Raw genomic sequence first — 57671 nt, 5'->3', positions numbered from 1 at the left:
GATATCTTAAAACACGACATGATTGAAGTCGAAACATTGAACAAAACAGTCGATGAAGCCATTGATTATACATATAAGCTCCACAACAACGTTAACAATTTAGTTGGTGCAGTTGATATGTGTGAAAATGCTATTGTTTATGCAAACAAATTCCGTGCCTTTGTGCCAGATATTGACGCTGAATTAACGCGTGCAGAACTCGCGTTCAACAATGGTGAGTACACCCAAGCACTCACAACTGTAATCAATGCAATTGATAAATACAGACCCAACACAGCTTATGAGGAGATGATTCGTGACAATGCAAAAAGCGCACGATAAACCAATTTATTTAGATTACGCAAGTACCACCCCAACGCGTCCTGAAATTGCTCAAGATGCATTTAAGATTATGAACGAATACTACGAAAACGCTGACTCACTGCATTTTGGGGGTCAGCGTGTTTCTGACTTAGTGACTGTATCACGCAACACACTCGCTAACCAGTTAGGAGTCTTACCGCAAGAGGTTATCTTCACATCAGGGGCGAGCGAGTCAAACAGTGCTGCGATTAAAGGGATAGCACTCGCGAACCAACATATTGGTAAACATATTATTACAACTCAAGTCGAACACAGCTCAACCATGGGTGCTGTAGCACAACTTCGAGATTATTTTGGTTATACAGTGGATTATCTCCATGTTGATGATCAAGGGAATATCAGCTTTGATGAACTTCGCGAGAAACTACGCAAGGATACCGTTCTTGTTGCTGTGATTGCGATTAATAATGAAGTAGGTGCTATAACCGACGTTCAAGCCCTTGCAAAACTCGTGAAGAAAGAATCCAATGCATTTGTTCACATTGACGGAGTGCAAGCCTTAGCACGTCATGATTTTGAAATGACTCAGATTGATTCTGTCGCTTACTCCGCACATAAAATCTACGGATTAAAAGGTAGTGGACTATGGCTGAAACGATCGAATGTTCATGCACTTCCACTTATTAATGGTGGGCAGCAACAATATGGTGTTCGTGGTGGTACCATCGATAATACTGCGGCAATACTTTGGGCGAAGACCTTACGTCTCGCACGAGAGGACAATGTGAAAGCTCTGCCAAAGATTGAAAAAATGCAAAAATACTTGTATGATACTTTCGAAAACATGGAAGGCGTTGTTATTAACTCATCCTATGAAGGTTCGCCTTACATTTTTAACGTATCAATACTGAATGTTGGATCGGAAATTATGATGAATGGATTAAATTCCGCAGGATTCGCGGTATCTGCACAAAGTACATGTAACTCAAAATCACTGGCTCCCTCACATGTTTTAAAAGCCATGGGGAAAAGTGACACCGCTGCATTAAGTAGTATTCGAATCAGTTTATCCCATTTAACGACAATGGAAGAGTTAGAAAAAGTCGTTCAAGAAATTTTGGAGATTAAGAAATATGTCAACCACTAATTATGAATTTATCGTTTGCCGCTATGGTGAACTTTCAACAAAAGGGAAAAACCGCCGCAACTTTACAGCACAACTCGTTCGTAACGTTCGCGCACAATTAAAAGCTTTCCCAACACTTGAATTTAAAGAAACATATGATCGCTTGTATATCACACTTCATGAAGAAGACGGTTTAGCGGTCAGTGAAGAGCTGAAACATGTATTTGGACTCAGTTCGTTTTCACTAGCAATTAAAGTTGAGCGTGATCTAGAAGTTATTGCCCAACTTGCAACCGAACTCATTCAACAAGAAAGTGGATCAACATTTAAAGTCCTTGCGCGTCGTCACGATAAAAACTACGAACATGTTTCCGATGTTATAAATCGTCATGTTGCGACGCGTATACTACAAAATACAGACTATAAAGTAGATGTTAAAAATCCTGATATCGGAATTATTGTAGAGATTCGTAACGATGCTGCTTACATTATGATGGGTAAAATTGAAGGCGCTGGTGGTTATCCGGTCGGTATTCAAGGAAAAGTCATGTTGATGCTTTCAGGTGGAATTGACTCACCAGTCGCGGGATATCTTATGATGAAACGCGGTGTTACACTTGAAGCGGTCCACTTTGCGTCACCGCCATACACATCACAAGAAGCTCAGAAAAAAGTCATTGATCTTGCACAAAAACTTACAAACTATCAAGCATCGATTAAAGTACATGTTGTGCCATTCACAGATATTCAACTCGAAATCTATAAAAAAGTACCAGAAAGCTACGCAATCACAATGATGCGTCGATATATGCTTCGCATCGGAGAACGTCTTGCGAATGAGCGTCATGCATTAGCAATTGCTAATGGGGAGAGTTTAGGTCAAGTTGCCTCACAAACACTTCACAGCATGAAGGAAATCACAAATATCAGCACATTACCAATTCTTCGACCCTTAATTACTTATGATAAGGTTGAAATTATTGATCTTTCGCGTAAAATTGATACATATGAGACATCAATCCTTCCGTTTGAAGATTGCTGTACAATATTTACACCAACAAAACCAACAACGAAACCCAATCCACGAAAAGTTGAACTCTTTGAGTCTAAACTTGTGATTGAAGATCTCATTGATCAAGCAATGGAAAATATTGAAGTAATCGAAGTGACGAAAGCGATGGCTGAAGCTACAGCAGAAGTTACAGACTCATTCTTATAATTTATTAATAGGAGGCAATTATGGCATTTGATAATCTGACAAATCGTCTACAAGATACATTTAAAAACTTAACGGGTAAGGGAAAACTTACAGAAAAAAACATCGCGGACGCATTAAGCGAAATTCGTATTTCACTACTTGAAGCTGATGTAAGTTTGGAAGTTATTAATGAACTTTTAGACTATACACGTAAAGAAGCAATGGGGATGAAAGTTGTTCGTGATGTTGATCCATCACAAATGTTCATCAAAATTGTTAATGACAAATTAGTTGAAATTTTAGGTGAAGAACACCAAGGGTTAGCATTTACTCGTAAACCTGGCGTTATGATGATGGTTGGTCTTCAAGGTTCTGGTAAGACAACAAGTATTGCTAAGATAGCGCGTGAACTCAAAGTCAAAGAAGACAAAAAAGTGTTATTGGTTGCAGCAGACCTTGCACGTCCGGCAGCTATTGAACAATTGAAGATTCTTGGTGAACGTATTGGTGTTGAGGTTTTTGCTAAAGAAAACAGCACACCAGTTGAAGTGGTAACGGACGCATTAAGTTATGGAAAAGATTTCGATGCTATCCTTATTGATACCGCAGGTCGACTCCAAATTGACGAAGCACTGATGCAACAATTAGTTGATATCCAAGCACTTGCGAAACCTGAGGAAATTCTTTTAAGTGTTGATGCAATGTCTGGGCAAGATGTTATTCATGTTGCGAACGGCTTTAAATCAAAACTAAATCTAACAGGATTAGTTGCGACAAAATTTGATGGTGACTCGCGTGGTGGATCAATCCTTTCTGTTCGATACATGACCCAAGTTCCCGTAAAATACGTTGGGGTTGGTGAAGGCATCGAAGAACTTGAAGCATTCCACCCCGATAGAACTGCATCCCGTATCTTGGGAATGGGTGATATCGTTTCACTTGTTGAAAAAGCGCAAGAAAAAATGGATATTGAAGCAAGTGAGAAGTCAGCGGAACGAATGATGAATGGTCAGTTCACGCTTGATGACATGTTGATTCAGTTACAGCAAGTTTCAAAAATGGGTCCCATTTCAGGATTGTTAAAAATGCTTCCAGGGGCAAACCAAATGGCAAATCAAATTGATGATGATGATGCGTCAAAGGGCATGAAAAAAACTGAAGCTATGATTCAAAGTATGACGAAAGAAGAGCGAAATGATCCAACGATTATTCGTTCCGGTCGTAAACACCGTATTGCCAAAGGATCTGGGGTAACAACAACAGATGTTAACCGATTGCTAAGTCAATACGATAAAATGAAAAAACAAATGCGTATGTTCTCCCGCATGATGGGAAAATAATAATACATAATAGAAAAGTATCCCGAAGGATACTTTTCTATTAAAGAATGAGACTCATACGACAATGAAATCTTAAATTGCAAAGTAAGTCTAATTGCTATATCATTTAACTAGTAATCATTTTGGAGGGACTATGAATAAACATATAGACGCACTTATCACAAGACAAGAAAATGCATTCTTAACATCTATCGATGACGCTGGTTATCCAACTGTAAAAGTTGTGAGATCTCCTCGTAAACGTGATGGATTAAAGACGATGTATTTTACAACACACAATAATACACAGATGGTGAAATCATACGAGGCGAATCAACAGGCAATGGTCTATTTTATGGATGAAGCACGTTTTCAAACGGCATCATTCTATGGGACAATGACTGTCGAAACAGATCCAACAATTATTCAAGAACTTATGGAGACAGAGAATGCTCCTGTGTTTGCGAAAGGGATTGATCCCAAAACGTACTGTGTGCTTCGCTTTACTGCTGATAAAGTCAAATTTTTCAGTAATATGACGACAGAAGTTATTGATTTATAATATACTACGTATAATGCAATAAAAATGCGGATTATCTTGCATTATTACAGTAGATGTGTTAAATTATTAAAGCATTCATGCACTCTGGTTCCGCTGATCTCGGATTTATGAGCCAGTTTAAGATACAGAAAAAGGAGAATCGAAATGGGATTAAATTTAGTAAATGAAATTACAAAATCTCAAATGCGTACAGATATCCCTGAATTCCGTTCAGGTGTAACAGTTCGTGTTGACGTGCGTATCCAAGAAGGTGGAAAAACACGTATCCAAGCTTTTGAAGGGGTTGTTATCAAACGTACAGGAAGCGGAATCGCTGAAATGTTCACAGTTCGTAAAATGTCTTCAGGTGTTGGAGTTGAACGTACATTCCCAGTACACTCACCAATTATCGACAGCGTAACAGTATTACGTCGTGGTAAAGTTCGTCGTAGTAAACTATACTACCTACGTGAGCGTTCAGGTAAATCAGCACGTCTTAAAGAAATTCGTTAAGAAGTTCGCTAATAGCCGTATTTATACGGCTTTTTCTTTATTGTTTCCAAAGGAGTCACAACTATGCGAGAAAAACAAGATGATAAATTTTTACTCTTAATCAAAGATTTTATTAAGAGTTTAATAATTAGTTTAATTGCTGTCTTTATCATTACACAGTTTATTGCGAGACCAGTTCGTGTTGAGGGATTATCTATGTATCCAACCCTTAACGATAACGAATTTGGATTTTCTAATGTGATTGGTTTGAAAGTTTCGGATATTGAACGATTTGATGTAGTTGTCGTTCACATGGAAGAAAAAAATAGAAACATCGTAAAGCGCGTTATCGGACTTCCAGGCGAGAAAATTCGTTATGAAAAAGATGTATTGTATGTCAATGACGTTGCAGTTGAAGAACCGTTTTTGGATAACCCGTTTAAACAAAAATGGGTTGAAGATAACGATCTTGTGTTTACTGCGGACGAACCGGAATTTATTGTTCCAGAAGGACATTACTTTGTGCTCGGAGATAACCGCCGTAACTCGTCTGATTCACGTCAGTATGGTGCGTTTGCGTATGAAGAAATCATAAGTAAGGGTGTGTTTGTATTCTTACCCTTAAATAAACTACGCCCAGTAGGAAGGTAGATAATATGTCACAAGTTCATTGGTATCCAGGACATATGGCAAAAGCCATGCGTCTTATCGAAGAACAATTAAAAGTGGTTGATTTTGTCATTGAGTGTCGTGATGCACGAGCACCAATGTCAACCCGAAATCCAGCTTTATCATACTCAATTGGACAAAAGAAACGTCTCATTGTTTTAACTAAGAAAGATTTAGCTGAGCCCCGAGAAACTGAAAAATGGGTAAAGCATCTTGAAGATGAAGGTCATGAGGTATTGGTGGTCAATGTACTACAAGATGATGTTAAAAAACTCATGGTTGAAAAAACAGATATCGTGATGGCAGAAAAGCGTCAACGGGATGAGCGTCGTGGCATTCGTCCTCGCCCAGCAAGAGCATTGATCGTAGGTGTTCCGAATGTTGGAAAATCCAGTATCATTAATAAAATTGCGTCACGAAAAGCCGCGGGTGTTGAAAATCGTCCAGGTGTGACTCAAGCACTAAAACTCATTAAAGTAACCGAACAACTTGAGTTAGTCGATACTCCGGGTGTTTTATGGCCGAAATTTGAGTCTGAGACAATGGGTATTCATTGTGCACTCATTGGATCAATTAAAGAAACAGGATATCCAATTGAACTCGTTACTAATTACGCACGCGATTACTTCTTACACGAAAATCGTGAGGTATTAATTGAGCGATACAATATGAAAGATTTTGATATTATGACATTCTATCCTCAAATTGGAATTCATCGTGGATATATCAAAGAAGGTGGCGATGTAGAGTTAGATCGAACTCGTAGCACGTTCTTGAGTGATATTCAAAATGGAAAACTGGGACGGATAACATGGGATCGCTTATAGCCGAGTTTGAAAACATACTGTGGCAAGAAAATCATAGTGTGTGTGGAATTGATGAAGCTGGACGTGGTCCGATGGCGGGTCCTTGTGTAGTTGCTGGTGTCGTATTTCCTCAAGGCTATTACCATGCTGATATTAATGATTCAAAAAAATTATCGCCTAAGAAGCGTGATGAACTCGTCTCATTAATTAAAGAACATGCTCTGTGGTACAAAGTTATAGTGGTTGATGTTGATCAGATTGATTTGCACAATATTTATCGAGCAACACAAATAGCAATGGAAGAAATTGCGAACTCTGCACCGGCAAGCTATGTCTTGACGGATGCAATGCCCCTTTTAGATTCTCGACAACCATTCGAATCTATTGTAAAAGGAGACGCGCGTTCCATGTCAATTGCTGCCGCTAGTGTCCTCGCTAAAACGCATCGAGATGCATTAATGGTTGAACTTGACCGAATGTATCCAGAATATGGCTTTGCTAAACACAAGGGCTATGGTACGAAAGCACATCGTGAAGCCATCTTAAAGTATGGACGCACGAAACACCATCGTAAAACATTTAAGTTTAAAGATGAGGATCAAATATCACTGGATATTTAGGACTTATCTTTTTTTATAACTATTTGTTATAGGTGATAGTTATGAGAAATTACATAAAAAATGTTGCAATTTTTTGCAAAGGTGATTATGCTAAAATGCACCGGCATCTCCTTGAAAAGAAGCCTGTAGCCACTTATCCGTGTGTAGATACGTATTTGACGATTGTAGATCCAGCCTATCCGAAACGTCTGTTGGAGTTAGACCAACCGCCATTCATATTGTTTTATCAAGGTGATGTGAGTTTATTGAACAGTTCGTGTGTTGGTGTTGTTGGCAGCCGTAAACCCTCTTCATATGCTATTCAAGCAACGTATGAAGCGGTTTCGGTACTTCGAGAACACTACACGATTGTTTCGGGTTTAGCGTATGGCATTGATGTATGTGCCCATCTTAGCGCGATACGTCATCATACAATTGCGGTAGTAGCATGTGGTTTGGATAGATGTTATCCCATTGCTCATCGTGAGATCTTCAATCAAATAGGAAAGCATCATCTCATTATTTCGGAGTATCCTAGAGGTGTGAATCCTGAGCGGTATCATTTTCCATTTCGGAATCGTATAATCGCAAGTTTAAGTAAATGTATATACATTATGAGTGCGCGTCAAAAAAGTGGTACAATGGGTACTGTTGACATTGCGTTATCATTAAATCGCGAAATTGTCGTCCTTCCACATCCAATTCATGATGAATCTGGGAGCGGTTGTAACCAACTCATACAAGAAGGTGCGACGGTATTGACAAATATTAAAGAATTACCCAATATATAAATAAGGAGTGACAACTATGAAAAATCTGGTAATTGTTGAGTCACCATCAAAATCAAAAACGATAGAAAAATATTTGGGAAATGACTTTGAAGTCGTTTCATCAAAGGGACATATTCGTGATCTTGCCACACGTGGTAAAGATGGTTTAGGTGTCGATTTTGAAAATGAGTTTGAACCAACATACAAAATTAGTAAAGACAAAAAAGATGTCGTTAAAGAATTAAAAGCAAAAGTAAAAAAAGTAGATAATGTTTATCTCGCAACTGACCCCGATCGTGAAGGGGAAGCCATTTCATGGCATTTGGCAGATGAATTGGGAATTGACACGGATTTAACCAATCGTGTTGTTTTTAATGAAATCACAAAAGATGCAGTTCTAAGTGCTTTTGAAAAGCCACGTAAAATCGATATGGACTTAGTCAAATCACAGGAAACGCGTCGTATCCTTGATCGAATTATCGGTTTTAAACTTTCGAAATTACTTCAATCAAAAATTAAGAGTAAAAGTGCTGGTCGTGTCCAATCGGTTGCTTTAAAACTGATTGTCGATCGTGAAAAAGAAATCGATGCATTTATTCCTGAAGAGTACTGGTCAGTCTTGGCGTTCTTTGAGAATCAAGAATACCTTATTGAAACGAGTGCTGAACGATATAAAGGAAAAAAACTCGAAATAAAAAATGCTGAAGCGGCTCAAGTCGTATATGATGCAGTTCAAGGCGAATTTACGATTACAAAACTTGAGAAAAAAGAGCGTAAGAAAGATTCGAAATTACCATTTATTACATCAACGTTGCAACAAGAGGCTTCAACGCGACTTGGTTTTGCAGCAAAGAAAACGATGCGTGTTGCGCAAAAACTCTATGAGGGAATTCAAATGGGATCAGAAGCAGAAGGTTTGATTACTTATATGCGTACCGACTCAACCCGTCTTAGCGACTCATTTGTTTCTGATGCCAAAGCATATATCTTAAAAACACATGGCAAAGAATACGTCGGTAAATACCGTGAAGGTAAAAAGAATGATAATGCACAAGATGCCCATGAGGCAATCCGTCCAACAAGCATTGATCGTACACCAGAATCCGTAAAACAATATCTAACACCTGACGAGTACAAATTATATCGCTTTATCTATTATCGTGCTGTTGCATCACTCATGTCGGCTGCGAAATATGATGCGGTAAGTGTTGTTTTCAGTCAAAATAATTACGATTTTAATGGTAGTGGGTCCACGTTAAAATTTGACGGTTACCTCAAAGTTTATGATTACGAGAAGAGTACCGATAAAATGCTTGGTGAATTGGATGAAGCGAAAACCTATAAAGCTCGTAACATCGAACAAAACCAACACTTTACACAACCACCATCCCGCTATACTGAAGCACGTCTCATTAAAGAACTTGAGGAATTAGGCATTGGCCGTCCAAGTACTTATTCAATGATTCTTGATACTATAGTTTATCGCGCTTATGCGACATTTGGTGCGGTTTCTGAGACATCGCGTACGAAAGTATTCAAACCTACAGAACAAGGTGTTTTAACCAATGATAGCCTTCAGTCACATTTCTCTGAAGTGATTAATGTTCACTATACGGCGGAAATGGAAAGTGAATTGGATCAAATCGCAGATGGAGATATGAATAATATCGAAGCACTTCAACGATTTGTTGATAAATTCTATCCATTGCTTGCTGAAGCTGATGAAAAAATGGAAAAAGTTGAAGTCGAAAAAGTCGGTGAAGTATGTCCTCTAGATGGTGGAGAGCTTGTCTACCGTTTTGGACGTTATGGCAAATTTATTGCTTGTGCGAATTTCCCAGAATGCCGCTATAACCGTGCATTGGAGCAAGAAAGTCGTCCGGAACCAGAAAAAACGGGTGAACAATGTCCAGAATGTGGTAGTGATTTGGTTAAACGCAAGAGTCGTTATGGAACTTGGTTTGTAGGATGTTCATCATTCCCTAAATGTCGTTACATTCAACCAAATGAAAATAGTAAGAAAAAAACAAAGAAAAAAGAGGCAGAAGATGAAACAAGCGCAAGTTAGAGTTATTGGAGCAGGGTTAGCGGGGAGTGAAGCAGCATATCAATTAGCGAAACGTGGATATCATGTTGAACTCGTTGAAATGCGACCTGTTAAAATGACACCTGCGCACGTTACTCACAACTTTGCGGAGCTTGTATGCTCAAACTCATTTCGCTCCGACGACATCACAAATGCTGTGGGATTATTGAAACAAGAAATGAGAATGCTTGATAGTCTAATTATGCGTATGGGTGAGCAGCATAAGCTTCCTGCGGGAAGTGCCCTCGCCGTTGACCGTGTTGGATTCAGTGAAGCAGTATCTGAGGCAATTCGAACAATGGATAATATCCAAATCATAAATCAAGAAGTTGTAGCACTCGATGATGTTCCAACAATTGTAGCTACTGGTCCCTTAACCTCGGATACATTTTCGGAATACTTAATGAACTATTTGGGACACAGTGAATTACATTTTTATGATGCAATAGCGCCTATTGTATCGGTAGAAGGCATTAACTTTGATATTGCATATCGTAAATCACGATATGACAAAGGGGATGGGCAAGATTATATTAACTGTCCAATGACGCGTGATGAGTTTGATGCATTTTATCGTGCAATTCTTGAGTCGGAAGAAGCAGCGGCCCGTGATTTCGAAGACATTAAAGTATTTGAAGGGTGTATGCCAGTTGAAGTTATGGCTCGTCGTGGCATTAAAACGATGCTATTTGGTCCACTCAAACCAGTTGGTCTTGAGAAACCAGATGGAACACGTCCTTATGCCGTGGTTCAATTGCGTCAGGATAATGCTGCGGGTTCTCTCTATAACTTAGTAGGATTTCAAACGCGCCTCAAGTGGAGTGATCAGAAACGAATTATCCAAATGATTCCTGGCCTCGAAAATGCTGAGATTGTACGTTATGGTGTAATGCATCGAAATACATTTATTAAATCACCACTAATCCTTAATAAACACTTTCAAACACTAAAACGTGAATCCTTGTTCTTCGCAGGACAAATCAGTGGTGTCGAAGGGTATGTGGAATCGGCGGCAAGCGGGTTATATGCAGCCTTGAATATGATGCATTACCTTGAAGGTAAAGAACTAATTAATTTATCCACTGAAACTGTTATGGGTTCGATGGCACAGTATATTGCGAGTGCGAATCCGAATCATTTCCAACCTATGAATGCTAACTTTGGTCTTTTAGGGAACCGACTTAAAGATCGTGAAGCGATGGCAGTTCGTAGTCAGGAACATATGAATCGTTTACTTGAACAATTACCTTGATGAATTTTTGAGACACATTGCGCTGACAAACACATCTTCGGATCATACGACGGATGCCTATCACCGTGATGTGTCTCAATTTTTAGAATTTATCGGTTCAGATTACGATGTACTAAATTTACCCCAAGAAGTTGCGTATGGATTTCTGAGTGAACTATACGAAGGTGGTCTTTCATCAGCAAGTGTTGCGCGAAAGGTTTCAAGCCTGCGTTCATTTTTAAAATTCTTACAACTTAACTATGGTGCTTTAAACAATCCGTTTACACTAATTAAAGTTAAATCAAGAAGTCGTAAGTTGCCAGACTTTCTGATGTATGATGAAATTGAGAAATTACTTTTGAGTTGCGAGAACGATGGTTTAGGTGTCCGAAATCAAATGATTATTGAAGTTATGTATGCAGCTGGGTTACGCGTCAGTGAAGCGGTCGATCTTCGTATATCAGATCTTGATTTAGGGGCACGAACAATTCGTGTTATTGGTAAAGGTAACAAAGAGCGTATCTTGTTTATCTATCCAGAACTTGTGCCAAAGCTAAGTCGATATATAGAGTTTTATAGATCGACTTTTGTTCATGACAATGTTGAACAGCTCTTTGTAAATAATTCGGGGAAACCTTTAACACCTCGGGGTATCCAGTACATTCTCGAAAAACAAGGGGAGAAAGCAGGACTGCGGAAAAAAGTCCATCCCCATATGCTAAGACATAGTTTTGCGACCCATTTATTGGATAATGGTGCAAGCCTTCGTGTTGTACAAGAATTACTCGGACATGAATCGTTGAGTACAACTCAAATTTATACTCATGTATCAATTCAAAAAATCCGTGAAGCGTATGATGAGGCAATGAAACAATTGCCACTCACATAATCTAACATTGTGCTATCGTTTTACTAACACATTGCATGTGTATACTCGTAGATGTAAGAGATAATACGTCTTACTAAGTATGAATATTTCTTCTCCTATCAGAAATAACATGCATACACATATTCTTTCCCCAAAAATATGAAAAAAACACTGTGTCCCCAACATAGTGTTTTTTTTTTTTTGTATATAAAAAACCTCTTGATAAGAAGAGGTTTAAAGTGTTTGATTTTTCGAGTCTAGCATCGCAATGACGTCATCCAATGCATTTTGAATATTTGCAAGGTCACATGGTTTTTGTTCAATGCCTGCAAAAGCTTGTTTGACCGCACTGTGTTTGCAAATTGTATTTGCGATACTCTCGGATAACGCGAGATGAACTTTGCGTTTATCGTCAAGATCTTCCTGACGTGTGATTATATCCCGCTCTACAAGATTTTGTACAATTTTGGAAACAGCACTTTTCTTCATGCCTAAGCGACTGTAGAGACTGGTTAAATCTGTATCAGGGTGAACTGCAAGATCCATCAGCACAAGGTACTCTGAGGTATTGTAGCCCAATAATCTTGCCTGCTCGTTTAAGTTATTATTCATCATTTGGTGAATGACAAGTAATTTATCATAAATAATAGAAAGATCGTTGGTGTCCATAATTACCCCCTTATTTTATAATTAACGTATGGCCTTAAAAGCTTTAGCCCAAAGAAGGACTTGATCAAACATTTTCTCAGCATTAACAGCATGGTAGTCATGTGGTTTAAACACTGACATGTTTTCAAAGTCAGCCATTAATGAGAATGTTACCATTGTTCGTACTGAAGCCATTTCTTGTTCAGCTGCGACTAAGCGAAGTGTCTGAATTGCAGATAATCCGCCGAGTCCGCCATAAGCAACATATCCGACTGGTTTATTGTGTACTTCTGGATGTAAATAGTCAAGTGCATTTTTTAATGCTCCAGGAACTGCACGATTGTATTCTGCAGTAATAATAACATATCCGTCGAATGAAGCGATCTTTGATGACCAATTTTGGATTGCTTGTCCCTGAGCTTCTGTGGGTTGTGTTCCTAAAAGTGGTAGGTCATAATCTTTAAGGTCAACGAGTTCATATGTAACATTTTCGTCAGAACGAGTTGCAGCATAATCCATTACCCATTTTCCTACGGCTTCGCCATTGCGTCCTTCGCGAACGCTTCCTAAAATAACTCCGATATTCATAGTGTGTACCTCCTGTTAGTTTTTGTATCACGAACTATGTAAGTAGTGTAATTCAAAAATAGTCCACTTTTCAACTAACTTGCTCACAATAATTCTTATCATCATGATTTCACACAAAAAAAAGGAAGTTTTAGCACTTTGGCGTTGACACTGCTAAACTCGTGTACTATAATAATAACAGGCACAGAAATGTGTGTTTAGGAGGCGAGAAATAATATGCTAACACCGCGTAAAGTAGAAATATTTAAAGCGATTGTTACGGAATTTATTAACTCAGCAGAGCCAATTGGTTCGAATACACTGATTGATAAATTCAACTTACCATACTCGTCTGCGACGATACGCAATGAAATGTCAGATCTAGAAAAAATGGGACTTATTGAAAAGACACATACATCGTCTGGAAGAGTTCCTTCGACAAAAGGTTATCGTTTCTACGTTGAACATCTCATGGAAGACCAAGAGAATGCCAGCGTTGAGCATGCGATTGCCCAAGTCTTTTCTGACCGTCGTTTAGATATCGATGAAGCCATTCGTCAAAGTAGTGATATTATCTCACATATGACCAACTTAACAGCTGTTGTGTTAGGTCCTAGTGCAGAAGCTGAAATTCTGAAAAGTGTTCAGCTAATTCCGTTGAATGAATTATCAGCGATGGCAGTCTTTGTTACAGAGACTGGACATGCAGAGAATCGAATCTTTAATTTTGAACAACAAGTTAGTATTGAAGATATCGAACAATGCACAATTATCCTTAACGAGCGCTTAAAAGGTTCACGTTTGGGTGATGTCGTTGAAAAAATGGAAAGCATTCGTCCTTTGCTAGCTGCGAAGTTACACCAATATGAGGTGCTCTTTGAGGCCTTTGTAGGTGCGTTTGTGAAGTTTGCCCAAAGTGAGGTTTACTTAAGTGGTGAACATAATATGCTCTACCAACCAGAGTTCTCAAATATTGAGAAATTGAGACAGCTCATGGCCATGTTGGAAAACAGTCAAATGTGGCAAGAACTCTCAATTAATCACGAGAATATTCGACTCCAAAAAGGAACGCATAGTGAATTAATGTGGGTCGATGATATGGCGGTTGTATCAAGCACCTTAAAACTTGGTGATGATTCTGAACACCAGTTGATGGTAGTTGGTCCAAACCGTATGGAATACGGCAGAGTCGTGTCGCTCATTGATTACGTCTCAGAATTGGTAAATGAAGTGTATGGGAAAGGTGGTCCAAATGAACGAAACGAAGAATGAAACAGTAAATGAAGAAAATTTAGAAACAGAAGCTGTAGTTGCTGAAAAAGTAGAAGAGGCAACAGAAGAGCCAACGTTAGAAGAAATCAATGAAGCATTGTTGCTTGAAATCGAAACATTAAAAAATGATTATCTTAAAACGTTTGCAGACACAGAAAATTTGAAGAAACGATTACAACGCGAACATGAACAAACACGCAAGTATCGTATTCAAAGTTTTGCGTTGAGTGTCCTCCCAGTGATTGATAACTTGGAGCGCGCTTTGAGTCAAGATACAAGTGATGAAGCCTTCCGTGAAGGTGTGAAAATGATTTATGATCAACTCATGGCTTCATTGCAAGCAGAGGGTGTTGAACCAATCGAAGCATTGAACCAACCCTTTGATCCAAATATTCATCAGGCGATGATGATGGAAGAAGTCGAAGGTGTTGAACCGAACACCGTCGTTATGGAATTACAAAAAGGTTATATGTTAAAAGATCGCATTTTACGTGCGAGTCTTGTAAAAGTGAGTCAGTAAAGGAGAATATAAATTATGAGTAAAGTAATTGGAATTGACTTAGGAACAACAAACTCAGCTGTAGCTGTCATGGAAGGCGGCGAAGCTAAAGTTATTACAAACCCAGAAGGAAATCGTACAACGCCTTCAGTCGTAAGTTTTAAAAACGGAGAGCGTATCGTTGGGGATGCTGCAAAACGTCAAGTTGTAACGAACCCAAACTCAGCAGTATCCGTTAAACGTTTAATCGGTACAGGTGAAAAAGTACATCTTGAAGGTAAAGACTATACACCTGAAGAAATCTCAGCAATGATCTTGTCATACATTAAATCATATGCAGAAGATTATCTTGGAGAAAAAGTAACAAAAGCTGTTATTACAGTACCAGCATACTTCAATGATGCTCAACGTCAAGCGACAAAAGATGCGGGACGTATTGCTGGCTTAGAAGTAGAACGTATCATTAACGAACCAACAGCTGCAGCATTAGCATTTGGTATCGATAAAACAGATATCGAACAAAAAGTATTAGTCTTTGACTTAGGTGGTGGTACCTTTGACGTTTCAATCTTAGAATTAGCAGATGGAACTTTCGAAGTATTATCAACTGCAGGTGATAACAAACTTGGTGGAGATGATTTTGACCACATTATCGTTGATCATTTAGTAGCACTTTTCAAAAAAGAAAATGGCATTGATCTTTCAAATGATAAAATGGCAATGCAACGTCTCAAAGAAGCAGCTGAAAAAGCGAAAAAAGACTTATCATCAACTGTAAATGCACAAATTTCATTACCATTTATCTCAGCTGGTGAAGCAGGACCACTCCATTTAGAAACAACATTATCACGTGCTAAATTTGAAGAAATGACAAAACACTTAGTGGAACGCACAATGATTCCTGTACGTCAAGCATTGAAAGATGCAGGATTAACACGAAATGACATTCATCAAGTTCTCTTGGTAGGTGGATCAACACGTATTCCAGCTGTCGTTGAAGCTGTTAAATCAGAACTTGGCAAAGAACCAAACAAATCAGTAAACCCTGATGAAGTTGTTGCTATGGGAGCAGCTATTCAAGGTGGTGTTATCTCAGGTGATGTAAAAGACGTCTTACTATTAGACGTAACGCCATTATCTTTAGGTATCGAAACTGCAGGTGGTGTTATGACTGCAATGATCGAACGTAACACAACGATTCCAACATCGAAATCACAAGTCTTCTCAACCTATGCGGATAATCAACCAGCGGTAGATATTAATGTCTTACAAGGTGAGCGTCCAATGGCGAAAGATAATAAATCACTTGGTTTATTTAAACTTGATGGTATTGCACCAGCACGTCGTGGTGTTCCTCAAATCGAAGTTACATTTGATATTGATGTTAACGGTATTGTTAACGTGTCAGCACTTGATAAAGGTACTAACCAAAAACAATCGATCACAATTTCAAACAGTTCAGGATTAAGCGATGAAGAAATCGATCGTATGGTTCGTGAAGCTGAAGAAAATGCTGAAGCAGATGCTAAACTTCGTGAAGAAGCAGAGCTCAAAAATCGTGCCGAACAATTTATCAACCAAATTGATCAAACATTAGAAAATGAAGATGCAAACGTTGATGAGGCACAAAAAGAAGAAGTTAAGAAACTACGTGATGAATTACAATCAGCATTAGATGAAAATGACACGGATACATTACGTGAAAAACTTGATGCGCTCGAACAAGCTGCTCAAGCAATGTCACAAGCAATGTATGAGCAACAAGCACAACAAGCAGGTGAAGCACAACCTGAAACTGATGAAACAGTCGTTGATGCTGAATTTGAAGAAAAAAATTAATGAATTTGAATACGGAGGTTAGATATGGCTAAACGCGATTATTATGAAGTCTTGGGTGTATCGAAAGGTGCATCTGATCAAGAAATTAAAAAGGCCTATCGTCAGCTTGCGAAAAAGTATCATCCAGATGTCAATAAAGAAGATGGAGCAGAAGTACAATTTAAAGAAGTTCAGGAAGCATATGATATTCTTTCTGATAGTTCTAAACGTGCGAATTATGACCAATTCGGTCATGCTGCATTTGATCAAAACGCTGGATTTGGTGGCGGTGGTGCTGCAGGCTTCGATGACTTTGGCGATATCTTTAGTTCCTTCTTTGGTGGCGGATTCGGTGGCGGTGGTACACGCCGTGCCGATCCAAATGCGCCACAAAAAGGTCAAGATCGCTTCATGAGTATGAACATTGACTTTATGGAATCTGTTTTTGGAGTAGAGAAAACAGTTACTCTAAACGTTGATGAACAATGTCATGTATGTCACGGAACAGGCGCCCATTCAAAAGAAGATATTAAAACATGTTCCCGTTGTAATGGAACCGGTCAAACCGTTACACAACAACGAACACCGTTTGGTACATTCCAAACTGCGACAACATGTCCAGATTGTGGTGGAACGGGTAAAACAATCACGAAATTCTGTAAAGAATGTGGTGGTAAAGGATTCAATAGCAAACGTGTAAACGTTGATATTAAAATTCCTGCAGGTATTGCATCAGGGCAACAACTTCGCGTCTCTGGTAAAGGAGAACGTGGTTTAAATGGTGGTCCTAATGGTGATCTCTTCGTAGAGATTGGTGTAAAACCGCATAAACACTTCAAACGTGATGGTAACAACATCCACATTCAAATCCCACTGTCAGTAGTTGATGCTGCCTTGGGAACTGAAATTGATGTTCCAACAGTTCATGGCGATGTGACGCTTACAATTCCTGCTGGTACCCAACCAAACACGAAATTTAGAATGCGTGATAAGGGAATTAAAGATTTACGTTCCTCACGAATGGGAGACCAATTCGTAGAAGTTAAATTGGAAGTCCCAACAAAACTTTCACGTCAAGAACGTGAAACTTATGAAACACTAAGAGAAGAAAAAGGTGAGAGCGTCTTTGACCGTTTTAAAAACGCGTTCAAGTGATGCAAATCACTTTTCTTTAAACTATCAATTAGCACTCATAGGGTTTAATTGCTAAATCATAAAGGAGGTAAAGCAATGAACAACGATAACTTAACTGAAAAATCTCAACAAGCCATTATGGAGGCTGTTAACTACGCAACCGCAATGGGTCATAGTTCGCTGACACCACTTCATGTGATGAAAGCAATCTTAAACACCAATGACCTAGACATTATTCTTATGGAGAGCAATGTCGAGAAAGCTGCGTTATCCAATATAACCGAAGAGGCATTATCGCGTTTGCCAAAGGTTCAAGGAGCTCAGCTTGGTGCAAGTAATGAATTTGGACAGATGATGATGAAAGCAACGGAATGGTCAAAGAAACAAGGCGATGTTTATGTATCCTTGTATGCAATTTTCTTAGCCATTGTGGAGTTAGAATCAGTCTATAAAAACTTATTGCCTTACAATGAAGTTGAGAAAGTGATGCTTGAGCATCGCGGTGGACGAACTATTGATTCACCGCAAGCAGAAAATAACATCGATGCACTATTAAAATATGGTCGCGATCTCGTTAAAGATGTTCGTGACGGTAAAGTCGATCCAATCATTGGTCGTGATGATGAAATTCGTCGCGTAATCCAAATCTTGAGTCGAAAAACAAAGAATAATCCAATTTTAATCGGTGAACCTGGGGTTGGTAAAACAGCGATTGCGGAAGGTTTAGCATGGCGTATTATGCGCGGTGATGTTCCGTACAGTTTGAAAAACAAGCAACTTATCGAACTGGATATGGGATCTCTAATTGCCGGTGCAAAATATCGCGGTGAGTTTGAAGAGCGACTCAAAGCGGTGCTTGAAGAAGTTGAAAAAGCAGATGGAAATATCATCCTCTTTATTGATGAGATTCATAATCTTGTTGGTGCAGGTAAGACAGAAGGATCCATGGATGCTGCAAACTTATTAAAACCGATGCTTGCGCGTGGTGAACTTCATTTGATTGGAGCAACCACCTTTAATGAATACCGTCAAAACATTGAAAAAGATGCTGCACTAGAGCGTCGTTTCCAACGCGTTACAGTTTTAGAGCCAACTGTAGACGACACCATTTCCATCCTACGTGGACTTAAAGATCGTTTTGAATCTCACCATGGTGTTACCATATTAGACGAAGCGATTGTCGCCGCAGCGAAATTATCAGATCGATATATTACTGACAGATTCTTACCGGATAAAGCAATTGACTTGATTGATGAAGCGAGTGCTTCGATTCGAGTTGAGATGGAATCAATGCCTGAAGCATTGGATGAGTTAACACGCCGTATCCGTCAGCTTGAAATTGAAGAGATCTCATTGAAAGATGAAACGGATGATCGGGCACTTGATCGCTTAGATGAAATAGTCGAGGAGCTCAGTAATCTAAAAGAAGAACATGATATTCTATTTGCACAATGGGAAAAAGAAAAACAAGCTGTCGATGGTATAAAAGATGCTAAAGAGGAACTTGAGAAAGCAAAATTAGATTACGAACGTGCTCAAAATGAAGCACGGTATGAAGATGCTGCTCGCCTTCAATATGAAACGATTCCTGCTTTGGAGAAACAAATCCAAGTGGACAGTGATCTTGAAAAAGAAGGTGGTATGATTCAAGAGGTCGTTACTGAAGAATTAATTGCTGAAATTATTTCGAAATGGACAGGTATCAACATTACCAAACTTGTAGCATCAGAACGAGAAAAACTCTTGAATCTCAAAGCTGAGCTTCAAAAATCTGTTAAGGGTCAAGATGATGCATTACAAATTGTAACGGATGCGATACTGCGATCGAAAGCACAAATCCAAGATGAGAACCGTCCTTTAGGATCCTTTATGTTCTTGGGACCAACAGGTGTTGGTAAAACTGAAGTTGCCCGTGTCCTTGCTGAACAGTTGTTTGATGATCGAAACCAAATCATACGGATTGATATGAGTGAGTACATGGAAAAACACAGTGTGGCGCGTTTAATTGGTGCGCCTCCAGGATATGTTGGCTATGAACAAGGAGGACAATTAACGGAACAAGTCCGTCGTCATCCTTACTCAATCGTGCTCTTGGATGAAATTGAAAAGGCGCATCCAGATGTATTCAATGTCTTATTACAGATTCTTGACGATGGTCGAATCACAGATAGTAAAGGTGTTACAGTAGACTTTAAAAACACAATTATTATTATGACCTCAAACTTAGGAAGTCAGTTTGCATTTGAAAAGGATACATCAATCCGCAACAACAATTATATGCAAGCAGTTCAAAGTCACTTCAAACCAGAGTTCATCAACCGTATTGACGAGATTATTGTCTTTAATGCATTGAATGATGCGGTCTTACGTGACATTGCAATTAAATTTGTTCACGAATTAGCACTTCGAATTCAACGTCGTGATATTAACTTAGATGTAACTTCGGAAGCTATCAATGCTATCGTTGAACAAGGAAGTGATGTAACTTACGGTGCGCGACCAATGAAACGTTTTATTCAACGTGAAATCGAAACACGTATCGCTTATTTACTAATTGAACAAGATGTTGCACCACATGCAACCATAGTCGTTGATGTTGAAGATGGTGAGTTTGTATTATCCGTAGTCAATGCAGCTGAATTACTAAATTAAGAACACCGAAAGGCCGACATAAGTCGGTCTTTTTGTTTTGAAAAAAATATTTAAAACTATACATTCAATCAATAAAAAATAATAATTCTACTATGATGCGCCACTAAATAGGGACATAATTTTGAAAAAAATTGAAAACTTTTACCAATTTATTGTGCTTTGAAAGTGCATGTGATATTCTTTTACCCTAATGAAAGGAGATAAAAAAGACAATAATTATAGCGCCCGGCTCAAAGAAGAGTGACGAGGAAAGAGGAGTATCGAATATCGGCGGATGCCTCTTCGGTTAATGGACCGTTAGATAAGGACAAAGACACAAAACCCTTATTAACCATTACAATGTTGATTTAATCATAATAATACGATCAACGACATTAGAACTTAAATATAATCATAATCGAAGGAGATTTTTTATGTGTGGAATTGTAGGATATGTCGGCGCACGAAATGCAGTCGATGTTTTAATTGCGGGCTTGTCTCATTTGGAGTATCGTGGTTACGATTCTGTAGGTCTTGCTGTTGCAACGGATACTGATTTTAGCACGGTCAAAGTACTGGGCCGTGTAGCAAACATTATTGAACCCAGTCGATCGGTTCAATTGCTTCAACCTTGCGTAGGAATTGCACATACGCGATGGGCAACTCATGGAAAACCAACGCAGCACAATGCACATCCACACCGTGGTAAATTGGTGACATTGGTTCATAACGGAATAATTGAAAACTACCAATCAATAAGAGAAGAATTAATTAACGAAGGGTACCATTTTGAATCTGAAACAGATACCGAAGTGGCAGCTAAGCTTTTAGATAGTATGTATGCGACGATCAAACATCCATTACAGACGATTCAAGCGTTTCTTAAGCGTATTGAGGGTTCATATGCAATTGCAGTAATGTTTGCAGATGTATCGAACACAATCTATGCAATTCGAAAGGGGAGTCCACTCCTCATTGGGATTGGCAATCAAGAGCATTTTATTGCTTCTGATATGACACCAATTTTGGACTATACTCGAGATTTTGTTTTATTGGATGAATCGAGCATTGCGATGGTATCATCAAATAAGCTCGAAATTTTTGATGTTAACAGTGGTGAAGAGAAGCAATTTGATGTTCAACATGCGTCATGGAATATTGACGAAGTCGGCCTGCAAGGCGAAAAATTCTTTATGATGAAGGAAATTATTGAACAGCCAAGTGTTGTGAGGCGGTCCTTACAAAATCGTATTCAAGATGGATTTGTAACTTTTGAAACAGATGGAATTGATGACCTATTTTTTGAAGACATTGAAACGATTCATATCGTTGCTTGTGGTACTGCAATGCATGCAGGTTTAGTCGGTAAGCACTGGATTGAGACGCTTGCTCGCAAATCAGTAAATGTTGATGTCGCAAGTGAATTTCGTTATCGCAATCCAATTCTAAATCCCCAAGACTTGGTAATCGTTGTAAGTCAATCGGGAGAAACTGCGGATACACTAGCATGTTTAGATTTGGCTAAATCTAAAAATATTAGAACACTGGGAATCGTTAATGTAGATGGTTCATCCATTGCGCGTGATGTTGATGCATTGATATTAACAAAAGCTGGTATCGAACGCTCAGTTGCGAGTACCAAAGCATATATGAGCCAGATAACATGTTTCTATTTACTCGCACACAAGTTATCCCAAACATCAATCAACATGACAGATGTGAATACAATGTTAGATGCTATGGACACAATGATTCAACATAGAAACGATATTGAGGCAATCGTCCAACCGTATATAAATCTAAATAGTGCCTTTTATGTGGGTAGAGGTTTGGATAGTGCCTTAGCAGTCGAAGGATCTTTGAAACTTAAAGAGATTACATATATTCATAGCGAGGCTTATGCAGCGGGTGAACTCAAACACGGCAGCCTTGCCCTTATAGATGACCAAATATTAACGGTTGCAGTTGCAACGCAATCGCATTTAATCGAAAAAACAATCAGTAACATTCAGGAGATAAAGGCACGCGATGGTCAAATTCTCTGCGTTATTACTGAAAAGGAGGCGTATCGCTTGGATCCAGAGGACTCAATTATTATCATTCCAAATGTTCCGGCGATGGTCGCACCATTTGTGGCAATCATTCCCTTGCAAGTTATTGCCTATATGATCAGTGACTTGAAAGGTCTTGATGTTGATAAACCTCGAAATCTTGCAAAATCAGTAACTGTAGAATAAACCAGTAATCAGTCCTCACTTTCTGATTACGCTGAACGACGAAAAGCGATATCCTGCTCGATATCGCTTTTTATTAAAAAAAAGCACATCTCTCAATGTGCTATATGCTTATTTCCTTTTGAATGCTTTAAGTTTTTTGAGAATCTTCAACCAGTTAAAGAAGTTGTAAGCAAAGAATCCTGCTGATAATGCGATGAGGAAACTAAAGACTGTAGCTTCAATACCTTGGTAGCCCCCGACTTCGAATTGTCTTGAAATTAAGACAAGAGCAACAAAAATTGGCAAGATGAAATCCATAAAGCGATCTGACTTGAGTGCACGGAGTGCTTCTTCGGATTCAAGTTTAGCATAGTCAGTATCTGAAATTTTGATGATTTGTTTATCTTTAAGGAAGACAAATCGTTTAAACACTTCAAATCCAACAATTACGGCAACGGCAAATACAGTCACGGCAATTAATGGAAGTTTTAAAAGTCCAATCCCTAAAACAAAGAGTAAAGCCGCCCAAATATATTGTCCATCAAGCAAACGAACTTTAGTCATATCTCCTGCTTGAAGGTGATAGCCTTCTTGCTTGTTGGGAATTACTAAAATCAATCGGCGTCTCTTATCTTTGATAATACCAAATTGGTATAATTCTTCTAGTTCACTTAATCCATTTTTTTTCTTACTCATAGTATCTCCTAAATGACATCATGCGCTTTAAGGGCATGGTAGATTCCATCTTCGTTTACCGGCTTGGTCACATATTTTGCTTTTTCTTGGACGTGAGCAACTGCGTTTCCCATAGCAACAGAATAGGTTGCACCTGCGAGCGCATCCATATCATTTTCGCCATCACCAAACATTGTGTAACGTGTTGTCTTTAAATGTTTATTTAGATGCTGAATTCCATTATGTTTTCCGGATTCAATGCTCATAATTTCTGTATTTCCAAGTTGATCAAGAACGGTTATTGTATCTTTGAACATATCCTCGCGAATTGCTTCAGGAATTGTGTCAAAAGCATACGACATTAAATTGAAGATTTTTTCATCATTGTACGCTTGTACAGGGTAGTAAGTATCAATGTGAAAATGTGCAAATGAATCAACAAGACGTTGATTGGGTTCACTACTTAAAAAGAGGGTATCGCCTTCCATTAAAAATGGACCATCATGGACTTTAAGTAAGTCATGAAGCCATGCTATAGGAAGTGGTGTTTCTTTAATAGTATTTAAAGAAGCATCTAAGATTTGTGAACCATTTGCGAGAACAAACCCATCCCATGGCATCATATCAACGACACCAACCTCATATGCGCCAGAAAGGCTACGTCCTGTACATAAAGCTATTTTGTAACCAGCGGCCTTTAATTGCTTCAAAGCTTCAATTGTAGACTCGGGAATTGTATGACTCTTATTGTCTAAGAGCGTCCCATCTACATCAAAATAAAATATCTCTGAATTTTTCATTTTTATCACCTAAGGTATTATACCACGTTTATGCAATGAAAAAATTGGACTTATTAATTTCGTTAATAATTCAGAACGAACATGATATGATAAGTGTATGAAAATAGAAATTATATACTCAAATAGGAAAACACTCGCGTTATATGTTAGAGATGGGGCAGTATTTGTACGGGCACCACATCAAACTCCAAAACCATTGATTGAATCATTCGTGAAAGAAAAAGAACATTGGATTATGAAACATCTAGATGCGTATGAACCTGCAGGATTTTCGTGGGAACAACCGTCGTTAAAGGTGTTTGGTAAGACATACCCAATCATGTATCACGCCAGCGCTAAATTTGAAATTCAACTTGAGAAGGATACGTTAATATTAAGGTATCCGACATCATGGAGTGTGGATCGGTTAGAACGTACGGTGCTTCTTTACTTTAAAGATTTGTTGGATAAGCAGCTTGACGTTTTGGTCACACATTATGCCTTGGCGCTAGGAATCGAAGTACCACAGTATAAAATTAGAAAATACAAGCGAATCCATGGTCGCTGCAACCGTGGTGGCGAGTTAGCCTTTAACACGTATCTTTTTCATGAAAATCACCGTTTCATTGAGTATGTCGTGTTGCATGAATGTGCACATATTTTAGAATTTAATCATAGTGCAGCTTTCTATGCGATTGTTGAAAAACAAATGCCAGACTATAAATATGTAATTAAAGAACGCAAGGGGCGTTAGGAGACTATAATGTTGAAAGTTGGAACATATAATATTCGTTTATTAGCCGATGATGGTGTTGATTCTTGGAAATATCGATCACAGTACTTAATGGAAACCTTGCAAAATGATGCTTATGATGTCATTGGTTTACAAGAAGTAACCCCAAAGCAATATCATGATTTGGCACAGATTCCAGAATATCGGCTTGTTGGACAGGCCCGTGAAGTTGATGGCTTAGGTGAAGCAGCGCCCATTCTTTTTCATGAACAAACGTTGGAATGCCTTGAGGACAAAACGTATTGGTTGTCTGATACACCAGATGTGCCAAGTAAATTTGAAAACTCAGCTTGCAATCGTGTCGCGACTATTGCGACATTTCGAATTAAGAATTCAGATATTGTATTTCAATTTGCGTCATGTCACATTGACCATATTGTAACGGATGCACAAGCAAAACAAATATATGTTTTAATGACATTGATGGACAATAATTTACCTGTAATCATCACTGGCGATTTTAACTTGACACCTGATGCAGCCCCGATTCAACTTTTAGAAGCAAAGTACCAGAGTGTTGCGAAAGATTCGAAGTTTGGAACGTTTAATGATTTTGATACTCAACAGGATGTTATGGATATGGAACGCATTGATTACATTTTCTTGGACGATTCGTGGACAATTCATGCCAGTGATATTGTTGTCGCAGTGAATGAACAAGGGCGTTATAATTCGGATCATTTCCCAGTTGTAGGCTTAATTTCTCAAACATAAAAAAGAGTCGGATTATTCCGACTCTTTTTCTTGCGTGTGTGCATCAAACTCATTATGGGGACGGTATTGCTTATCAAATGCTTCTTGCATCATCACTTTCATTTCTCGAACATCACAACGCATGATATAGAGATGTTTGATCACGAAATACATAAAGATGACAGAGATAACTGGAAAAAAATACAGTAATAATGGTGTCATTCTTCGTGCCTCCTTCATTTTGCTTGCTCTATGTATATTATAACATGGCGTTGTTTGCTATGAAATGGTTTCTAATTGTTGATATATTGGTCAATGAGTTCTTTATCAGGATCTATAAAGATACTTTTGTGAGTGGATAAACTCACGAGACCTAACTGACCACCTGGAATTTTTTTGATGTTACGGGCTTGGGTATAGTGTACCTCTACGGAGCTACCCAGTCTGCTTTTGGAAAAATATGCTGCAAGGTGAGCACATAATCTAATCTTTTGTTCGTCCAATTCGGGCGTTTTGATTAAAACATGGGCACCAAAGTCATATGCAGCATGAAACCACATATCATCTTTTCGAGCAAGCTTAAAGGTGATTGCATCATTTTGAATGTTGTTTTTACCAACAAAGATGGTTGTTTCATCGTCATACACAATCGTTGTGTAATTTGGTTTTTTCTTCTTTTGTTGTGTTTGACGTCGCTTAATGCGTCGTTGATGAACAATACCTTGTGATACTAATTCTTCTTGGATTTCCTGTGCATCTTCGACGGATGCTTGTTCGACTTGAACTTGCAACCCTTCAAAATAATGGATCCGGGCTTCAGTCTTATTGATTTGTTCTTCTAAATAACGAATTGATGTTTTTGCCTTTTGGTATTTTTTGAAATAAAGACGTGCATTGTCTTTCCCTGAGTAACGAGGGTCTAAAGGGATCGTGACAGTGTTGCCACTAAAATCTTCAAGCGTAATCTCGTTTTGCCCATTTGGAAGTGTGCTTGCGAATGCGAAGAGTAGGTCTCCATATTCGCGTAGATGGTCACTGTCTAACGCCTTTTCGACATCTTCGTACAATCGCGGTAACTTTTGTTTGCTACGTTTAAGTTCACGTCGAATGAGTTTAACCAAATCTCCTGTTTGTGCTTTAATCCGGTCTTGTTCTTGTAAATCGTGAAAGAAAGCATCCAACCCTTCCATGATTGGAAATTCTTGATGTGGTTTATTGAGATGTGTTAACGGGATGATGTGAAAGTCATTATCATAAACATAAAGGATTGTGGATGTCATCAGTTCTTGAACGATAGATTCGGCATCTTCGGTTTTTAGACGATGTGTCAACTCACGTTCAAGTAAAGGTGAAATACCATTAAATTGGTTTCGTAATGCACTCTCAGGATCATATGTCGCTAAGTCCTTGAAGGACTTTTTGTCAAATTGTGGCGGGTAATCATAAGTGCTTCCACTTACAACTGCCCGTGACGTATTCTCAAAGGGAGAAATTCGTTTGAGGGCGTCCACAATAATGCCATTATCATCCACAATAATAACGTTTGCGTATTTCCCAAGAAGCTCGATAATTAACCGATAAGGACGGATCACGCCCATATCATCACGGTGTTCAACATGTATTTCAATGATTCTGTCAAAACCATATTGTTCAATTTTTGTAATAATACCACCATCTAAATGCTTACGCATCAAGGTGAGCATGTGTGTTTGGTCAATGTTCGTTGTAGGTTTTGATTGTGTCCATTGAACGCGGCTAAATACCGGATGTGTTGAAATCATTAAATTCATTTTTTTACCAGCAAAACCATGAATTAAAAACTCGTGGTTTGACGGTTGGGTAATGCGATTAATTTTGACTGGACTCGATTCGTCCATTAAAGTAACAATGCGATGTAGTAAAACGCCATCTATAGCCATAGTATCAACCTCTCAAGTGATAGTATTATATCATACCGCTATGCGTGTCGAAAGCAAAGCACAGAATAACTGTAGAATTGGAGTATCTTTCAAAAGTATGAAATTCAATGTGTTAAATTGTCGTAGAATCACTGTAAAATACGCGAGTTTAAAAGCATTTTAAGAGAAGCTGTGGTATAATAATAAAAATATTTAAGAGGATGGTGTTTATGAAACGAGGATTACTCATTATTCTTTCGGGTCCAAGCGGTGTCGGTAAAGGAACTGTGCGAAAGATTTTTTTTGAAAAGGAAGAACTGAATCTTGCATTTTCAATTTCAATGACGACGCGTAAACCGCGAAACGGTGAGATTGACGGGAAAGACTATTATTTTGTGAGTCAAGAACGTTTTAAAGAAGCAATTGAAAATGATGAAATGTTGGAATATGCAGAGTTTGTTGGCAATTACTATGGTACATTGATGGCAGAAGTGGACCGCTTACGCGATCTTGGGAAAAATGTACTTTTAGAAATTGAAGTACAAGGTGCACGCCAAGTTATTGATAAAGTACCAGATTCCTTAAGTATCTTTTTAGTACCACCAAGTATGGAAGAATTAAAGCGACGGATTGAAGGACGTCAAACAGAGTCACAAGATGTTATCCAAGAACGATTGGATAAGGCACGTAAAGAAATGGAACTTATGAACCACTACCGATACGTTATTTGCAATGAGAACCCACAACTCGCAGCAGACTCTGTTGCACTAATTATTAAGCGAAACATTGAAACAACTCTTTAGGAGTTGTTTTAAGTCTTTATAGGAGGATGAGCATGTATCTTGATGTCTATATAGAAAATAGTTTTTTAGGAAACAAAACGCTAACCTACCAAAGCGGTAGTCATGATGTAAAAGCGGGTATGCGTGTTAAGGTTTTGATGAATAACCGTGAGCTTATCGGCTTCGTGAATCAAGTATATCCGCCAATTCCTATGGATTATGAGATTGTTGAAATTATAGAAGTTTTGGATGACGAACCGGTAATAAATAAGGAACTTTTTGAATTGGCAGAATGGATGAAAGACCAAACGATAGCTCCGATGATCCGTTGTCTTCAAACAATTTTACCCAACAAATTACGTCCTAAATCGAATACCAAACGCATTAAAACACAGCGGGTAGTTCGGCGATTGCATGGGGATATTCAAGGACTGACCCCGACTCAGAAACAATTTCTAGAACAATTTCGTACGGATACAACAATACCTGTAAAAGAAGCACAAAAAATGTATTCTGGTTTCCGCAAACTTATCGATAAAGGAATCCTTGCACTCGAAGATCAAGAGGTTATCTACGAAAGTAAGCCGATAGTTCAGCAGGATGCTAAATACGCACTAACAGATGCGCAATCAGATATCCTAAAGCAGGTGCACTTTAACAATGCACACACTTACTTGCTACATGGTGTAACAGGTAGTGGAAAAACTGAGATATACTTACAATTGGCACATGATGTTGTGAGTCAGGGACAACAAGTATTAATTCTTGTTCCTGAAATTTCGCTAACACCTCAGATGATTGATCGTGTTTCTACGCGCTTTGGTGAAGATGTCGCGATTTATCACTCCGCATTAAATGACCAAGAAAAATATGAACAGTACATGCGGGTCAAACGGGGTGAAGTCAATATTGTTGTTGGTACACGATCAGCTGTCTTCATGCCATTTCAGAATCTAGGGTTAATCGTAATGGATGAAGAACATGACAGTAGTTATAAACAAGAAAATACACCTTACTACCACACTCGTGATGTTGCGATCCACCGAAGTAAGTATCACAAATGTCCTTTGGTCTTAGGGAGCGCTTCGCCAGCATTAGAGACTTATGCGAGAGCTTTAAAAGGGGTCTATACACTTTTAGAGCTACCAGAACGAGTTAATCAGACCTTTCCCAAAGTAACCGTAATCGATACGCGTCAGGCACTCAAAAACCGTGCATCACATTTGCTAACACCGACGTTACTCGACGGGATCTATGATCGCCTACAAAAAAAACAACAGATTATGTTGCTATTGAATCGGCGCGGGTATATGACCTTACTTAAAGATGTCAATAATGAGGTAATTCAATGCCCGAATTGCGATGTCTCATTAAACTATCATAAAGATGAAGCAAGTTTGAAGTGTCATGTGTGTGGATACGCTGCACATTACAATACGAACACGAAGGAAAATCAGAATATAGTGGGTAGTGGCGTTGGAACACAACGTTTGGAAGAGCATTTACAAGCATTGTTCCCACAGGCTCGAATTGGTCGTATGGATGCAGATTCTACCCGTCAAAAAAATGCTCATGAAAGAATTCTTAATGCCTTTATGAATCACGAAATAGATATTCTTGTTGGAACCCAAATGATTGCGAAAGGTCTTGATATTGAAAATGTGACATTAGTAGGGATTATTAATGCCGATACTGCATTGGCTCACACAGATTACCGTGCTGTAGAGCTTTCATTTGAAATGTTACTCCAAGCATCTGGACGTGCAGGGCGCGGCCAATATCCAGGGGAAGTCATGATTCAAACGGCCAATCCAGACCACTATGCAATACAAACAGCAATTCACCAAAAATATAAGCACTTTTTCAAATTTGAAATGAACTACCGTCAAATCGCAAATTATCCACCGTATCGCTACCTTATTTCAATAATATTTAGTGATGAAGATGCGGACAAAGCATTCGCAGCTGCAAACGGATTCATCCCGTTTGTCGAAGACCCACAAATTCAACAAATCGGTCCAGTCATGTTAAGACGTTTGAATCGTAGACACAGAAGCCGTATAATATTAAAAGGAAAAGATCTCGATGTTATGATTGCTAAAACGCATCAAGCATTAGAGTTGTATAAGAAAATAAATAGAACAGGAGTGAGTGTTGATGTTAATCCATTAACGCTCGAATAAAGATGAGAAGAACCGAAACCTACAAAGTTCTATCTGAAGTTTACTTCAAGGATAGACATGCTCACCTTGTGTTAAAAGAATTAGATTTAAAACCTGAAGATCAAGCGTTTGTAAGTGCACTTGTGTATACAACATTGCAACATAGTTTGTATCTTGATTATCAATTCGAAGATTTAATTGATAAGAAACTCCCGAAAGAGATTCAGTTAATTATTAAAATGGGACTGGCACAGTTTTTCAAAATGGATAAAATTCCCGATTATGCCATCGTAAATGAGTCAGTTGACCTAGCAAAAAAAATAAAAAAATTCCGCTATGCGGGTGTCGTTAATGCTGTTTTAAAAAATGTTATGAAGCGAGGTGAACGACCAATTGAAGGCGATACGCTTCAAGTAGCATCAATTCAGTACAGCATGCCATTATGGATTTTAAAACTTTTAAGCAAACAATACTCAGAGGCATTTGCATTGGATTACGCAATTTACTGCCAACAAATCAAACCTGCGTATGTTCGCCTAAATACTCTAAAACCAATCGATACTTTGGATCCTTCAGTGTTTGATACACTTCGAGGGCATACGATTGCGAAGGCTGAATTATTTAAGACAAACTACCTTGATGAGGGATACCTTTTAATTCAAGATGTTAATTCTCAAGAAGTTGTGAAACGGATGGCGTTGGAGCCAGGTATGCGCGTTCTTGATTGCTGCTGTGGTCCGGGAACAAAAACAACACAAATTGCCGCACTTATGGAAAATAATGGTGTTATTGATGGCGTAGAATTATATGAATCGCGGGCAACATCCACACGTCAATTGATGGAACGAACCAATGTGCAAATTGCGACAATTCACACACAAGATGTACTTAAATATCAAGCTAAGGAACAATACGATCGTATTCTTATTGATGCACCATGTTCAGGATTGGGCGTTCTTTCGCACAAACACGATTTACGATATCATATTTACCCGCAAGATTTAGATACGCTGGTGAGTCTTCAAAAAGACATGCTTCGTCACATTGCACCGATGGTGAAAGAATCAGGTATCTTGATGTATTCAACCTGTACACTGAATCGAAAAGAGAATGAAAAGCAAATTAAAGAGTTTTTAGAGAATCATGACAACTTTACGTTGCTTCACGATGAAACCATGAACCCAATGGAAACAATGGGTGATGGATTCTATATTGCCAAGTTGCAACGTAAATACTAAGATAGACAAGAAGAAATGAGAGGTCTAACCGTGAAATATACAAGCATTAGCGAAATAGGATTATTACGAAAAGAAAACCAAGATAATGTCGCAGTTGTTGAAAATCATAATGCCCTTTTAGCGATGGTATGTGATGGAATAGGTGGTGCTAATGCTGGCTCAGTTGCTAGTGAAATGGCCGCACGTATGTTAGCGGAATCCTTTGTAAACCATAAATTCTTTACGACGCTAGATGAGGTAACCACCTGGTTTAATAAAGCGATTACTGAAGTAAATAGAGCTGTGTATCATGAATCGTTAGTGGTCCCTGAGTTTCAAGGTATGGGGACAACTATGATTGCTTGCGTTATTCTATCAGATGGTGCAATTGCCTATAATATTGGAGATAGTCGCATTTACCGTTTTGAGAATCAAAACTTAACACAACTATCAGAAGATCAGACTTATGCGTACGAGATGTACCGACGTAATCAAATATCTAAAGAAGAAATTGATAAACATCCAAAACGAAATGTACTCATGAATGCAGTTGGAATTGATGAAAGAATCTCATTCGAAACAATTACCATTGAAAAAGGTTGGGATTATCTTCTCTTATCCAGTGATGGTCTTCACGGCTATGTTCCGTACTCAATGATCGCACAAATAATGAATGAAGGAAATATACTAGAAAAAAGACATCGACTTATGGAAATGGCGTACCGTTCTGGGGGCTATGATAACATCTCGATAATATTGTTGGAGGGTGACAAAAAATGACGGAAATCATAGGGAATCGATACATACTCATTCGTAGAATCGGAAACGGCGGAATGGCCGATGTTTTTCTTGCGAAAGACACAGTTTTAGATCGTGAGGTTGCATTAAAGCGCTTGCGTGGTGAAATGTCTACAGACCCTGTGTCATTGCTTCGTTTTCAACGTGAAGCAACCGCTGCGAGTCGCCTTAGTCATCAAGGGATTGTAGAAGTTTATGATGTAGGTGAAGACAATGGACAACACTATATTGTAATGGAAGTGGTGCGAGGTACAACTTTAAAAGAGTTGATTCATCGACGTGGCGCTTTGGATAAGTTTGAAGCTGTTGCAATTATCAAACAGCTTGCACAAGCACTACAAGTTGCGCATGCGAATCAAGTAATTCACCGTGACATCAAACCACAAAATGTGCTCATCAAAGATGATGGAACTGTTAAACTAACCGACTTTGGTATCGCCCTTGCAGGCGACGCAATCCAATTAACACGCCATGATTCGGTATTAGGGTCGGTCCATTATATGGCTCCAGAACTTTCACGTGGAGAAGGGGCAACGAAGCAATCAGATATTTATGCACTTGGCGTCGTATTTTATGAACTCTTAACGGGTGAGATTCCGTATCGTGGGGAAAATCCGGTCGAAATTGCGATGAAACATATGCGTGACCCGTTTCCCTCAGTTCAAAAATTCAATCCGAGCTTGCCCAATTCGATCGTAAATGTTATTGCCAAAGCAACGGTCAAAAATCGAAACTACCGTTACCGTAATATCGATGAATTTATCGAGGACTTGTCCGATATTTTAGACCCTTCTCGTGCTGATGAACCCTTATGGGAGTTTGAAACACCTGAAGATGACCAAGGGACACGTGTACTCGGAACATTAACTGAAGAAGAAGCTGAACTCGAGGCCAAAAAGAGAAAACGTAAAAAAATGATGATAATTGGTGGAAGTGTTGCTGCTGTTGTTGTAGTGGGGCTCTTCGCATGGTTTCTATTCAGACCAAAACCTAAAGTTGATATTCAAGTTCCGAAAATTACCGGTATGACGGTTGAAGAAGCAAAAGTAGCCCTCGAACAATTAGGATTAAATGTAAATGCTTCTGTGAGTTACAGTTACTCAGACGAATATGAGTCAGGCATTGTGATGGCAACAAAGCCTGGTGAAGGAGCAACTGTTGCTAAAGGAGACCAGATTAAATTAACGGTATCCCATGGAAAGATGTTCGAAGTAGGAGATTATACGGGTATGACGGTGGATGCCGTGACACAAGCGCTTAAAGATGTTAATGTTGAAATTAAGACAGTAACTGAGCCACGAAAAGATATGGCTCCAGGAATTGTAATTAGTCAATCAGGGTTAAATCCTGGCGATAAAATTGTGCCAAACCAACGACGTGAATTGACGCTAACAGTAAGTTCAAAGATGCAACTTTTAATTCCAGATGTAACGGGTAAATCGGTTGCGGCAGCCAAACAAGAACTTGAAGCGTTGGGAATCGTAACACGAACCGAATTATTGCCACAAGCAGGCCTTAGCCTCGCTGAAATTAAGGAACTTGAGTACAATGTTGTTAAACGTACCAATCCATTAGCAGGAAGCTATTATGTTCAAGATGATGGAAGTTCTGTAACACTTTATTATTATGAAAAGATTACCAATCCGGAGCCTGAAACAAAACCGGAACCAGAAAAACCAGATACTGGCAACCCTGATAATGGAAAACCTGAATCTGGAAACTCTGGATCAAACAAACCAGGATCGGAGTAATGTAAACTAAGTGCATAAAACTGCACGTACTGAGAAAATTGCTTAAATAGAGCTATGAGGTAAAGTATGAAAAAAGCAAGAATTACACGAATCGTTTCGAATCATTACACGATTTATATGGACGGCGAATTTCATGTTGCGAAGGCAATGGGAAAACTTCGACTGGGACAAAAACCCATTGTAGGCGACAACGTTCATGTCGAGTTTCTCGAGGAACAATGGGTGATTCAAGAAGTTCTTGAACGCGAAAATCATCTCATACGCCCATTGGTTGCTAACATAGATCAAACCTTAATCGTAATGTCAGCGAAGGAACCAGATTTTTCATACACACTTGTAGATCGCCTTATATTTTTGATTTCACTTGAAGGTATTAAATCCGTCATTGTCATATCTAAAGCTGATTTGATTCCAAAAGAGGAACAAAATGAAATCATTCAAGAATACCAAACGAGTGGTTATCAAGTGGTTCTTACGGGTCAAAATTTACCAACGGACCCTTTGGAGAATATCCTAAAAGATAAACTGTCGGTGCTTGCAGGTCAAAGTGGCGTTGGAAAATCAAGTATATTGAATCGTATTAATGGAGAATTACAGTTAAACACGCAAGCAATTTCTAAAGCACTCGGACGTGGACGCCATACAACCCGTCATAACCAACTTTATGAAATTGCCGGAGGATGGATTGCTGATACACCAGGTTTCTCATCACTTGACTTTTCGCAAGTCGACGTTCAAATGTTAGCTGAATCGATTCCGGATTTCACACCATATATTGGGCAATGCAAATATCGTAATTGTTTGCATTTAAAAGAACCAGGTTGTAAAATCAAAGAAGCAGTAGAAAATGGTGCTGTATCAAAAATTCGATACACAAACTATGTGGATGTAGTTAAACTAATCAAGGAGGACACACGGGGATGAAAATAGTATCGCCATCAGTATTATCTTTAGATTTTTCAGAAATGAAGACACAGCTTAAACGTGTTGAAGTAGCGGGGGCTAAGTGGTTACACTTTGATGTTATGGATGGTCACTTTGTGCCAAATATTAGTTTTGGTCCTGGCATTCTCAAACAGGTTGATCATGTATCGGATTTACTGATGGATGTCCATTTGATGATCAGTGACCCTGTTCAGTATTTTGACGCATTTATCGATGCAGGTGCTGATGCCATCACGATTCATGCTGAATGTTTTGATGATGTCATGGATGGAATTGCCGCTGTTAAAGATTTAAAAAAACGTGGTATAAAAGCTGGAATCACATTAAAGCCAGGCACAGATATATCACTCATTGTTCCATATCTTAAGCATGTAGATATTGTTCTTGTCATGAGTGTTGAACCAGGGTTTGGAGGCCAAGCATTCATGCCTGAAATGGTGGAGCGTATCAAAGAAGTTGACGCATTCAGACAATCAAATAACTACAAGTATCTCATTTCTGTTGACGGTGGAATTAACGACGAAACTGGTATTCGCGCACGTTCAGCAGGTGCAGATATTTTAGTTGCTGGAAGTTATGTTTTTAGTGATGATATTGAAAAGGCAGTTATTTCTTTATTATGAGAACCGTCACACTCGTTCTAGGGGACTTTGAAGGAACCGTTGAAGGTGATGTTATCGGTGTTGACTATGGAGCCCTTGTTTGTTTAAACAAGGGCATTCCTGTTATGTTGGCATGTGGAGATTTTGATTCTGTTAGCGAAGAAGATTTCCAGAGAATTAAAAACTATGCCGAAACAACAATCCGACTCAACCCAATGAAAGATGATACTGATTTTCTGTTTGCATACAAACAAGCAGGGGATTATGATGAAATTATAGTCTATGGGGGATTGGGACGCCGCCGTGATCACGAATACAGCAATGTGGTAACAGCAATGCTTGATTCTCGGATCACCTTGTACGATGGTCAAAACAAAATAAAAAGATATGATGAGGGAACTCACCATATCGCTAAAAATGATTATTACTATTTATCTGTTGTTATTTTTGAGCCAATTACGATTACCCTTGAAGGATTCAAATATCCGCTTGATCGACGTGATGTTAAATTTGGTGATACTTATCTAACATCAAATGAAATTCTAGATGATGTTGGGGTAGTGACGCTTCAAGGTGGCCCTGCACTTATAATACAAGCAAATCAATAATAAAAAAACGGTGATCCACCGTTATTTTTATTATCGAGCTTGTTGTGCTTTGATAGTTTTTAATGCACGGGCGGAAATACGGACCTTAGTTGGCTTTCCATCGACCATAATTGTCGCTTTCTGAAGATTAACATTCCATTTACGACGTGTTGCACGAAGTGAATGTGAGCGTTTGTTTCCAGACATGGTTTTCTTTCCAGTTACTGAACATACTCTAGGCATACCGTAACCCCCTTTCTTGTCTATTCTTTAACGCTTAGTAACTATACCATACGCGATATGTTTAATCAAGTAGGTTTCCTAAAAAAAATAGACAAAATATGAATGTGAAATTTCTGTTGAAGTCAAGCCCTAATGCCTTTAATCTTAGCTTTGATTATGATATTATTATACTAAGCATGAAGGAGGTTCGCAAATGGAAAAACAAATCATTGCAGCATTAGAAATTGCGGATCACGAAGTACGCTTATTAGTTGGACAATTTTTCAATGGTAGATTAAATATTTTAAAAGTAGAACGTGTTCCCCATCTGGGTATCTCAGGATATACGATTATGAGTGAAACACATGTTGTAGATTCAATAAAAAAAGCTGTTGAGAATGCATCTCGCAACTTGGGGGTAGTTGTAAAGCGCATTTTATTGGTTGTACCTGGAGTACATACCAAGCGCATAAACCGTCAGTTAAGAGTCCCAATTACAGGACGTATCTCGGAGTCGGATGTCCGGCGCGCATATAATGAATTAGCAAAAGCACAATATCCAGAAGGATATATCTTAACAAACATATTAATGAGTAAATTTTTTGTTAATGGAAGCTCAACACGCAAGCTCCCATTAAACGAAAAAAGCGATGCACTTACAATAGAAGCAGAGTGTTACTATGGGAAACAATCAGTAATATTCCCTTACGTAAGTGTTGTAGAGAAGTCGGGATTGAAAATCTTAGATATCATTTCTGACGATATTGGATTTGGTAAAGAAGCATCTTTATTCGAAGCGTCGATCGATAAGCCTATAATTGCGATAACGCTCCATGAAAAAATGACACGATTATCCTTGTTTCACAAGGGAGTTCTGTTATCCAGTGACTACCTTGAAACAGGATTTGAGAAATTTTTAAAACAAATAGAAACAACATTAAAAGTACCCAATGATGTGGTACACCGATTGATGTATTACAATGTAGATTTAGATTTAGAGAACCCAAGCAATGACCCAATCTTCATGTGGTCAACGAAATCAACAACACATGTGTTGACACAAGAAGAACTAATGGCAATTGTTGCGGATGATATCAAAATGTTTTTAAAAGACTTAGTAATGCGATGTGAACCGATATTTGAATTAGGATCACCAAAATTTGTCGTAACCGGTGAGGCTAGCGTCATAGCAGGACTTGAGACTGTGATTGCGAATGAAAGTAATTCTGAAGTATCAACGTATCGATCGACAACGTTTGGAGCGAAGGAGCCGGGCTTAACAACTGTGCTTGGTTCGTTCTACTACTATAAAGATCAACATGTTTATCGTGAAATGACGATGGCAAGTGTTGATGAAACTGACTTTATGAATACGGTATTGAATATTGAAACAGATATAAAAGATGATTCGATTACTCAAAAACTTAAAAACATGTTCTTTGAACGGTAAATTGGAGGAGTGAACAAAATGAGTACAAATTTTCAACATAGTGTAGCAAGAATTAAAGTTATTGGCGTCGGTGGGGCCGGAAATAATGCCGTTAACCGAATGGTTGATGAAGGCATGAAGGGTGTAGAGTTTTATGTAGCCAATACTGATCTACAAGTGCTTAATGTTTCACCAGTCGTCAATCGTATTGAATTAGGTCGTGAAGTAACCAAAGGGCTTGGAGCTGGTGCTAACCCAGAAATGGGACGCAAAGCTGCAGTCGAAAGTGAAAATGAAATCCGTGCTGCGGTTAAAGATGCAGATATGGTCTTTGTTACTGCTGGTCTTGGCGGTGGAACGGGGACAGGTGCGTCGCCTCTTGTTGCCAAGATTGCTCAAGAAGAAGGGGCATTGGTCGTAGGGATTGTTACAAAACCATTTACTTTCGAAGGCCGTCGCCGTCGCGAACAAGCGTCTTCAGGACTCGATGAACTAAAACAATATGTAGACTCTCTAATTATTGTAAGTAACAATCAACTACTTGAAGTAATTGGTCGTATTCCATTCCAAGAAGCATTTAAAGAAGCGGATAATGTATTACGTCAAGGTGTCCAAACAATTACAGACTTAATTGCTGTTCCTGCAATGATTAACTTGGACTTTGCTGATGTCCGTTCTGTTATGCAAGGCCAAGGGAGCGCATTAATCGGAATTGGTATGGCTCAAGGTGAGAATAAATCAATCGAAGCTGCACAAAAAGCAATTACGTCACCATTACTAGAAGCGCAAATTGATGGAGCACGTAACGCGATTGTAAACGTTACTGGTGGAGATTCAATTTCGATTCAAGATGCGAGTGAAGCTGTTGAATACATTCGTGAAGCTGCTGGAAATGATATCGACATTATTTTTGGGGTTGCCATTAATGAAAACATTGGTGATGCAATTATTGTAACTGTGATTGCCACAGGTTTTGATGATTCAGTTCGTGATGTTCAAGAAACAGTCGCTCAAGTAGAACGTTCAGGGGCACAATCATCGCAAAATGAACGTACAGAAACAACTAATAACGATATTCCAGAATTTTTTAGAACACGTTAGTACGGTGTGCAATTTGCGCACTATGAGGAGTTTATATGAAAAAAGTATTTGTAATTTTTCGTAACGAAGCATCATACAATCCGAAAATCATCAACAAAATAGATGAGTACTTGCGTATGATGGATGTTGAAGCGACAATTGAAGCGACAACGCCAGAATTGTTTGAACAAGTAACAGAACAGGAATCTGTAGCAGTCTCATTGGTTACATATGATGATGCAAATGAAAATATTGAAGTCATTGATGGTACATCATTAAGAACTGGTGTCGGTGCAGAACCTGTGCTCTTCGAACTTGCGAATAAGCTTAAAGCATAAAAAAGGTTGTGATGAATTATACATCGCAACCTTTTCTTCTATTTAAAAGCACGCTTATATTGTTGAGTAATGAGATCGTTTTTACGTCGAGCATGGGCTGCGTGGAGCACCCAGTTAGCATTCGAGAGAAGCGGTCGCGCTAGTCCGATGTAGTCAGCTTGTTCTGATTCAATGACATAGGCAGCTAGATCGGGATTCCCTAACATGCCACATGCAATAATATTGTTTTTGGGGAAAGCTTGCTTAATTTTGTGTGCAAACGGAACTTGATATCCTGGATATATTTTAGTTGGTGGGTTGATTGTAATTCCGCCAGATGAAACATTAATGAAGTCATATGAAGCCGCAACAGGTCCGAGCATGCGAATTGTATCGTCCACAGTCTGTCCATTGGGTTCATAATCAGTTGCACTAACACGTAATGACAATATCTTATGTTTTGGCCAAACTTGCGTAACGGCATCCGTTAATTCTTGTAAGAACACGGATCCATCTTTGTACTTGTCAGTCCTATGATTTGAAGCGGGGCTCATAAATTCAGAAATCAGATATCCATGTGCACCATGAATTTCAATGGCATCAAACCCAGCCTTATCGGCACGAGCAGCAGCATCTTGGAAATCTTTGATGATACGTTTAATCTCGTCGGTTGTGAGGGCTACGGGTGTGCGTGAATTATCAGAATAAGCTATTGCGCTAGGTCCATAGATGGTGTCAATTCCATCACTTGCAGTTGACTTACGGCCCGCATGATTCAATTGCACGCCGATAATTGAACCTTCCTCGTGGACAGCATCAACAATATTCTTGAATGGTGCAATTTGGGCGTCGTTGTATAATCCTAGGCAGTCGTCAGTGATGCGTCCTTCTGGTGCCACACCTGTTGATTCGATAATGATCATCCCAACTTGGCCGATTGCGCGCGAGACATAATGCGAAAAATGGAAGTATGTGGGGATGCCATCATGCTTGAATGCTGAATACATGCACATAGGTTCCATAACGAGGCGATTTTTCAACTCGTAGTTTTTAATCATAGTTTTATCAAAAAGGTTCATAGTTATCACTCCTAAAGAAATTATAACACTGTTTACCGAAAATAATATTGAGATGCAATGGTATGGAGTAGAATAATTTGTGTATGGTGGGCAGAAAAGCTTCCTGAACGTTGAGTTAACGCAAAAATAGCAATCCTTAACAAAATAGATGTCTAAGGGGAGTACTTGCATCATGTTCATTAAAAATAGTCCATGACAAACAAGATTTGTTAAATATTTGTTGACATATCTGAAAATGTAACTCATAATATGTAAAAGCGATGAAAAGGAAAGTAGTTTAATGAAAACTTTCAGAGAGTCTGTGTAGGGTGAGAGCAGATAGTGGTAGTTAAATGAAAATGGCCTTGGAGCAGTTTTACTGAGATGGTATATTTAGGTAAGACCGGGTTCGCCCGTTAACGCGACAGAGTATGATAGTACTCGATAAGGATTATCTTGCGAAAGGTAGTTAAATTAAGGTGGTAACATGAGCGCGCTCATCCTTAGGGATGGGCGTTTTTTATATGTAGAAACAATAAGGAGGAGAACATATGAAGAAATTACTCGTTTTATTAGCAGCATTATTGGTATTAGCTGGTTGTGGTGCTTCAAAAGGCGGAGATGATAAAACTATCGTAATTGGTGGAACACCGTTTCCACATGGAGATATTTTAGAGCAACTTCGCGAGCCACTCAAAGAGCAAGGCTTTGAGTTAACGGTTAAAAAATTTGATGACTATAAAATTCCTAACACTGAAGTTGAATCAGGTGGTTTGGACGCAAACTACTTCCAACACATTCCTTACCTAAAAAACTTTAATAAGGATAATGGAACTCATTTAGTGGACGTATTAAAAGTTCATTATGAACCAATTGGAATCTATGCAGGGAAGAAGTCTTCTTTAGCTGATGTTGCTAAAGGTGATACTGTACTTGTGCCAGATGATGCAACAAATTTACCAAGAGCGCTGAAGGTTCTTGAAGAAATTGGTTGGATTGAGTTGGGTGATAACCGTGATACCGCAACCGTTAAAGATATCGTTAAATTCAACCAAGAAATCACCATTAAAGAAGTTCAAAGTGATGGAATTGCACCCCTCATAAATGATGCAGAGTATGTTGTATTAAATGGAAACTACGCAATCACTGCGAAAGTAGTTGATCGTGTACTTCAAACGGAAACGATATCGCCAGAAACAATTGCAGACATTGTTAATGTCGTTGCAGTTAAAGAAGGAAATGAAGACAGTCCAAAGACTAAAGCCATTATTAAAGCATTTGAAGATCAACGTGTAAAAGATTACATTGATGCTCAATTTGCTCCAGCGGTTACGAGTGTCTTGAAATAATTTAAGAATTAAACAGAAGGATGCATATTTATTGATGGAGATGATGACATGAAAATTCATAATATGCATCCTTCCTTGCGTCCACGAGAACGTGCTGAGCAATTAGGGATTGAAATATTATCCGATCGTGAATTGCTAGCGATCGTATTACGTTCTGGAACCAAGGACCAATCCGTGCTTGAGATAGCGGATCTAATTTTTGAACGATGTGGTAACATTACGGGATTGCCAAAAATGACATTACATGAACTAATTAAAATTAATGGGATTAAAAAAGTGAAGGCAATCGAAGTGTTGGCAATCATCGAGATTGCCAAACGAATGGTTGAGCCACGTTGTGGTCAAATTGTCGAAATTCATGATACTGCATCAATTATTAAATGGTTGTACATAAAAATAGGATTTGCGAAGCAAGAGCAGTTTCTAGTAATATACCTAAATCAAAATCTCTGTATTTTAAATCATAAAGTTTTGTTTGTGGGAACTGTAGATCGAAGTCTTATTCATCCTCGAGATATCATTCGTGAAGCGAGTATCGTCGGAGCGATGAAAGTGATATTTGTTCATAATCATCCAAGTGGGACGATGTCAGCAAGTCGTAGTGACATCGAAGCGACGACTGTGTTGATAAGGGCGTGTCGCCTTGTTGGTGTGGAAGTTTATGACCATTTAATTGTCTCGCAATCAAACTACATTTCACTTAGATTTCAATTACCGGAATTGTTTATAGAATAGTGTGTGAAGAATCACGCTTTTATTTGTAAAGCCAGCCATTCTTAAGTATAATAAAATAGGTGATTCAATGAAAAGAAAAAGTACTTTCAATAGCGTGATGAAGACGCTCATACTAATCATAGTCGTAGCAATTATGGGAACAGGAATGATAAAGGGATCAAAATTTTATCAAAATGTAGATCGTAATTTCTTCAGCTTCTTTTCTATGATGAAATATGGATTAATTGACTATCCAATTGAAACAGCAAGTGGCTTTATGACGGATGTAGCGACAATGTGGGACGTAAGATATGAAAATGACTTATTACGCCATGAATTGGAAAATGCGGCACATTGGCAGACACGCGTGAAAGCTCTTGAAGAAGAAATTAGTCAGCTAAAAGCACAAAATGAATTAAAGAGTGTTTATACAGAATTAGTTCAAATTAATGGAACCGTGAAGTATCATTCCAGTGAGAGTTGGGATAGCACAATTACAATAGACATTGGCGCCGCAGATGGTGTTAGTGTTGGTGATGGTGTTATTGCTCCGCAAGGAGTTATCGGTCGTGTTAAACACGTGAATGAAAATCAATCCGAAGTATCAATTTTAACTGCAAATGATGATAATTCAAAAGTGTCTGTCCGTATCGAAACGGCACCGGGTGAATATGTTCAGGGAATTTTAGATTCTTATAATCATGAAACCAATCTGTTCTCAATTAATTTGCTAGAGACGAATTCGTCAATATCGCCGGATATGGTTGTATCGACCGCAGGAATTGGTGGTGTCTATCCAGCGGGGTTACTTATTGGAAATGTGCATTCACAACGAAATATTGCGGATGGAATTGGTGTTGTCGTTTATGTGAAATCGAATGTTGACTTTGATGATCTTCGATTTATATCGGTGGTTAAACGACCATGAGAACAATTCGACTAATGCATTTTGTCTATATTGTTATACTCTTGTTTTTGGATGGAGTTCTAAATGCGCTCGGGCGTCAATTTCTGATTCCACAATTTACATTTGTAAGTAATATGGCATTTATGGGTTTAATCATGTTGAGCCAAAATGATAGTAGAGAAGAGTCCATCATCAAAGCGATGATACTGGGCATTTGGTTGGAATTCAACTATATGGACAGCTTTCCAATCTTCTTTGTATCCTTTGCACTTACAATGTTGATCGTACGATTATTCGATCGACATATCGGTTACTCTGTATCAGAATTTATTCTCTTAATTATCGTAAGTTTATTTATCAAAGAAATAATAACTTACATCATGGCTTGGTATAGCAAGGGGTATAACCAAGAGTTTATGGCTTTTCTAGCTTATCGAAGCTTCTGGGTATTACTTGGAAATTTAATGTTGATTCCAATTGTCAGATTTGGTTACAGTAAAATGCACCAGTATATCCTAAAAAAAGCACAAAATCTCTATATGAGATAAAGGGGGACTTATGAACACACAAGAAAAAGTTAAGTCGTTTATAAATAAGAACTTAACACTCAATCGACTGTTAATTGTTATTATGTCATTAGTTACATTATATTTGCTAATGCTCACGGAAGGATTCTGGATTTACGCATTTGGAAAACTTCAATCAATCTTGATGCCATTCATCATTGGATTTGGAATTGCTTATATTTTACATCCAATTACGAAGTATTTTGAAAAGTTTGGAATCAAGCGACAAATTATTGTGCCACTAACACTCATCGTTTTCGTAGCACTCGTTGTCTTATTGATTTCATCAATACTACCAAAGCTCATTACTGATATGATGACTATTATCAATTCAAGTGTTGACGGTATTCAACAATTGCTGAAGTACTATACGGATTTCCAACAAGGAAAACCAGAGCCATGGGTTACAAATCTTGTGAATGAAGGTATTAAAATCTTGGAGGGCATTATTAAAAGTGTGCCAACAATTCCAACATTTGCGTCACAATTTGTTGGTCAACTCATTAATTTTTTAACCACTGCGCTTTTCTCATTAGTTATTGGTCTTTATCTCATTTTCGATTATGAAGATGTAACTCGAAAAGTATTGAATTGTGCTTATAAAGTTTCTCCAAAAGTTGCGAATTCACTCATTGTCGTGAACCGCGCTGTGTTACAATATCTACAAACACTTATTGTCATTATGACAATTACGTTTGTTGAATATACTATTCTCTACTCGCTGGTTGGGCATAACTATGCATTAGTACTAGGTGTTATGGCTGCATTCGCATTGCTAATACCATACATTGGTCCAATCACTGTCCAAGTCCTTGCTGTTTTAACTTCACTAATGCTGCCAGTACCGCGCATTATTGCATTAGCAATTGGCTTGTTTATCCTTTCAAACTTAGACAACTATGTCATCTCACCATTTGTATATTCAAAACGAGATAAAATTGATCCGGTGTCTTCTCTCTTTGTGTTCTTTGCATCGAGTGTCATGTTTGGATTTATCGGTATTTTACTGTCAATGCCAATTTACTTCTCATTGCGTGCAATATATGCTTTGAAGAAAAATAATTGGGAATTAGAATCAAAAGTAGAACTGTAATTTGAAAGAGGGGTATTTATGAAAAGATTAATTAAAAGTACATTGGTTGTAGTAATGTTTACACTAATGTTGACGGGCTGCGTTCCAAAAAATAAGAATGTAGTAGTTACAAGTTATCCTTTAGAATACCTCGTAACAACATTGGCAGGAGACCGCGTTAATGTCGAACGACTTGATGTTGGATCAACGCCACAAACTGCTCAAATTAGAGATGATTATAAAGAAGTTCTCGAAAAAGCCGATACGATGTTTTATATCAATGAAATTCAGCCTTACTGGGAAATTTATCGTGATGATATCATTTCTAACAATAAAATTGAAGTTATAGATATGGCAGAACGTTCATCTCTTTACAACTTTGCTCGCTTTACAAAAGTAACAGCTGCGAATTCGACACACGTAGTTGAATCACCGTATTATGATACTCCAAACTTTGAGCGGGTAGATGTTTATGATAAAGATCCGTTCATTTGGATGGATCCGCTAGCGATGACTTCGATGGCTCGAACCATTAAAGATTGGCTAGTTGCGACATATCCTGATGATGCTGCAAAATTTGAAGAGAGATTTTCTAAACTAGAAATTGAATTAACGAGTTTGCAAGCCGATTTCCAGCAAATCAAAACGCCAGCAGTTCCCATTAAAATTGTCACGATGACACCGACATTTGGAAACTGGCAAAAGAGTTTTGGGGTCGAAGTATATCCGGTAACCATTTCTAAGTTTGGTGCTCTTCCAACGGAAGCAATGCTCAACGATATTCGTACATCTATTCAAACAAATAATGTAAAACATATCGCTTTTGAAGAAGGTATGACGGAAGAACAAACAGCACTATACAATCAGTTAAAAACAGAACTATCGTTAACTGAGATACAATTAAGCAATGTTTATTCATTATCTGAAAAGGATGTTGCGGAACAGTATGATTACATTCGAATAATGTATCAAAACTTGGAAACCCTTAAATCGATAAGTCGATAAACCTAAGGGTTTCCTTTCTTTAAATGGAGGAAATTATGGAAAAATTACTATTAATAGATGGAAACTCGATGTTGTTTCGAGCATATTATGGAACATTATCACGAGGGCATATGATGTCTTCAACAGGTGTTGTAACCAATGCCGTTTATGGTTTTTCAACAATGCTTACGAAAGCGATTGAACTTACAGAACCGGACTATATCCTTGTAGCTTTTGATACTAAGGATAAAACATTTAGACATGAGATGTTTGGTGAATATAAAGGGACCCGAAAAGAAGTTGATAATGAGTTGGTTTCCCAATTCGCACTTGTTCGAGAATTCATTGATGCATACCCAATTCCTCGATTAGAAATCAGCGGTTATGAAGCGGATGATATTATTGGAACCTTGTCAAAGCAATATAACGATGTAAAGGTGGAAATATTATCTAGTGATCGTGACTTACTACAGTTAATTGATACAAACGTTGAAGTTCTTCTGATGAAAAAGGGAATTACCGATATTAAAACGATGAACCTACAAAATCTTGAAGCGGAAATGAACATTACGCCATCACAAATCGTGGATGTTAAAGCACTTCAAGGTGATACAAGTGACAATATTCCAGGAGTTCCTTCAGTTGGTGAAAAAACAGCACTTAAATTAATTCAACAGTATGGGTCATTTGAGAACTTGTATGCTCATAAAGATGAAATTAAGGGAAAAATGGGTGAGAATGTTCGTAATTATGAAGCGCAAGCGCGTTTGTCCTACGAACTCGCTAAAATTGATGTCGAAGTGCCAAATTCCATAACCTTGGATACGCTTCGTTATGCTCTTCCTGACAATACTTTGAATGCATTTTATCGAAAATATGACATGAATTCCTTGATAACAGAAGATGTTGAAATCACTGATGCAGTTAAAGAAGACTTTAAAATGGCTGATCTCGAAGAATCGTGGTTGGCAGACGATGTGACATTGATGTTAGATTTTGACAAGAAAGATGTACTTCAAGGAATTACCATATACAACGCTAATGCTGTGACTTTTGCATATCTGACACTTCCAGAAATGATTCTAGACAGTATATTCCACGGGTTACTTGGTCGTGAGAAACAATTGTTTGCAGTTTCTTCTAAAGCGCTTTATCGTTTCGCACTAGAGCATGATATCGCGATTCAGCCGGGCATCGAAGATATTCTCTTACTCGCATTTATAATTAATCCGTCTGTGACGACATTTGAAAAGTTAAAAGACGAATACAATGCGTGGTATTTAAACTATGAAGGCCTAGAGCAAAACTTTGCGACAATTAAAAGAATGCACACATTGTATTCAGAGTTGAAAGAAAAGGCTATGAAAGATGAACTCATTGCTATTTATGATGACATCGAACTACCACTAGTTATGGTGCTTGCGGAATGTGAATTCTTAGGAATTAATGTAGATCGTAGCATACTTGATGATGTTGCCGAAAAAACAAAGTCAAAGATAGATAGTTTGACTCAATTAATCTATGACGAAGCTGGAGAAGAGTTTAACATTAATTCTCCGAAACAACTTTCAGAAGTGCTGTTTGATCATCTTCAGCTTCCTAGTGGTAAAAAGCGTTCTACGGCAGTATCCGTTTTAGAATCACTTGAGGGTGTGCACCCAATTATCGAACCGATATTGGAATACCGCAAGTACGCTAAGCTCTATAGTACTTATGCGGTCGGCCTCACAAAATTTATTGGCGAAGATAATCGTATCCATACATCATTTAATCAACATGCAACACAAACGGGACGCTTGTCATCAAGTGATCCCAATCTACAAAATATTTCGGTTCGTGATGAAGAGACACGTGCAATCCGCGGAGCGTTCATTGCGAGTCCAGGCCATAAGCTTGTAAGTATTGACTATTCTCAAATTGAGTTACGAGTCTTATCTTACTTAGCACATGAAGAAAAAATGATGGATGCATTTAAGCATGATGTTGATATTCACACGGCCACCGCAAATGAAATATTTGGTGTTTCTTCAGCTGATGGTGCCATGCGTCGCCAAGCGAAATCTGTAAACTTCGGTATCGTGTATGGTATCTCAGGGTTTGGTTTGTCAAAACAGCTTGATATTTCAATTGCAGAGGCAAGTGCATTTATCGATAAGTACAACGAAGCTTATCCAAATATTCAAAAATATATGGATTCGGTCATTGCTAAATGTGAAGTAGATGGTTTTGTTACAACGTATTTTGGTAGACGACGCTATATTCCGGAAATTTTCGATAAGAATCGTGCAGTTAAAGAATTTGGTAAACGAGCAGCAATGAATGCACCAATCCAAGGAACAGCAGCAGATATAATAAAAATTGCAATGGTTAAAGCACATCGTGCATTGAAAGAAGCGAATTTAAAATCAGTCATGATTCTTCAAGTTCATGATGAGCTTGTTTTTGATGTATTGGATGAAGAAGTGGATCAAGTGATTTCACTGATGACATCAGTAATGGAGAGTGTCGTTGATTGGCCAATTCCTTTAAAAGTCTCAGTTGATATCGGATCAAATTGGTTAGGAGAGTAACGAATGCCAGAATTGCCAGAGGTAGAGACGATTGTTAAAACAATGGGTGTCTCGCTACTAAATGAACAGATTAAAGCAATCAACCTTCGATACCAACCATTATTGGAAATTGGTTCAGAGTATCCAATTGATGTGCTCGTAGGTGAATCGTTTGTTGATTTCAAACGTCGTGGGAAATATGTTTGGTTTGAGCTTTCCAATGGATATAATTGGATTATTCATTTGAGAATGGAAGGCAAATTTCATCTTTATGACTCGCAACAACGCCCCAACACACACACGCATCTTACATTTAATACAACAAACCATTTTGTTCATTACTTGGATACAAGAAAGTTTTCGAGAATGGTGGTAACAAAGCATCCGGAGCAATTCTTTGAGAGTAAGCGATTAGGGTATGAACCATGGGACGAGAAACTTACTTCAGAATACCTAAAGAAGAAATACAGTACAATCGGACGCCCAATCAAACTAGTACTACTTGATCAAGCCATTTTTGTGGGCGTTGGAAATATATATGCGGATGAAATACTTCATGATATTCGGGTTCATCCATTAACTCCGGCGAAGATGATTTCGACGATCAAATTGTCACAGCTTATTCTGTCTGCGCGCCGCATCTTAGAAAATGCGATTCAAGCAGGCGGAACCACAATTCGATCCTATACATCTGGACTCAATGTCCATGGCCGATTTCAAATTCAACTTGCGGCCTATGGACAAGGCGGTAAGCCATGTCCTCGATGTGGGACAACGATGGATCGAATTGTTATAGGTGGAAGATCAAGTGTATTTTGTCCAAAATGTCAGAAGGTGAAACGATGAAAATTGCGATTACAGGAACAATCGGTGGTGGTAAATCTCAGGCAAGTGAGTATCTACGTGCCCTTGGATTTGAAGTCTATGATACCGATAAAATGGTCCATGATTATTATGAAAAGAACGGACGCCTTTATGACGCTCTAATAACAATGTTTGGTCATGATATTCTTACGACAACTGGCGACATTGATCGCAGTAAAATAGCGGCGATTGTGTTTAATGATTATGAAAAACTTGATGCGTTGGAAAATTTAGTCTTCCCACAAATTCAACAAGATGTAAATCGGGTAAATGCACAGAATCAAATTATATTCTTTGAAGTGCCGCTCTTGTTTGAATCACATTCTGAAAAATCTTTTGATAAAGTAATGATGATAACTGCACCATATTCGACACGAATTCAAAGACTAGCTCAACGGGGGCTTGATGAGGCTGAAGTGAATCGACGATCGAAACGTCATCTTGATGAGACTTCCAAAATTGAAAGATCGAATTTTGTAATCAATAACGACGGTTCGTTAGCTGAATTACACGACTGTATTGATTCAGTCATTTATAAATTGAAAGGAGAACAATAGTGGCGAAAGTAGTTATTCATGTAAACAAAAAATATGATCTTGCACCCGACCAATTGCATAGTCTAATAGTGTACTATCAACCACTTTTCTCGTATCCCGCAGCATCGCTCTTTTTAACGCTTTACGAATTTTCTACATTAGATTCTAGTGTTGAAATTAGAGAATTATTGCGAATTCTTCAAATTGATGTACGCGAGTTCGAGGCAAATCGGAAAGAACTCGAACGTTTTGGATTAGTACGTACATTTGAACTTGATAAGTCACTTTCCTTGGAGTTGCTAGAACCGCTTCGTCCCGTAGATTTTATTGAACACAGTACATTTGGTCGTCTGTATGCTATTGTGATGGGTCGCGAAAAATATATTGAAGCATGTGAGCTTGTGCAGGTACCGATAATCCCGGATACTGCTGAAGAAATTACTGCATCGTTTGATGTTGCAAGACTGTCCACATGGGACGAACAATCTGAATCAGTATTCATTACAAGGCCGGTTGCAGAGACATCACGGAAAAGACGTTTTGACGCAAGTTCTTTCTTTAAGACCTTAAATCCAAGGATCTTTCCAATGCAGCTTAGAACCCGAGAAGTTATTGATGTTGTTGAAGAGTTTGGAAGTAACTATAAAATAAGCTATGCTGACATGAAGTCTAAGCTCCTAGCAGCAACTAATTTTGAAACAATGATTTTTGATAAACGGAAGTTTCAGGTTCTTGTTGATCGAGACCATGGAATTCAAAATGTTAATACTGTTTCAAATGCTTATGAACTTGATCCCATCAGTTTTATTGCGTATAAACAAGAAAATGATTATGTTGTGGATGCAGATAAAAATCTGATTAAGTCCCTCCAGAGTAACTTTAAGTTCAATGATGAAGTAGTCAACATATTAATAGAATATATCCTAGACAATAATAATAAAAACTTGAACAAAAATTATGTAGAAAAAATTGCTGCAACGTGGAAACGTAAAGGAATTGAAACGGCTAAGCAAGCTCAAGATGAAGTATCTAGACCAATAACTAAAGTCCAAAGTCAACCTAAGGCTCGTGTAGAAATTCAGTCGCCTAATTATACAGAAGCAATTGAAGTAACCCAAGAGTCGGATGATGAAAACACGAGAATTATCGAAGCATATCTAAAAGGAGGACAATCATGAGTTTTAGAAATATGTCATTTGAACTAACACCTGATCAGATTAAAGCACGTGATGAGTTGGGTAAGAAATTACTTGAGTTACCTGAAATTCAATTATTTATTGAAAAGTATGACTGTCCTGAACAGGTTATCGTCGAGAATGCATCGAAATTCAAACGATGGGTTCAATCAAAGCGTAAAGCACACTCATATGCAAAACATGAAGTTGTCGCTAATCCGGAGTTAGCTAGCTTTGTAGATTTAGCTTACGATAAGCATACAGGAATCATTGATGAATTCGTGACAGAACTTCCGATTCTAGATGAAATTGAAAATGAATATTCATATTTGAATAAATATCAAGTGATGCCGTTACCCTTAAATCTACGTGAAGCACACTTCGATAAGATTGACTATCAAAATGAAAGTGCTCATTTTAAATCAGTAATGGGTACGTTGGTAAAATTTGTCGAAGACAATTCGCTAGGTTACTTTATCTTTGGAGATTTAGGAATTGGAAAAAGCTATATAAGTGCGGCTGTAACGAATGAATTTGCTAAGAAGAACCATTCAGTAGCATTTGTTCATGTACCATCATTACTCAGCCTGCTAAAGCAAAATTTTAATAACTCATACGAGTTAGATCGAATTTTACGTAAACTTAGGTCTGTTAAAGTACTTGTACTTGATGATCTAGGTGCAGAACCGATTACGTCGTGGAGTCGTGATGAAATATTACTGTCTATTCTCAATGATAGACTTGAGAATAAACGAAAGACAATTATCACAAGCAACTACCGCCCAGAACTTTTAGTAGGGCTCTATAAACTGGATACCAGAGGGGTTTCAGATGAAATCAGAGCACGAAGACTCGTGGATAGAATCCATGCGCTAACAAGCCCATTAGAAATGACGGGTAAAAACCGTCGAATTGCACAAAAATAGATATTTAAAGGCGAAAAAATTGGCAAAAAGTGGTATGATTACTCAAGAGGTGGATTATGAAAAAAATTGGCATTTTGACATCTGGTGGTGATGCGCCAGGAATGAACGCTGCAATTCGAGCAGTTGTGCGTTCTGGAATAAGTGCAGGCCTTGAAGTTTATGGTGTATTTAATGGCTATGAAGGATTAGTCAATGACAACATTCGTAAATTAGATCGTGGCGACGTGAGTGATATTATCATTCAAGGTGGAACGATCTTAGGTAGCGCCCGATTAGAAGAATTCAAGCTCGTTGAGGTTCGTGAAAAGGCAGTCGCAAATCTCGCAAAACATGGTATTGAAGGACTAGTAGTCATTGGTGGTGATGGAAGTTATCGCGGGGCACTTGCTCTAACAGAAATGGGAATTAACTGTATTGGTATTCCTGGGACAATCGATAATGACATCGATTCAACAGATTACACAATTGGTTTTGATACAGCATTAAACACTGTTATCGAAAACGTTGATAAATTACGTGATACATCAAGTTCACATCACCGTTGTTCAGTAGTTGAGGTAATGGGTAACCGTTGTGGTGACCTTGCAATTTATGCAGGAATTACAACGGGTGCGGAAGTTATTGTTACAAAAGAAACCGGCTATGATGAAGCTGAAGTTCTCGAACGACTCAATTACTTTGAACAAGTGAAAGGAAAGCGTCATGCAATCCTTATCATCAGTGAGAAAATTACCGATGTACACTTATTAGCGCAAAAAATATCACAACATACTGGATTCTCCGGACGTGCAACAATTTTAGGTCATATTCAACGTGGTGGTTCACCTACTGCGCGTGACCGTATTCTTGCTACACAGTTTGGGGATAAAGCAGTGCAGGCATTAATGTCGGGCGAAGGAGGCCGTTGTGTTGGAATCGTAAGCGAAAAAGTAATGACAATCGATATTACAGAAGCGCTACGTACACCTAAGAAATCCAGAAAACCTTTATTTGAGTTACACGATCGATTGGTATAAGAAAGAGAGACATTATTTAATGCAAGAAATGAAAAAAACAAAAGTTATTTGTACGATTGGACCAGCTTCAGAGTCACCAGAAATGCTCGAGGCATTGGCAAAAGAGGGAATGAATATTGTTCGTTTCAACTTCTCACATGACGTCCAAGAAAACCACTTACGACGTATGAACGTTGTTCGTGAAGTTAGCGACCGAATTGGTATCAACTTGGCAATCCTACTTGATACAAAAGGACCTGAAATTCGTTGTGGCGACATGACTGATGGTGCAATCGCTTTTGAGACAGGTGATGTTGTTCGCGTTGGATTTGATGCAGATTTCATGGGAACTAAAGAACGATTCACACTTTTAGTACCTGAAGTACATGCTGACGTTCAAATCGGAAACTACCTGCTTATCGACGATGGAAAAATGAAGTTAACAGTTATCGATAAAGATGACAAAGACCTAATTTGCCGTGTTGAAAACCCAGGATTCATCAAAACACGTAAAGGTGTGAATATTCCTAACGTAGTACTAAGTATGCCATTTATGTCAGAAAAAGACCGTAGTGATATTACTTTTGGTGCTAACAACGGAATTGACTTTGTTGCAGCATCATTCGTTCGTCGTGTTCAAGATGTTCAAGACATTCGTGATGTTTTAGAAGCAGCAGGACGTCCTGATGTTCAAATCATCGTAAAAATCGAAAACCAAGAAGGTTTCGATAACTTAGAAAGCATTTTAGAACTTGCTGATGGTGTCATGGTTGCCCGCGGAGACTTAGGTGTTGAAGTAAGTACACACTTAGTTCCAATTTACCAAAAACGCATGATCGCATTAGCTAACCGTATGGGTAAACCAGTTGTTACTGCAACTCATATGTTAGAATCAATGCAACAAAATCCACGTCCTACACGTGCTGAAGCAAGTGATGTTGCGAATGCAGTTCTTGATGGAACTGATGCAATCATGCTCTCAGGAGAATCAGCTGTTGGAGCATATCCTATCGAAGCAGTTCGTGTTATGCGTGAAATTGCATTAGCAATGGAAGAAATTATTCCTTACCGTGAACGCTTGTCACATGCAATTAGTACTTCAAAACGTACAATGCAAGATTCAATTGGTATGTCAGTTGCTGAAACAGCATTAAACATGAATGATGTAGAAGCAATTGTTGCCTTTACACAATCAGGTTCAACAGCACGTCGTATTTCAAAATACCGTCCAAATGTTCCTGTGATTGCAGTTACATTTGATAAAGCAGTTCAACGTAGCCTTCAATCATCATGGGGTGTCATTCCAGTTTACTCAGACGTCCGTAATGATATGACAAATGATGATGAAATTGCATCAACATTTGCGAAAACATTTGGTATTGAGCCTGGTAAAAAAGTTATCATTGCTGCTGGATATCCAACAGGAACAGGTAACACTAACTTAATGAAAATTATTGAAGTTAAATAGTAGGTAAAATTATGAAACAGTATATTGGTGTTGATTTAGGTGGTACGAATGTTCGTGTTGCAATTGTTACCGAACTTGGTGACATTGTTGAAGAAATCAAGCGTCCGTCTTTAGCTTCTCAAGGACCAGAAACTGTTCTAAACAATATCGTTGACATGATCAACAGTTTAGAAAACTGTGATCAATGTGCTGGAATTGGAATCGGAATTCCTGGACCAGTAGATACAGAAAAAGGGTCGGTAACTCTATCGACAAATCTTGCTGGATTTACTGGTTTTCCAGTAGTTGATTACTTAAAAAAACATTTTGATTTACCCATTTACATGGATAATGATGCAAATGTTGCTGGTTTAGCTGAAGCTTTAGTTGGTTCAGGAAAAGGCAAGAAAATAGTTTACTATGTTACGCATTCAACAGGAATCGGTGGTGCGCTCGTAGTTGACGGAAGACTTGTATCCGGAATTCACGGATATGCTGGTGAAATTGGAAATATTGTAATTGACAGACATCGCAAACGACGCGATGACGTAAACACATTGAATGCTGGTGCAGTTGAAAATGAAGCGAGTGGATCTGCAATGGTCCGCAAAGCTCAAGAATTAATTGACCCAGAAATAACATCTGCTTCTCAAATATTTAAATTGTACGAATCAAAGGATCCTAAGGCAGTTCAACTTGTCGAAGACATGTCTTACGACGTAGGAATGCTTTTATCAATCATTTCACACGTTACAGATCCTCACATCTTTGTCCTAGGTGGAGGCGTCACATTCTCTCGCCATTTATATTGGGACAAGATGATTGAAGCGTATAAATCATTGGTTCATCCTACAATGCGTAATCGTGAATTTGTGCTTGCGTCATTAGAAGAACCAGGAGTTATTGGAGCGGCGATGTTATGTTACTCACAGGAGAAAAATGTATGACATTAATTGAAAAATATGCACAATTAGCCGTTAGAGTAGGTGTTAACGTTCAACCAGGACAAACTCTACTTATTAACGTAAAAGCAGAGCACTATGAATTTGCAAGACTTCTCGTAAAAGAAGCTTATGCAGTTGGTGCTAAAAAAGTTGTCGTTAAGTTTAGCGACGACATTATTGGAAAAGAACACGCATTACATCAAGATTTGGAAACATATACACGTGTGCCTCAATGGATTGTTGACGAGAATGATGATTACTTAACACAAGACTTATGTCGCTTGTCAGTTTATGCTCCATCACCAGGCTTATTTGCAGATGTAGATGGCGACAAACTCGCTGCTGCAGCAAAAGCTCAAGGTGAAGCTTTAAAAGCAATGCGTGAGTATACGATGGCAAACCGTGGGCAATGGTCATTAATTTCTTTACCAACAAACGAATGGGCACATGTAGTGTTCCCAGAATTACCAGTGGAAGCTGCTTATGAAAAATTACTTGAAGCAATTCTTTATGCATCTCGCGTCACTGAAGATAAAGATCCAGTTGTTGCATGGGCTGAACACAACGCTGTTTTAGCACATCAAAATACGGTTCTTAACGACTATAACTTTAAATCTTTACACTTTAAAAACAATAAGGGAACCGACATCACAGTGGGTCTTGTAAAAGATCATGTGTGGGCAGGTGGAGAAGAAACATCTGAAGGCGGACATAAATTCAATCCGAATATGCCAACAGAAGAATCCTTCACGATGCCAGACCGTCTTAATGTTAACGGACGCGTCTACAGTACAAAACCATTGAACTATAGCGGAAAACTTATCGATGAGTTTTGGTTAGAGTTTGTAGATGGTAAAGTTGTTGATTTTGATGCAAAACAAGAAAAAGAAACATTACGTCAACTTCTTGATACTGATGAGGGAAGCCGTCACATCGGTGAAATTGCCCTTATCTCACACAAATCACCAATTTCGGACCTAAATATTTTGTTCTACAATACATTATTTGATGAGAACGCTTCATGCCACATGGCTCTTGGACGTGCTTATCCTATGAACATCAAAAATGGTACATCAATGTCACAAGAGGAATTACTCGCTCATAACTCAAACGATTCAATTAACCATGAAGATTTCATGTTTGGAAGTGAAGATATGAGTGTCATTGGGGTAACACAAGATGGCACTGAAGTTGTTGTATTTGAAGCAGGAAACTTTGTAATCTAAGCGTGGGAAACCACGCTTTTAGTTAAAGAAAGAGGTACTTATGAAAAATATCGATAGAAAATATGCAAATTTGTTGGTTGAAACAGCACTTAATGTACAACCTAATCAAACGTTGATTATCAATGCGGGGCCAGAACACCATGAATTTGTTGCTCTTCTTACCGAAGAAGCATATAAATTAAAAGCAAAACAAGTTATCGTCAAGTTTACAAGCGAGCAGATTTCAAGACTTCACTATCTATATCAAAGTGAAGAAACGCTAACACATATCCCAGAATCATTGATTCTTGAACACGACGAGTACCTTAAAGAAGACCTCGTTAAACTAGCATTACGTAGTCCAAATCCTGGACTTATGAATGATGTCGATGCTTCGAAAGTTATGGCCGTATCTCAAGTTAGAGGGAAAGCATTACAAGCATTTGCAAACTACTCCATGAGTAATCAAGGACAATGGTTAGTTGCAGCTTACCCTACCTATAACTGGGCTAAGGCAGTATTTCCTGAATTAGAAGCGCAGGCGGCATATGATAAGCTTTACGAGTACATTCTATACGCTACTCGTGTAACAGAAGACAATGATCCAAAACAAGAATGGGAAAAACATAATGCCCAACTCCATAAGCAAAATAATGCACTAAACGCATATAATTTTGAGTCAGTTCATTTTAAAAATGGTTTGGGAACAGACATTACAATTGGTCTGGTCAAAGGACACATTTGGTCGGGTGGTAATAGTCCATCACAAAAAGGAGTTCCATTTAACGCTAATGTTCCAACTGAGGAATCATTTACGACTCCAGATCGTATGAATGTAAATGGAATCGTGTACAATA

At 38.4% G+C, this 57671-nt stretch carries 56 protein-coding genes and 1 other annotated feature (2 of these 57 cut by a window edge); of the genes, 48 read left to right on the top strand and 8 right to left on the bottom strand.

Annotation, left to right across the window (positions count from 1 at the left end; all coding sequences use genetic code 11):
- The 13 genes from GVV22_RS02545 to xerA form a co-directional block, all read left to right on the top strand.
- A protein-coding gene (locus GVV22_RS02545) for a septation ring formation regulator EzrA (RefSeq protein ID WP_159648607.1) crosses the window boundary here: on the top strand, positions 1-321 show its final stretch. Its footprint begins 1419 nt before the window's first position; only the last 321 of its 1740 coding nucleotides appear in the window; the start codon falls outside the window, past its left edge; it ends in the stop codon at positions 319-321.
- The gene (locus GVV22_RS02540) at positions 302-1450 is read left to right on the top strand and encodes a cysteine desulfurase family protein (protein WP_159648710.1); all 1149 of its coding nucleotides are present in this window, start codon (positions 302-304) and stop codon (positions 1448-1450) included. The genes GVV22_RS02545 and GVV22_RS02540 overlap by 20 nt, the downstream gene beginning before the upstream one ends.
- Positions 1437-2648, top strand: coding sequence for a tRNA uracil 4-sulfurtransferase ThiI (gene thiI / locus GVV22_RS02535; protein ID WP_159648606.1), 1212 nt, complete (start codon positions 1437-1439; stop codon positions 2646-2648). The genes GVV22_RS02540 and thiI overlap by 14 nt, the downstream gene beginning before the upstream one ends.
- A gap of 20 nt (positions 2649-2668) precedes the next feature.
- Complete coding sequence (gene ffh / locus GVV22_RS02530) at positions 2669-3967, top strand: signal recognition particle protein (RefSeq protein ID WP_159648605.1); 1299 nt, start codon at positions 2669-2671, stop codon at positions 3965-3967.
- A 133-nt stretch (positions 3968-4100) separates the two neighbouring features.
- A complete protein-coding gene (locus tag GVV22_RS02525) occupies positions 4101-4508 on the top strand; it encodes a pyridoxamine 5'-phosphate oxidase family protein (RefSeq protein ID WP_159648604.1) in 408 nt (135 codons plus the stop codon).
- Between the two features lie 144 nt (positions 4509-4652).
- Entirely contained in the window at positions 4653-5000 is a 348-nt protein-coding gene (gene rplS / locus GVV22_RS02520) for a 50S ribosomal protein L19 (protein WP_159638782.1), read from the top strand.
- Positions 5001-5063: 63 nt separating this feature from the next.
- The gene (gene lepB, locus GVV22_RS02515; protein ID WP_159640187.1) at positions 5064-5630 is read left to right on the top strand and encodes a signal peptidase I; all 567 of its coding nucleotides are present in this window, start codon (positions 5064-5066) and stop codon (positions 5628-5630) included.
- A 5-nt stretch (positions 5631-5635) separates the two neighbouring features.
- Positions 5636-6475 carry a ribosome biogenesis GTPase YlqF gene (gene ylqF, locus GVV22_RS02510; RefSeq protein WP_159648603.1) on the top strand — a complete coding sequence of 280 codons (840 nt, stop codon included), beginning with the start codon at positions 5636-5638 and terminating at the stop codon, positions 6473-6475.
- Positions 6460-7074 carry a ribonuclease HII gene (locus tag GVV22_RS02505; protein ID WP_159648602.1) on the top strand — a complete coding sequence of 205 codons (615 nt, stop codon included), beginning with the start codon at positions 6460-6462 and terminating at the stop codon, positions 7072-7074. The genes ylqF and GVV22_RS02505 overlap by 16 nt, the downstream gene beginning before the upstream one ends.
- 41 nt (positions 7075-7115) lie before the next feature.
- Positions 7116-7844: a DNA-processing protein DprA gene (gene dprA, locus GVV22_RS02500; protein ID WP_159648601.1), complete on the top strand. Its 729-nt coding sequence runs from the start codon at positions 7116-7118 to the stop codon at positions 7842-7844.
- Between the two features lie 16 nt (positions 7845-7860).
- Positions 7861-9891 carry a type I DNA topoisomerase gene (topA, locus tag GVV22_RS02495; protein ID WP_159648600.1) on the top strand — a complete coding sequence of 677 codons (2031 nt, stop codon included), beginning with the start codon at positions 7861-7863 and terminating at the stop codon, positions 9889-9891.
- Positions 9872-11161 (top strand): methylenetetrahydrofolate--tRNA-(uracil(54)-C(5))-methyltransferase (FADH(2)-oxidizing) TrmFO, encoded by a 1290-nt coding sequence (gene trmFO / locus GVV22_RS02490; protein WP_159648599.1) that lies wholly within the window; start codon positions 9872-9874, stop codon positions 11159-11161. Before topA ends, trmFO begins: the two co-directional genes overlap by 20 nt.
- Before the next feature lie 7 nt (positions 11162-11168).
- Positions 11169-12029 carry a site-specific tyrosine recombinase/integron integrase gene (xerA, locus tag GVV22_RS02485; RefSeq protein WP_236261908.1) on the top strand — a complete coding sequence of 287 codons (861 nt, stop codon included), beginning with the start codon at positions 11169-11171 and terminating at the stop codon, positions 12027-12029.
- 213 nt (positions 12030-12242) lie between these two features.
- Here xerA and GVV22_RS02480 read toward each other — a convergent pair whose 3' ends face one another.
- Both GVV22_RS02480 and GVV22_RS02475 read right to left on the bottom strand, forming a co-directional pair.
- Entirely contained in the window at positions 12243-12677 is a 435-nt protein-coding gene (locus tag GVV22_RS02480) for a MarR family winged helix-turn-helix transcriptional regulator (protein ID WP_159640199.1), read from the bottom strand.
- A 21-nt stretch (positions 12678-12698) separates the two neighbouring features.
- Positions 12699-13244, bottom strand: coding sequence for an NADPH-dependent FMN reductase (locus tag GVV22_RS02475; protein ID WP_159648597.1), 546 nt, complete (start codon positions 13242-13244; stop codon positions 12699-12701).
- Positions 13245-13460: 216 nt separating this feature from the next.
- On the opposite strand from GVV22_RS02475, the gene hrcA reads away from it, so the two are divergent.
- The 6 genes from hrcA to glmS all read left to right on the top strand — a co-directional run bounded on the left by hrcA (position 13461) and on the right by glmS (position 22814).
- Positions 13461-14495, top strand: coding sequence for a heat-inducible transcriptional repressor HrcA (gene hrcA, locus GVV22_RS02470; RefSeq protein ID WP_159638764.1), 1035 nt, complete (start codon positions 13461-13463; stop codon positions 14493-14495).
- Positions 14476-15015, top strand: coding sequence for a nucleotide exchange factor GrpE (gene grpE, locus GVV22_RS02465; protein ID WP_159648596.1), 540 nt, complete (start codon positions 14476-14478; stop codon positions 15013-15015). The genes hrcA and grpE overlap by 20 nt, the downstream gene beginning before the upstream one ends.
- A 15-nt stretch (positions 15016-15030) precedes the next feature.
- The gene (gene dnaK, locus GVV22_RS02460; RefSeq protein ID WP_159648595.1) at positions 15031-16833 is read left to right on the top strand and encodes a molecular chaperone DnaK; all 1803 of its coding nucleotides are present in this window, start codon (positions 15031-15033) and stop codon (positions 16831-16833) included.
- 24 nt (positions 16834-16857) lie between these two features.
- Complete coding sequence (gene dnaJ / locus GVV22_RS02455) at positions 16858-17967, top strand: molecular chaperone DnaJ (protein ID WP_159648594.1); 1110 nt, start codon at positions 16858-16860, stop codon at positions 17965-17967.
- 75 nt (positions 17968-18042) lie between these two features.
- Complete coding sequence (locus GVV22_RS02450) at positions 18043-20598, top strand: ATP-dependent Clp protease ATP-binding subunit (RefSeq protein ID WP_159648593.1); 2556 nt, start codon at positions 18043-18045, stop codon at positions 20596-20598.
- A 413-nt stretch (positions 20599-21011) separates the two neighbouring features.
- The gene (gene glmS / locus GVV22_RS02445) at positions 21012-22814 is read left to right on the top strand and encodes a glutamine--fructose-6-phosphate transaminase (isomerizing) (RefSeq protein WP_159648592.1); all 1803 of its coding nucleotides are present in this window, start codon (positions 21012-21014) and stop codon (positions 22812-22814) included.
- A gap of 108 nt (positions 22815-22922) precedes the next feature.
- On the opposite strand, the gene GVV22_RS02440 is transcribed toward glmS, so the two are convergent.
- Both GVV22_RS02440 and GVV22_RS02435 read right to left on the bottom strand, forming a co-directional pair.
- Positions 22923-23489 carry a hypothetical protein gene (locus tag GVV22_RS02440; protein WP_159648591.1) on the bottom strand — a complete coding sequence of 189 codons (567 nt, stop codon included), beginning with the start codon at positions 23487-23489 and terminating at the stop codon, positions 22923-22925.
- Positions 23490-23497: 8 nt separating this feature from the next.
- Positions 23498-24268 carry an HAD-IIB family hydrolase gene (locus tag GVV22_RS02435; RefSeq protein WP_159648590.1) on the bottom strand — a complete coding sequence of 257 codons (771 nt, stop codon included), beginning with the start codon at positions 24266-24268 and terminating at the stop codon, positions 23498-23500.
- 97 nt (positions 24269-24365) lie between these two features.
- Here GVV22_RS02435 and GVV22_RS02430 point away from each other — a divergent pair, with 97 nt between their 5' ends.
- Complete coding sequence (locus GVV22_RS02430) at positions 24366-25001, top strand: M48 family metallopeptidase (RefSeq protein ID WP_159648589.1); 636 nt, start codon at positions 24366-24368, stop codon at positions 24999-25001.
- Positions 25002-25010: 9 nt separating this feature from the next.
- Positions 25011-25754 carry an endonuclease/exonuclease/phosphatase family protein gene (locus GVV22_RS02425; RefSeq protein WP_159648588.1) on the top strand — a complete coding sequence of 248 codons (744 nt, stop codon included), beginning with the start codon at positions 25011-25013 and terminating at the stop codon, positions 25752-25754.
- Positions 25755-25766: 12 nt separating this feature from the next.
- On the opposite strand, the gene GVV22_RS02420 is transcribed toward GVV22_RS02425, so the two are convergent.
- Positions 25767-25955, bottom strand: a complete 189-nt coding sequence (locus GVV22_RS02420; RefSeq protein WP_159648587.1) for a hypothetical protein — start codon at positions 25953-25955, stop codon at positions 25767-25769.
- 71 nt (positions 25956-26026) lie between these two features.
- Positions 26027-27652 carry an Rqc2 family fibronectin-binding protein gene (locus GVV22_RS02415; protein ID WP_159648586.1) on the bottom strand — a complete coding sequence of 542 codons (1626 nt, stop codon included), beginning with the start codon at positions 27650-27652 and terminating at the stop codon, positions 26027-26029.
- A gap of 209 nt (positions 27653-27861) precedes the next feature.
- On the opposite strand from GVV22_RS02415, the gene gmk reads away from it, so the two are divergent.
- From gmk to GVV22_RS02375, 8 genes are all read left to right on the top strand, one after another.
- The gene (gene gmk / locus GVV22_RS02410) at positions 27862-28434 is read left to right on the top strand and encodes a guanylate kinase (RefSeq protein WP_159638740.1); all 573 of its coding nucleotides are present in this window, start codon (positions 27862-27864) and stop codon (positions 28432-28434) included.
- Between the two features lie 32 nt (positions 28435-28466).
- Positions 28467-30596, top strand: coding sequence for a replication restart helicase PriA (gene priA, locus GVV22_RS02405; RefSeq protein ID WP_159648585.1), 2130 nt, complete (start codon positions 28467-28469; stop codon positions 30594-30596).
- Positions 30597-30598: 2 nt separating this feature from the next.
- Positions 30599-31813 carry a transcription antitermination factor NusB gene (locus tag GVV22_RS02400; protein WP_159648584.1) on the top strand — a complete coding sequence of 405 codons (1215 nt, stop codon included), beginning with the start codon at positions 30599-30601 and terminating at the stop codon, positions 31811-31813.
- A 30-nt stretch (positions 31814-31843) separates the two neighbouring features.
- Positions 31844-32572: a PP2C family protein-serine/threonine phosphatase gene (locus GVV22_RS02395; RefSeq protein ID WP_159648583.1), complete on the top strand. Its 729-nt coding sequence runs from the start codon at positions 31844-31846 to the stop codon at positions 32570-32572.
- On the top strand, positions 32569-34341 hold the full coding sequence (gene pknB / locus GVV22_RS02390) for a Stk1 family PASTA domain-containing Ser/Thr kinase (RefSeq protein ID WP_159648582.1): 1773 nt from the start codon (positions 32569-32571) through the stop codon (positions 34339-34341). Before GVV22_RS02395 ends, pknB begins: the two co-directional genes overlap by 4 nt.
- A 66-nt stretch (positions 34342-34407) precedes the next feature.
- Positions 34408-35265: a ribosome small subunit-dependent GTPase A gene (rsgA, locus tag GVV22_RS02385; protein WP_159648581.1), complete on the top strand. Its 858-nt coding sequence runs from the start codon at positions 34408-34410 to the stop codon at positions 35263-35265.
- Positions 35262-35909 (top strand): ribulose-phosphate 3-epimerase, encoded by a 648-nt coding sequence (gene rpe / locus GVV22_RS02380; protein ID WP_159648580.1) that lies wholly within the window; start codon positions 35262-35264, stop codon positions 35907-35909. Before rsgA ends, rpe begins: the two co-directional genes overlap by 4 nt.
- Positions 35906-36496 (top strand): thiamine diphosphokinase, encoded by a 591-nt coding sequence (locus GVV22_RS02375; RefSeq protein WP_159648579.1) that lies wholly within the window; start codon positions 35906-35908, stop codon positions 36494-36496. Before rpe ends, GVV22_RS02375 begins: the two co-directional genes overlap by 4 nt.
- A gap of 30 nt (positions 36497-36526) precedes the next feature.
- Here GVV22_RS02375 and rpmB read toward each other — a convergent pair whose 3' ends face one another.
- A complete protein-coding gene (gene rpmB, locus GVV22_RS02370; protein WP_159638724.1) occupies positions 36527-36718 on the bottom strand; it encodes a 50S ribosomal protein L28 in 192 nt (63 codons plus the stop codon).
- Positions 36719-36911: 193 nt separating this feature from the next.
- Here rpmB and GVV22_RS02365 point away from each other — a divergent pair, with 193 nt between their 5' ends.
- Genes GVV22_RS02365 through GVV22_RS02355 form a run of 3 tightly spaced genes read left to right on the top strand, consistent with a single transcriptional unit; the run spans position 36912 to position 39544 of the window.
- Positions 36912-38147, top strand: coding sequence for a cell division protein FtsA (locus GVV22_RS02365; RefSeq protein WP_159648578.1), 1236 nt, complete (start codon positions 36912-36914; stop codon positions 38145-38147).
- Positions 38148-38165: 18 nt separating this feature from the next.
- On the top strand, positions 38166-39227 hold the full coding sequence (gene ftsZ / locus GVV22_RS02360; protein ID WP_159648577.1) for a cell division protein FtsZ: 1062 nt from the start codon (positions 38166-38168) through the stop codon (positions 39225-39227).
- Positions 39228-39262: 35 nt separating this feature from the next.
- A complete protein-coding gene (locus tag GVV22_RS02355) occupies positions 39263-39544 on the top strand; it encodes a hypothetical protein (protein ID WP_159648576.1) in 282 nt (93 codons plus the stop codon).
- Positions 39545-39582: 38 nt separating this feature from the next.
- On the opposite strand, the gene GVV22_RS02350 is transcribed toward GVV22_RS02355, so the two are convergent.
- A complete protein-coding gene (locus GVV22_RS02350; RefSeq protein WP_159648575.1) occupies positions 39583-40602 on the bottom strand; it encodes an NADPH dehydrogenase in 1020 nt (339 codons plus the stop codon).
- Between the two features lie 251 nt (positions 40603-40853).
- Positions 40854-41089: a binding site (T-box leader), on the top strand.
- 43 nt (positions 41090-41132) lie between these two features.
- Between GVV22_RS02350 and GVV22_RS02345 the strand changes: the two genes are divergently transcribed.
- From GVV22_RS02345 to GVV22_RS02270, 16 genes are all read left to right on the top strand, one after another.
- The gene (locus tag GVV22_RS02345; protein ID WP_159648574.1) at positions 41133-41930 is read left to right on the top strand and encodes a MetQ/NlpA family ABC transporter substrate-binding protein; all 798 of its coding nucleotides are present in this window, start codon (positions 41133-41135) and stop codon (positions 41928-41930) included.
- 48 nt (positions 41931-41978) lie between these two features.
- Positions 41979-42665, top strand: coding sequence for a RadC family protein (radC, locus tag GVV22_RS02340; protein ID WP_159648573.1), 687 nt, complete (start codon positions 41979-41981; stop codon positions 42663-42665).
- Between the two features lie 67 nt (positions 42666-42732).
- Entirely contained in the window at positions 42733-43572 is an 840-nt protein-coding gene (gene mreC, locus GVV22_RS02335) for a rod shape-determining protein MreC (RefSeq protein ID WP_159648572.1), read from the top strand.
- A complete protein-coding gene (locus GVV22_RS02330; RefSeq protein ID WP_159646012.1) occupies positions 43569-44099 on the top strand; it encodes a hypothetical protein in 531 nt (176 codons plus the stop codon). The genes mreC and GVV22_RS02330 overlap by 4 nt, the downstream gene beginning before the upstream one ends.
- Positions 44100-44109: 10 nt before the next feature.
- The gene (locus GVV22_RS02325) at positions 44110-45210 is read left to right on the top strand and encodes an AI-2E family transporter (RefSeq protein ID WP_159648571.1); all 1101 of its coding nucleotides are present in this window, start codon (positions 44110-44112) and stop codon (positions 45208-45210) included.
- Positions 45211-45228: 18 nt separating this feature from the next.
- Positions 45229-46194 (top strand): metal ABC transporter substrate-binding protein, encoded by a 966-nt coding sequence (locus tag GVV22_RS02320; protein WP_159648570.1) that lies wholly within the window; start codon positions 45229-45231, stop codon positions 46192-46194.
- Positions 46195-46229: 35 nt separating this feature from the next.
- A complete protein-coding gene (polA, locus tag GVV22_RS02315) occupies positions 46230-48743 on the top strand; it encodes a DNA polymerase I (RefSeq protein ID WP_159648569.1) in 2514 nt (837 codons plus the stop codon).
- 3 nt (positions 48744-48746) lie between these two features.
- On the top strand, positions 48747-49568 hold the full coding sequence (gene mutM, locus GVV22_RS02310; RefSeq protein WP_159648568.1) for a bifunctional DNA-formamidopyrimidine glycosylase/DNA-(apurinic or apyrimidinic site) lyase: 822 nt from the start codon (positions 48747-48749) through the stop codon (positions 49566-49568).
- Complete coding sequence (gene coaE / locus GVV22_RS02305; RefSeq protein WP_159648567.1) at positions 49565-50143, top strand: dephospho-CoA kinase; 579 nt, start codon at positions 49565-49567, stop codon at positions 50141-50143. The genes mutM and coaE overlap by 4 nt, the downstream gene beginning before the upstream one ends.
- Positions 50143-51300, top strand: coding sequence for a DnaD domain protein (locus tag GVV22_RS02300; protein WP_159648566.1), 1158 nt, complete (start codon positions 50143-50145; stop codon positions 51298-51300). Before coaE ends, GVV22_RS02300 begins: the two co-directional genes overlap by 1 nt.
- A complete protein-coding gene (locus GVV22_RS02295; protein WP_159641444.1) occupies positions 51297-52223 on the top strand; it encodes an ATP-binding protein in 927 nt (308 codons plus the stop codon). The genes GVV22_RS02300 and GVV22_RS02295 overlap by 4 nt, the downstream gene beginning before the upstream one ends.
- Before the next feature lie 56 nt (positions 52224-52279).
- On the top strand, positions 52280-53239 hold the full coding sequence (pfkA, locus tag GVV22_RS02290; RefSeq protein ID WP_159636714.1) for a 6-phosphofructokinase: 960 nt from the start codon (positions 52280-52282) through the stop codon (positions 53237-53239).
- 19 nt (positions 53240-53258) lie between these two features.
- The gene (pyk, locus tag GVV22_RS02285) at positions 53259-54686 is read left to right on the top strand and encodes a pyruvate kinase (protein WP_159648565.1); all 1428 of its coding nucleotides are present in this window, start codon (positions 53259-53261) and stop codon (positions 54684-54686) included.
- Positions 54687-54697: 11 nt separating this feature from the next.
- Complete coding sequence (locus GVV22_RS02280) at positions 54698-55612, top strand: ROK family protein (RefSeq protein WP_159648564.1); 915 nt, start codon at positions 54698-54700, stop codon at positions 55610-55612.
- The gene (locus tag GVV22_RS02275) at positions 55609-56835 is read left to right on the top strand and encodes an aminopeptidase (RefSeq protein ID WP_159648563.1); all 1227 of its coding nucleotides are present in this window, start codon (positions 55609-55611) and stop codon (positions 56833-56835) included. Before GVV22_RS02280 ends, GVV22_RS02275 begins: the two co-directional genes overlap by 4 nt.
- A gap of 40 nt (positions 56836-56875) precedes the next feature.
- Positions 56876-57671, top strand: the 5' portion of a protein-coding gene (locus GVV22_RS02270; RefSeq protein ID WP_159648562.1) for an aminopeptidase. It continues 431 nt past the right edge of the window; only the first 796 of its 1227 coding nucleotides appear in the window; it begins with the start codon at positions 56876-56878; the stop codon falls past the right edge of the window.

Origin of the sequence: Erysipelothrix aquatica (assembly GCF_009828825.1) — a bacterium.
Lineage (GTDB): Bacteria > Bacillota_I > Bacilli_A > Erysipelotrichales > Erysipelotrichaceae > Erysipelothrix > Erysipelothrix aquatica_A.
The sequence above is the reverse complement of the archived record's forward strand: the minus strand, read 5'-3'. Positions and strand labels throughout refer to the sequence as shown.

Coding starts and splice junctions, on each gene's coding strand:
- GVV22_RS02430 (WP_159648589.1), top strand. CDS start 24,366: ATGAAAATAGAAATTATATACTCAAATAGGAAAACACTCGCGTTATAT.
- pfkA (WP_159636714.1), top strand. CDS start 52,280: ATGAAAAAAATTGGCATTTTGACATCTGGTGGTGATGCGCCAGGAATG.
- GVV22_RS02330 (WP_159646012.1), top strand. CDS start 43,569: ATGAGAACAATTCGACTAATGCATTTTGTCTATATTGTTATACTCTTG.
- dprA (WP_159648601.1), top strand. CDS start 7,116: ATGAGAAATTACATAAAAAATGTTGCAATTTTTTGCAAAGGTGATTAT.
- GVV22_RS02440 (WP_159648591.1), bottom strand. CDS start 23,489: ATGAGTAAGAAAAAAAATGGATTAAGTGAACTAGAAGAATTATACCAA.
- topA (WP_159648600.1), top strand. CDS start 7,861: ATGAAAAATCTGGTAATTGTTGAGTCACCATCAAAATCAAAAACGATA.
- GVV22_RS02480 (WP_159640199.1), bottom strand. CDS start 12,677: ATGGACACCAACGATCTTTCTATTATTTATGATAAATTACTTGTCATT.
- lepB (WP_159640187.1), top strand. CDS start 5,064: ATGCGAGAAAAACAAGATGATAAATTTTTACTCTTAATCAAAGATTTT.
- hrcA (WP_159638764.1), top strand. CDS start 13,461: ATGCTAACACCGCGTAAAGTAGAAATATTTAAAGCGATTGTTACGGAA.
- GVV22_RS02435 (WP_159648590.1), bottom strand. CDS start 24,268: ATGAAAAATTCAGAGATATTTTATTTTGATGTAGATGGGACGCTCTTA.
- GVV22_RS02525 (WP_159648604.1), top strand. CDS start 4,101: ATGAATAAACATATAGACGCACTTATCACAAGACAAGAAAATGCATTC.
- pknB (WP_159648582.1), top strand. CDS start 32,569: ATGACGGAAATCATAGGGAATCGATACATACTCATTCGTAGAATCGGA.
- GVV22_RS02505 (WP_159648602.1), top strand. CDS start 6,460: ATGGGATCGCTTATAGCCGAGTTTGAAAACATACTGTGGCAAGAAAAT.
- grpE (WP_159648596.1), top strand. CDS start 14,476: ATGAACGAAACGAAGAATGAAACAGTAAATGAAGAAAATTTAGAAACA.
- pyk (WP_159648565.1), top strand. CDS start 53,259: ATGCAAGAAATGAAAAAAACAAAAGTTATTTGTACGATTGGACCAGCT.
- polA (WP_159648569.1), top strand. CDS start 46,230: ATGGAAAAATTACTATTAATAGATGGAAACTCGATGTTGTTTCGAGCA.
- GVV22_RS02540 (WP_159648710.1), top strand. CDS start 302: ATGCAAAAAGCGCACGATAAACCAATTTATTTAGATTACGCAAGTACC.
- GVV22_RS02400 (WP_159648584.1), top strand. CDS start 30,599: ATGAGAAGAACCGAAACCTACAAAGTTCTATCTGAAGTTTACTTCAAG.
- GVV22_RS02415 (WP_159648586.1), bottom strand. CDS start 27,652: ATGGCTATAGATGGCGTTTTACTACATCGCATTGTTACTTTAATGGAC.
- mutM (WP_159648568.1), top strand. CDS start 48,747: ATGCCAGAATTGCCAGAGGTAGAGACGATTGTTAAAACAATGGGTGTC.
- GVV22_RS02350 (WP_159648575.1), bottom strand. CDS start 40,602: ATGAACCTTTTTGATAAAACTATGATTAAAAACTACGAGTTGAAAAAT.
- GVV22_RS02450 (WP_159648593.1), top strand. CDS start 18,043: ATGAACAACGATAACTTAACTGAAAAATCTCAACAAGCCATTATGGAG.
- GVV22_RS02425 (WP_159648588.1), top strand. CDS start 25,011: ATGTTGAAAGTTGGAACATATAATATTCGTTTATTAGCCGATGATGGT.
- GVV22_RS02280 (WP_159648564.1), top strand. CDS start 54,698: ATGAAACAGTATATTGGTGTTGATTTAGGTGGTACGAATGTTCGTGTT.
- GVV22_RS02320 (WP_159648570.1), top strand. CDS start 45,229: ATGAAAAGATTAATTAAAAGTACATTGGTTGTAGTAATGTTTACACTA.
- rpe (WP_159648580.1), top strand. CDS start 35,262: ATGAAAATAGTATCGCCATCAGTATTATCTTTAGATTTTTCAGAAATG.
- ftsZ (WP_159648577.1), top strand. CDS start 38,166: ATGAGTACAAATTTTCAACATAGTGTAGCAAGAATTAAAGTTATTGGC.
- dnaJ (WP_159648594.1), top strand. CDS start 16,858: ATGGCTAAACGCGATTATTATGAAGTCTTGGGTGTATCGAAAGGTGCA.
- GVV22_RS02325 (WP_159648571.1), top strand. CDS start 44,110: ATGAACACACAAGAAAAAGTTAAGTCGTTTATAAATAAGAACTTAACA.
- coaE (WP_159648567.1), top strand. CDS start 49,565: ATGAAAATTGCGATTACAGGAACAATCGGTGGTGGTAAATCTCAGGCA.
- ylqF (WP_159648603.1), top strand. CDS start 5,636: ATGTCACAAGTTCATTGGTATCCAGGACATATGGCAAAAGCCATGCGT.
- radC (WP_159648573.1), top strand. CDS start 41,979: ATGAAAATTCATAATATGCATCCTTCCTTGCGTCCACGAGAACGTGCT.
- ffh (WP_159648605.1), top strand. CDS start 2,669: ATGGCATTTGATAATCTGACAAATCGTCTACAAGATACATTTAAAAAC.
- mreC (WP_159648572.1), top strand. CDS start 42,733: ATGAAAAGAAAAAGTACTTTCAATAGCGTGATGAAGACGCTCATACTA.
- GVV22_RS02275 (WP_159648563.1), top strand. CDS start 55,609: ATGACATTAATTGAAAAATATGCACAATTAGCCGTTAGAGTAGGTGTT.
- glmS (WP_159648592.1), top strand. CDS start 21,012: ATGTGTGGAATTGTAGGATATGTCGGCGCACGAAATGCAGTCGATGTT.
- trmFO (WP_159648599.1), top strand. CDS start 9,872: ATGAAACAAGCGCAAGTTAGAGTTATTGGAGCAGGGTTAGCGGGGAGT.
- rplS (WP_159638782.1), top strand. CDS start 4,653: ATGGGATTAAATTTAGTAAATGAAATTACAAAATCTCAAATGCGTACA.
- gmk (WP_159638740.1), top strand. CDS start 27,862: ATGAAACGAGGATTACTCATTATTCTTTCGGGTCCAAGCGGTGTCGGT.
- GVV22_RS02295 (WP_159641444.1), top strand. CDS start 51,297: ATGAGTTTTAGAAATATGTCATTTGAACTAACACCTGATCAGATTAAA.
- GVV22_RS02345 (WP_159648574.1), top strand. CDS start 41,133: ATGAAGAAATTACTCGTTTTATTAGCAGCATTATTGGTATTAGCTGGT.
- GVV22_RS02365 (WP_159648578.1), top strand. CDS start 36,912: ATGGAAAAACAAATCATTGCAGCATTAGAAATTGCGGATCACGAAGTA.
- GVV22_RS02375 (WP_159648579.1), top strand. CDS start 35,906: ATGAGAACCGTCACACTCGTTCTAGGGGACTTTGAAGGAACCGTTGAA.
- GVV22_RS02355 (WP_159648576.1), top strand. CDS start 39,263: ATGAAAAAAGTATTTGTAATTTTTCGTAACGAAGCATCATACAATCCG.
- GVV22_RS02420 (WP_159648587.1), bottom strand. CDS start 25,955: ATGACACCATTATTACTGTATTTTTTTCCAGTTATCTCTGTCATCTTT.
- priA (WP_159648585.1), top strand. CDS start 28,467: ATGTATCTTGATGTCTATATAGAAAATAGTTTTTTAGGAAACAAAACG.
- rpmB (WP_159638724.1), bottom strand. CDS start 36,718: ATGCCTAGAGTATGTTCAGTAACTGGAAAGAAAACCATGTCTGGAAAC.
- GVV22_RS02475 (WP_159648597.1), bottom strand. CDS start 13,244: ATGAATATCGGAGTTATTTTAGGAAGCGTTCGCGAAGGACGCAATGGC.
- dnaK (WP_159648595.1), top strand. CDS start 15,031: ATGAGTAAAGTAATTGGAATTGACTTAGGAACAACAAACTCAGCTGTA.
- rsgA (WP_159648581.1), top strand. CDS start 34,408: ATGAAAAAAGCAAGAATTACACGAATCGTTTCGAATCATTACACGATT.
- thiI (WP_159648606.1), top strand. CDS start 1,437: ATGTCAACCACTAATTATGAATTTATCGTTTGCCGCTATGGTGAACTT.